51 protein-coding genes (1 of these 51 running past the window's edge) are annotated in these 57,671 nt (G+C 34.7%); 10 read left to right on the forward strand and 41 right to left on the reverse strand.

Features of this window, described 5'->3' with window-relative positions; genetic code table 11:
* Window positions 1-307: 307 nt before the first annotated feature.
* Window positions 308-670 carry a hypothetical protein gene (locus tag ITJ86_RS07305; RefSeq protein ID WP_195870980.1) on the reverse strand — a complete coding sequence of 121 codons (363 nt, stop codon included), beginning with the start codon at window positions 668-670 and terminating at the stop codon, window positions 308-310.
* A gap of 297 nt (window positions 671-967) precedes the next feature.
* On the opposite strand from ITJ86_RS07305, the gene ITJ86_RS07310 reads away from it, so the two are divergent.
* Entirely contained in the window at window positions 968-1,303 is a 336-nt protein-coding gene (locus tag ITJ86_RS07310) for a single-stranded DNA-binding protein (protein WP_195870981.1), read from the forward strand.
* Between the two features lie 78 nt (window positions 1,304-1,381).
* On the opposite strand, the gene ITJ86_RS07315 is transcribed toward ITJ86_RS07310, so the two are convergent.
* The 20 genes from ITJ86_RS07315 to metG form a co-directional block, all read right to left on the reverse strand.
* Window positions 1,382-1,765 (reverse strand): cupredoxin domain-containing protein, encoded by a 384-nt coding sequence (locus ITJ86_RS07315; protein WP_195870982.1) that lies wholly within the window; start codon window positions 1,763-1,765, stop codon window positions 1,382-1,384.
* Window positions 1,766-1,795: 30 nt separating this feature from the next.
* Window positions 1,796-2,344, reverse strand: a complete 549-nt coding sequence (locus ITJ86_RS07320) for a carboxymuconolactone decarboxylase family protein (RefSeq protein WP_195870983.1) — start codon at window positions 2,342-2,344, stop codon at window positions 1,796-1,798.
* 144 nt (window positions 2,345-2,488) lie between these two features.
* Window positions 2,489-2,641: a hypothetical protein gene (locus ITJ86_RS07325; RefSeq protein ID WP_195870984.1), complete on the reverse strand. Its 153-nt coding sequence runs from the start codon at window positions 2,639-2,641 to the stop codon at window positions 2,489-2,491.
* Window positions 2,642-2,731: 90 nt separating this feature from the next.
* Entirely contained in the window at window positions 2,732-3,574 is an 843-nt protein-coding gene (locus ITJ86_RS07330; protein WP_195870985.1) for an AraC family transcriptional regulator, read from the reverse strand.
* Window positions 3,575-3,826: 252 nt separating this feature from the next.
* On the reverse strand, window positions 3,827-4,597 hold the full coding sequence (locus ITJ86_RS07335) for a 3-hydroxybutyrate dehydrogenase (RefSeq protein WP_195870986.1): 771 nt from the start codon (window positions 4,595-4,597) through the stop codon (window positions 3,827-3,829).
* Window positions 4,590-5,372, reverse strand: a complete 783-nt coding sequence (locus tag ITJ86_RS07340; protein WP_195870987.1) for an alpha/beta fold hydrolase — start codon at window positions 5,370-5,372, stop codon at window positions 4,590-4,592. The genes ITJ86_RS07335 and ITJ86_RS07340 overlap by 8 nt, the downstream gene beginning before the upstream one ends.
* Before the next feature lie 30 nt (window positions 5,373-5,402).
* Window positions 5,403-7,880, reverse strand: a complete 2,478-nt coding sequence (locus ITJ86_RS07345) for a TonB-dependent receptor (RefSeq protein WP_195870988.1) — start codon at window positions 7,878-7,880, stop codon at window positions 5,403-5,405.
* Window positions 7,881-8,045: 165 nt separating this feature from the next.
* A complete protein-coding gene (locus ITJ86_RS07350) occupies window positions 8,046-9,461 on the reverse strand; it encodes a hypothetical protein (protein WP_195870989.1) in 1,416 nt (471 codons plus the stop codon).
* Entirely contained in the window at window positions 9,461-10,402 is a 942-nt protein-coding gene (locus ITJ86_RS07355; protein ID WP_195870990.1) for an alpha/beta fold hydrolase, read from the reverse strand. Before ITJ86_RS07355 ends, ITJ86_RS07350 begins: the two co-directional genes overlap by 1 nt.
* Complete coding sequence (locus ITJ86_RS07360) at window positions 10,399-11,904, reverse strand: class I adenylate-forming enzyme family protein (RefSeq protein ID WP_195870991.1); 1,506 nt, start codon at window positions 11,902-11,904, stop codon at window positions 10,399-10,401. Before ITJ86_RS07360 ends, ITJ86_RS07355 begins: the two co-directional genes overlap by 4 nt.
* Window positions 11,905-12,249: 345 nt before the next feature.
* Window positions 12,250-13,746, reverse strand: coding sequence for a sodium/pantothenate symporter (locus tag ITJ86_RS07365; protein WP_195870992.1), 1,497 nt, complete (start codon window positions 13,744-13,746; stop codon window positions 12,250-12,252).
* 187 nt (window positions 13,747-13,933) lie between these two features.
* On the reverse strand, window positions 13,934-14,482 hold the full coding sequence (locus ITJ86_RS07370) for an ASCH domain-containing protein (RefSeq protein ID WP_195870993.1): 549 nt from the start codon (window positions 14,480-14,482) through the stop codon (window positions 13,934-13,936).
* A gap of 143 nt (window positions 14,483-14,625) precedes the next feature.
* Window positions 14,626-14,802: a hypothetical protein gene (locus tag ITJ86_RS07375; protein ID WP_195870994.1), complete on the reverse strand. Its 177-nt coding sequence runs from the start codon at window positions 14,800-14,802 to the stop codon at window positions 14,626-14,628.
* A gap of 145 nt (window positions 14,803-14,947) precedes the next feature.
* Window positions 14,948-15,649 carry a cupin domain-containing protein gene (locus ITJ86_RS07380; protein WP_195870995.1) on the reverse strand — a complete coding sequence of 234 codons (702 nt, stop codon included), beginning with the start codon at window positions 15,647-15,649 and terminating at the stop codon, window positions 14,948-14,950.
* Between the two features lie 304 nt (window positions 15,650-15,953).
* On the reverse strand, window positions 15,954-16,472 hold the full coding sequence (locus tag ITJ86_RS07385) for a ferritin (protein ID WP_195870996.1): 519 nt from the start codon (window positions 16,470-16,472) through the stop codon (window positions 15,954-15,956).
* A 72-nt stretch (window positions 16,473-16,544) separates the two neighbouring features.
* Window positions 16,545-17,447, reverse strand: coding sequence for a histone deacetylase family protein (locus ITJ86_RS07390; RefSeq protein WP_195870997.1), 903 nt, complete (start codon window positions 17,445-17,447; stop codon window positions 16,545-16,547).
* 52 nt (window positions 17,448-17,499) lie between these two features.
* Window positions 17,500-19,617: a Tex family protein gene (locus tag ITJ86_RS07395; RefSeq protein ID WP_195871177.1), complete on the reverse strand. Its 2,118-nt coding sequence runs from the start codon at window positions 19,615-19,617 to the stop codon at window positions 17,500-17,502.
* A gap of 88 nt (window positions 19,618-19,705) precedes the next feature.
* Complete coding sequence (locus ITJ86_RS07400; protein WP_195870998.1) at window positions 19,706-20,413, reverse strand: OmpA family protein; 708 nt, start codon at window positions 20,411-20,413, stop codon at window positions 19,706-19,708.
* Between the two features lie 4 nt (window positions 20,414-20,417).
* The gene (locus ITJ86_RS07405) at window positions 20,418-20,888 is read right to left on the reverse strand and encodes a lipocalin family protein (protein WP_195870999.1); all 471 of its coding nucleotides are present in this window, start codon (window positions 20,886-20,888) and stop codon (window positions 20,418-20,420) included.
* Window positions 20,889-21,058: 170 nt separating this feature from the next.
* A complete protein-coding gene (gene metG / locus ITJ86_RS07410) occupies window positions 21,059-23,149 on the reverse strand; it encodes a methionine--tRNA ligase (protein ID WP_195871000.1) in 2,091 nt (696 codons plus the stop codon).
* A 284-nt stretch (window positions 23,150-23,433) separates the two neighbouring features.
* Between metG and ITJ86_RS07415 the strand changes: the two genes are divergently transcribed.
* Complete coding sequence (locus ITJ86_RS07415) at window positions 23,434-24,459, forward strand: S66 peptidase family protein (RefSeq protein WP_195871001.1); 1,026 nt, start codon at window positions 23,434-23,436, stop codon at window positions 24,457-24,459.
* Window positions 24,460-24,800: 341 nt separating this feature from the next.
* Here the strand turns inward: ITJ86_RS07415 and ITJ86_RS07420 are convergent, their stop codons facing one another.
* Entirely contained in the window at window positions 24,801-25,103 is a 303-nt protein-coding gene (locus ITJ86_RS07420; protein ID WP_195871002.1) for a hypothetical protein, read from the reverse strand.
* A 202-nt stretch (window positions 25,104-25,305) separates the two neighbouring features.
* Here ITJ86_RS07420 and ITJ86_RS07425 point away from each other — a divergent pair, with 202 nt between their 5' ends.
* Window positions 25,306-25,665 (forward strand): YraN family protein, encoded by a 360-nt coding sequence (locus ITJ86_RS07425; RefSeq protein WP_195871003.1) that lies wholly within the window; start codon window positions 25,306-25,308, stop codon window positions 25,663-25,665.
* Window positions 25,666-25,808: 143 nt separating this feature from the next.
* Here ITJ86_RS07425 and nadD read toward each other — a convergent pair whose 3' ends face one another.
* The 4 genes from nadD to ITJ86_RS07445 all read right to left on the reverse strand — a co-directional run bounded on the left by nadD (window position 25,809) and on the right by ITJ86_RS07445 (window position 29,082).
* A complete protein-coding gene (gene nadD, locus ITJ86_RS07430) occupies window positions 25,809-26,387 on the reverse strand; it encodes a nicotinate (nicotinamide) nucleotide adenylyltransferase (RefSeq protein ID WP_195871004.1) in 579 nt (192 codons plus the stop codon).
* Window positions 26,388-26,461: 74 nt separating this feature from the next.
* Window positions 26,462-27,424, reverse strand: coding sequence for a D-2-hydroxyacid dehydrogenase (locus ITJ86_RS07435; protein ID WP_195871005.1), 963 nt, complete (start codon window positions 27,422-27,424; stop codon window positions 26,462-26,464).
* A gap of 158 nt (window positions 27,425-27,582) precedes the next feature.
* Window positions 27,583-28,173: a guanylate kinase gene (gmk, locus tag ITJ86_RS07440; RefSeq protein ID WP_195871006.1), complete on the reverse strand. Its 591-nt coding sequence runs from the start codon at window positions 28,171-28,173 to the stop codon at window positions 27,583-27,585.
* A gap of 51 nt (window positions 28,174-28,224) precedes the next feature.
* Complete coding sequence (locus ITJ86_RS07445) at window positions 28,225-29,082, reverse strand: YicC/YloC family endoribonuclease (protein WP_195871007.1); 858 nt, start codon at window positions 29,080-29,082, stop codon at window positions 28,225-28,227.
* Window positions 29,083-29,203: 121 nt separating this feature from the next.
* Between ITJ86_RS07445 and ITJ86_RS07450 the strand changes: the two genes are divergently transcribed.
* Window positions 29,204-29,683 carry an acyl-CoA thioesterase gene (locus ITJ86_RS07450; protein ID WP_195871008.1) on the forward strand — a complete coding sequence of 160 codons (480 nt, stop codon included), beginning with the start codon at window positions 29,204-29,206 and terminating at the stop codon, window positions 29,681-29,683.
* A gap of 62 nt (window positions 29,684-29,745) precedes the next feature.
* Here ITJ86_RS07450 and ITJ86_RS07455 read toward each other — a convergent pair whose 3' ends face one another.
* The 4 genes from ITJ86_RS07455 to ITJ86_RS07465 form a co-directional block, all read right to left on the reverse strand.
* Complete coding sequence (locus ITJ86_RS07455; protein ID WP_195871009.1) at window positions 29,746-30,882, reverse strand: peptidogalycan biosysnthesis protein; 1,137 nt, start codon at window positions 30,880-30,882, stop codon at window positions 29,746-29,748.
* 1 nt (window position 30,883) lies between these two features.
* Window positions 30,884-31,012: a hypothetical protein gene (locus ITJ86_RS17445; protein WP_262897299.1), complete on the reverse strand. Its 129-nt coding sequence runs from the start codon at window positions 31,010-31,012 to the stop codon at window positions 30,884-30,886.
* A 79-nt stretch (window positions 31,013-31,091) separates the two neighbouring features.
* Window positions 31,092-31,445, reverse strand: a complete 354-nt coding sequence (locus tag ITJ86_RS07460; protein ID WP_195871010.1) for an arsenate reductase family protein — start codon at window positions 31,443-31,445, stop codon at window positions 31,092-31,094.
* Window positions 31,446-31,457: 12 nt separating this feature from the next.
* A complete protein-coding gene (locus tag ITJ86_RS07465) occupies window positions 31,458-32,177 on the reverse strand; it encodes a DUF3298 and DUF4163 domain-containing protein (protein ID WP_195871011.1) in 720 nt (239 codons plus the stop codon).
* Between the two features lie 137 nt (window positions 32,178-32,314).
* On the opposite strand from ITJ86_RS07465, the gene ITJ86_RS07470 reads away from it, so the two are divergent.
* Window positions 32,315-33,457: a cystathionine gamma-synthase gene (locus ITJ86_RS07470; RefSeq protein WP_195871012.1), complete on the forward strand. Its 1,143-nt coding sequence runs from the start codon at window positions 32,315-32,317 to the stop codon at window positions 33,455-33,457.
* A gap of 72 nt (window positions 33,458-33,529) precedes the next feature.
* Here the strand turns inward: ITJ86_RS07470 and ITJ86_RS07475 are convergent, their stop codons facing one another.
* Complete coding sequence (locus tag ITJ86_RS07475) at window positions 33,530-34,315, reverse strand: THC0290_0291 family protein (RefSeq protein WP_195871013.1); 786 nt, start codon at window positions 34,313-34,315, stop codon at window positions 33,530-33,532.
* Window positions 34,316-34,631: 316 nt separating this feature from the next.
* On the opposite strand from ITJ86_RS07475, the gene gdhA reads away from it, so the two are divergent.
* The 4 genes from gdhA to ITJ86_RS07495 all read left to right on the forward strand — a co-directional run bounded on the left by gdhA (window position 34,632) and on the right by ITJ86_RS07495 (window position 41,668).
* Window positions 34,632-35,975, forward strand: a complete 1,344-nt coding sequence (gene gdhA / locus ITJ86_RS07480) for an NADP-specific glutamate dehydrogenase (protein WP_195871014.1) — start codon at window positions 34,632-34,634, stop codon at window positions 35,973-35,975.
* A gap of 127 nt (window positions 35,976-36,102) precedes the next feature.
* Complete coding sequence (gene porZ / locus ITJ86_RS07485; protein WP_195871015.1) at window positions 36,103-38,487, forward strand: type IX secretion system anionic LPS delivery protein PorZ; 2,385 nt, start codon at window positions 36,103-36,105, stop codon at window positions 38,485-38,487.
* Between the two features lie 2 nt (window positions 38,488-38,489).
* Entirely contained in the window at window positions 38,490-39,209 is a 720-nt protein-coding gene (gene recO, locus ITJ86_RS07490) for a DNA repair protein RecO (protein WP_195871016.1), read from the forward strand.
* Between the two features lie 71 nt (window positions 39,210-39,280).
* Window positions 39,281-41,668 (forward strand): TonB-dependent receptor plug domain-containing protein, encoded by a 2,388-nt coding sequence (locus tag ITJ86_RS07495; protein WP_230080247.1) that lies wholly within the window; start codon window positions 39,281-39,283, stop codon window positions 41,666-41,668.
* A 288-nt stretch (window positions 41,669-41,956) separates the two neighbouring features.
* On the opposite strand, the gene ITJ86_RS17525 is transcribed toward ITJ86_RS07495, so the two are convergent.
* The gene (locus ITJ86_RS17525; RefSeq protein WP_195871018.1) at window positions 41,957-48,370 is read right to left on the reverse strand and encodes a GEVED domain-containing protein; all 6,414 of its coding nucleotides are present in this window, start codon (window positions 48,368-48,370) and stop codon (window positions 41,957-41,959) included.
* A gap of 208 nt (window positions 48,371-48,578) precedes the next feature.
* Between ITJ86_RS17525 and ITJ86_RS07505 the strand changes: the two genes are divergently transcribed.
* The gene (locus tag ITJ86_RS07505) at window positions 48,579-49,049 is read left to right on the forward strand and encodes a regulatory protein RecX (protein WP_195871019.1); all 471 of its coding nucleotides are present in this window, start codon (window positions 48,579-48,581) and stop codon (window positions 49,047-49,049) included.
* A 208-nt stretch (window positions 49,050-49,257) separates the two neighbouring features.
* On the opposite strand, the gene ITJ86_RS07510 is transcribed toward ITJ86_RS07505, so the two are convergent.
* The 9 genes from ITJ86_RS07510 to ITJ86_RS07550 all read right to left on the reverse strand — a co-directional run.
* Window positions 49,258-49,743: a DUF6646 family protein gene (locus ITJ86_RS07510; protein ID WP_195871020.1), complete on the reverse strand. Its 486-nt coding sequence runs from the start codon at window positions 49,741-49,743 to the stop codon at window positions 49,258-49,260.
* Window positions 49,744-49,803: 60 nt separating this feature from the next.
* Complete coding sequence (locus tag ITJ86_RS07515) at window positions 49,804-50,664, reverse strand: cupin-like domain-containing protein (protein ID WP_195871021.1); 861 nt, start codon at window positions 50,662-50,664, stop codon at window positions 49,804-49,806.
* A gap of 342 nt (window positions 50,665-51,006) precedes the next feature.
* Complete coding sequence (locus tag ITJ86_RS07520) at window positions 51,007-51,477, reverse strand: hypothetical protein (protein ID WP_195871022.1); 471 nt, start codon at window positions 51,475-51,477, stop codon at window positions 51,007-51,009.
* Between the two features lie 12 nt (window positions 51,478-51,489).
* Window positions 51,490-52,920, reverse strand: coding sequence for a flotillin family protein (locus ITJ86_RS07525; protein WP_195871023.1), 1,431 nt, complete (start codon window positions 52,918-52,920; stop codon window positions 51,490-51,492).
* Window positions 52,921-52,963: 43 nt separating this feature from the next.
* Window positions 52,964-53,602, reverse strand: a complete 639-nt coding sequence (locus tag ITJ86_RS07530; protein ID WP_195871024.1) for a hypothetical protein — start codon at window positions 53,600-53,602, stop codon at window positions 52,964-52,966.
* 383 nt (window positions 53,603-53,985) lie between these two features.
* A complete protein-coding gene (gene radA, locus ITJ86_RS07535; RefSeq protein ID WP_195871025.1) occupies window positions 53,986-55,347 on the reverse strand; it encodes a DNA repair protein RadA in 1,362 nt (453 codons plus the stop codon).
* A 64-nt stretch (window positions 55,348-55,411) separates the two neighbouring features.
* On the reverse strand, window positions 55,412-55,564 hold the full coding sequence (locus ITJ86_RS07540) for a hypothetical protein (protein ID WP_195871026.1): 153 nt from the start codon (window positions 55,562-55,564) through the stop codon (window positions 55,412-55,414).
* A complete protein-coding gene (locus ITJ86_RS07545) occupies window positions 55,551-56,738 on the reverse strand; it encodes an alpha/beta hydrolase (protein WP_195871027.1) in 1,188 nt (395 codons plus the stop codon). The genes ITJ86_RS07540 and ITJ86_RS07545 overlap by 14 nt, the downstream gene beginning before the upstream one ends.
* 76 nt (window positions 56,739-56,814) lie before the next feature.
* Window positions 56,815-57,671, reverse strand: partial view of an alpha/beta hydrolase gene (locus tag ITJ86_RS07550; protein WP_195871028.1) — the 3' portion only. The gene runs 292 nt beyond the window's last position; 857 of the gene's 1,149 nt are visible here — the last part of the coding sequence; its start codon lies off the right edge, out of view — the gene reads right to left on this strand; its stop codon occupies window positions 56,815-56,817.

Raw genomic sequence — 57,671 nt, forward strand, 5'->3', positions numbered from 1 at the left:
GGTAGCTTTTTTTTCGCCAGTGTTCATTTTGTGTTTTCATAAGTGACTGTAATTAATTGCTTAATTTTTAGTCAACCTATTTCAGGAAAGTTCATAGCTCATATTACATACAACGTGTTTGTGTATGATTTCGTTGCGTGTTTAGGCATTAAGTTAGCAAATAAATCACAGATAGAAAGTCCGCGAGGACTTTCGTAAGTAGACTATAACTAGCAATGAATTATACACGGTGTTGTGCAACGTTTTTTATTTCAAATGATTTCTTTTTTTCAACTATTCTTCAAAAACAGTTTCTTCTATATTCATCTTATTTTTTGTTTAAACTATTTTCTTTTCTATAGTTTTCCAGCTTTTCGATGACTAACTTATATTTATAAAATTCATCATTTTCGGTTATTGTTTCTAGAGAATTACCTTGCTCTGTAATTGTTTCTATATTTTCTTCTAAAACTATATTCTCATTTTCTTTTTTAAAGTTTTCAAGTTTTTCAATTACTTGTTTGTATTTGTAAAACTCATCTTTTTCATTGATTGTTTTCAACCAATCGTCTTGTTCAGTTATTGTTTCAATGTTCTCCTCTGTAATTAAATTATTTATTTTAATATCATTATCCGAACAAGCGTATAATATAATTCCAATAATTGCTAAAACTATTAATTTTGTTTTCATAATATTATGGTTATAAGTTAATATTTAATTTTCTTTCATTTATTACATCAAAAATCGTTCCGCTGTTGCTCTTAAATGTTGTACAACTCTCAAATATAAGCATATATCCGTTATATTTTTAAAACAGAACAAAGCCTATAATAACTTACCACTAGCTATTTTCAAACGACAACAAGCGTTTACAAACGAATGTAAGCTGTTAACTACCGGATATTATTTGGAAGCTGCTTCATCTTTGCCATGTCGAAACATAAGAACTCGATAGTATTAACTGTTTAACCATTAAATTTAGAAATTATGAACACACTTAAAAACAAAGTACAGTTGATTGGTAACTTAGGACAAGACCCAGAAATCACCAATTTTGAATCCGGTAAAATCTTAGCAAAATTCTCTATCGCTACAAACGAAAGCTATAAAAATGCGCAAGGCGAAAAGATTACAGATACACAATGGCACAATGTAGTTGCTTGGGGAAAAACAGCTCAGGTTGTAGAAAAGTATATTACTAAAGGCAAAGAAGTAGCCATAGAAGGGAAGCTTACTTCAAGATCTTGGGAAGATAAAGATGGTATGAAGCGTTACATTACGGAAGTTGTTTGTAGCGAACTTTTAATGCTTGGAAATAAATAGTATGTATTTAAAAATAAAACTAAAAAGAGCAACCCACAAGGTTGCTCTTTTCTATATACTACATTGTGAGGTTGTCATTTACTCCACTACTAACGTGTATTGTGGTGTTGGGTTTAAAGGACAGAAATATACATATTCTCCTTTTGATAATGTTGTAACATTACTAGATTCCGAAGTGTTATTTTCTACAGCTTTAGTCACATAAGCCGTTTGAATATGGTTTTCTGGTTTAGACACATCCGCTCCTTTAGGGACTAATACAAAACCAACTTGGTGACCAACATTCTTATTAGCAATTTCAAAAATGTAATCTCCTTCTGTTAAGGTTAGCGATTTCTGAGTAAATGCACCTGTGGTTTGTTCTAAAGACACTGTGGTGGCTTTAGGTTTCATTTTGTCTTGTGCAGTTCCTGTTAATGTAAAGGTTAATGCGAGTGCGATAAATGCGATTATTTTTTTCATCTTTTTAAATTTTGTGGGTTGTTTTTTAAATTATATAGTTTCTAATTCTAAAGGTTGTGCTACTGGGAAATCTACAGGAACTTGCGTGGTGCTATGTACATAATTAGAAATAGTTTTGTCACCAACTAATGCAATAGTGTCTATTAAGTTGCCTTTGGTGTAGCCAGCATTAAAAAAGTTTTTTAAAACTGTTTCGTCTGTTTTGCCTCTATTCTCAGTAATGTTTTTAGCTAATTTTGCTAAAGCGTCAAATTTGTCATTTACAGTAGAATATCCAGCTCTTAACTCTAATATTTGTTGGTCTGTAAAGCCGTTCATTTTTCCGATGGCAGTGTGTGCCGAAAGACAATAAATGCAATCGTTTACTTCACTAACAGCAAGATTTACAACTTCTTTCTCTTTAGCAGTTAAGGATGTTTTTGCGTTAGCAAAGTTGAGGTAGTTTTCTAATGCCGTATCACTATGTGCATAGGTGGCATATAAGTTTGGAACAAATCCTAAAGCTTTGTTGAGATTATCGAAAATAGCTTGGTTGTTTGTGCTTACGTCTTCTCTTGAAGGAACATTAAATGTATTCATAATTTTAATTTTTTATCCTGAAATGTATTCAGGTGTTATTCGTATTTATTTTGATTTTTTTGTTGGTACAAAGTTGAGATATAATTCTGCTGCAAAGAATGAATGTAATTCCTTTTAGCATGTCATTTTTTCCCGCTGTGTGATTTAGCTTATATATGGCTTTTCGGCATCACAGTAATAATCATGAATATGATATTGATCACAATGCATTTCTGTATTAATGGTGTGCGCTATTTTCTTTGGACTGTTTGCAAATATCTCTATGAGATTGAATATGGATTTGATTTTTAATTTCATCTTGTTATTGTTTTAATATTACAATGCAAAGATGCGATGGAAGTGGGTGTGATAAAATGAAGAAACTGCCCTTGGGCTTGTCAATTTTTCCTAACTAGAAGTTTTTAAGCGTTTTTTATAGTCTGAAGGTGACATTGAGGTTGTTTTTTTGAACAAACGACTTAAGTGAGAGGCGTCTTCAAAACCAATATCATAAGCAATTTCTTTTGCTGTTTTATCGGTGTAGACTAATTGACGTTGTGTTTCTAATACAATACGGTTGTGTATGATTTGTAATGGACTTCTGTTTAGTTTGGCAAAATTATTAGATAGGGTTTTGGGTGATCTAAATAATTTTTCAGCATAAAACGCTACACTGTGTTCTGTTTTAAAATGTTGTTCTACTAAAAAATTAAATTCGCGAAGTAAATCTACTTTAGCGCTTTTTGGAGCATCGGAAATGCCTTCTTTGGCTTTTAGTAAACGTGTGCTTTTTATAATAAATCGAGCCATTAACATACGAAGCATTTCGGCTTGTATGTTGTCTTCGGTTTCCAATTCGTCTATAAAAACGTCATGAAGCGTTTCAAACTTTAGTTGCTCAATGCTATTCAAATGAATAACAGGAATATTAGTGTTACCAAAAAAGAGAATACCTACACAGCTCACTTCTTGATCGTGATCTTTAATGCAGTAAAATTCGCTATTAAATTGGTAGGTGATCACATCATTTCCTCCGTTATATTGAAGATACTGAATAGGTGTTAACGCTAAGATACTATGCGGAGGAATTGTAAATGGTACATTGTCTATAGTTAAATCTACGGCTTCAGATTTTGCCCAAATAAAAGTGTATAACTCACATTGTTTCGCTGTTTTAAAGGCATGCAAATCAGTTTCATTTCCAATATTGAAAATGGCATTTGTAGAAAATTCTTTAAAAGTATGCGTCATAACCACTAAGTCTGATTAGTGGGTTTAAAATTACAAAAAAAGACATTTAGTTACGTGTTGGTTTGATTTGTAATAAAAAAGGCATCAGATTTTTTAGACTAACACTTAAACGTTTTCTGATGCCTAATTTTAAATAAAGTATGATTTTATAAATAGCAGATTTTTAAAAAACACATACAGTAACTCTAAATTCTTTTTTGACTTAACAACTAACAACTAACAACTAACAACTAACAACTAACAACTAACGACTCACTGCGCACTCCAACCTCCATCTAAAACAAAAGAAGTTCCTGTGATGGTTGTAGAGCTGTCTTTAGCTAATAATAGTGCCATATTTGCAATAGCTTCTAGTGGCACAAACTGTTTTACAGCTTGTTTTTTTAGCATTACTTTTTCTACCACCTCGTCTTCTGTCATGTTATGTGCTTTGGCTTGGTCTTTTATTTGTCCTTCTACCAAAGGTGTTTTTACATAACCAGGACAAATTGCATTACAGGTAATATTGAATTCAGCTCCTTCTAAAGCCAACACTTTTGTCATGCCTATAACTCCATGTTTTGCGGTAACGTATGCTGATTTAAATTCTGAAGCTCTAATACCATGAACGGATGATACATTGATTATTCGTCCAAATTTCTGTTTTTTCATTTGTTTCCAAACGGCTTTTGACGCGTAAAAAACAGCATTCATGTTAATTGCGATTATATTTTCGTATTTGCTATTTGGAAAATCTTCAATAGGTGACACAAATTGAATACCTGCATTATTAACTAAAACGTGTAAACTCCCAAAGGTGTCTATTGTTTCGTTGACTAAATTTTCTATGGCTTCGGATTGTAATAAATTAGCATTAGAAAAACCGACTTTAATATGATGTTTTTTCCCGACTTCATTGGCAATATCTTGTCCATTAGTTTCTAAACCATGAAACATAATATTATAACCTTCTTTAGCAAACTGATGTGCAATTCCTAAACCAATGCCACTTGTACTTCCTGTAATAAGAACCGTTTTACTCATGATTTAAAAATTTTTGAAGTTCTAAATTGAAAGCATCGGGTTGGTCTATAACAACACCATGTCTCGAATTTTTAATGACAACTAAGGTGGCGTTTTGCAACTTATTTACGTAGTCTTCCTTAAAGGAAACAGGTGTGTAATCCATATCTGAACCAACCACTAAAGTTCTGGTTTTTATATTGTGAATCTGATCTCCTAAACCCCATTCCATTAGTGTTGTAAATGATTTGTAGTAGGCGTTGTAATCGTTGTTTTTACAGCGTACTTCAAATTCATGTCGCAAATCTACTTGATGGTCTTCTGGAAACATATTATAGGAAATCTCTTTTGATAAGGCTTCTAACCCTTTGGTCTCCAAAAATTCGGTTCGGTTCTTTAAAAGATCTTCTCCTGTTTTGCCCATATCATTAAAATCTGGACCAGAATTTACAATGACTAGGTGGTCTAGATATTTTGGGTGTTTAGCAGCCATTTCAAAAGCCACAGCTCCTCCCATTGAAAAGCCAATAACCGTTGCTTTTTTAATATTGAGCTCATCCAGAAGTTGCTTTACATCTTCCGTCATTAGTTCAACACTATACGCATCTTGTGGTTTTGTAGAATTTCCATGACCTCTTAAATCTACCGTAATAACGCGATGTGTTTTAGAAAAGAAAGGGACTTGTGCGTCCCAATCTTTTTTTGTGGATCCTAAGCCATGAAGAAACAAAAGGACATTCCCTGTTCCATGATCTTCGTAATCAAGTTCTATGTTGTTAACTTGTTTTTTAAACATGTTTAAGAAACTTAGTTTAGGGTGTTTATTTTATTTTTGTTTTAAGCTAAATTGATACTTCAATTCAAAAGAAACTAAGGTTTCAATAGCTGGCGATGCTACAAACTCCCTAACCTCTGAGTTAAGTAAATTGGTAACACTAAGTCCCATTGATAATTGGTCTGTTACATTATAACCTGCATTAGCATCTATGGTAAAACCACCTAATTGTCCGTAGTTCCAAGTTCTTCCAACTCTTGCGTTTTCTACTATTTCGTTAACACCATCTCCATCTTGATCTTGTGTTTCGGCAGCTACATGTATACCTGAGAAGAAATCATACTTTTCAACATAGCGTCCGTAAATGGCTCCGTAGAATTTTCCTTTATTGTAGTGAAATCCAACGCTGAATTTGTTGTTTGGTGTGTTAATTGGTAATTCGCTTTCTAATACTTGTCCATCTAAATTCCCGTCGTTGGCAAGATCATCTGTATCTAAATTACGTCCGAAGTATGAATAATTAACAGACGTTCTAAAGCTGTCTGAGAAATAATAATTTAAGCCAACATCAAAACCATAAGTATCTACATGACCAAAGTTTAAATACGATAAAATAAATGATCCGTCAGAACCTTCAACAACCTCTCCGATTGGTGTATCTCCAACATGTGTTACATTGTTACCATTAGCAGCATCTGAAACCGTAACTAAAGGGCTAATAAAATTATCGGATTGGTTGTAATACCCATTGACATCAATAAATAATTTTTCAGATAACTGACCTTTGTAGCCTATTTCATAAGAATTGATGGTTTCAACATCTAATTTTGGGATTTTTGTACCATCCGTTAATGTAAAGCCTTCACCATTACCTATTACTAAGCCTCCAAATAAGTTTCCTTTAAGGTTTAAGATTGAAGGTACAGCAATACCTTTTCCGTAAGTCACTCTAAAGGTGCCGCTGTTTACTTTTTTTGTGATGGCTAATTTTGGAATAAAGTTAGAGCCGTATAAATCGTGATTATCATAGCGTCCTCCAAATAAAAATCCCCATCCAGAATCTTCTAATTTATACTCTAATTGTGTGTAAATTCCTGTTTGTGCTAAATCAATTCCGCCTTCGTCTAAAAGGTATGTTCCTTTAGAATCTGCCATGTCTAATTGGTATTGTGCTCCTAAGGTCACATAGAAATCATTCCAATTATTGTTGTATTGTGCTTCTGCGTTAAAACGTTGTGAGTCATCCTTAAAAACGGCTCCACGTTGTAATGGAATTCCGTCACCTGGATTAGGTCCAAATTGGAACCATTGTTCTGTGAATGAGCGCTCACGAGCCTCTTCTTCAGAAAACCCATTTTCTATAAATGATACATAGTTTTGTGTTCGTTGATTCATGGCATATGTATCTTCAGTTTTACTCCATGTATAATACGCATTAGCAAAAACGTTTTTAGATACAAATTTTAATTGTGCCACATCAATAGTCCAATCTTTAATTTGGTTTCTACCAGCACTTGTTACTCCAATATTATTATTGTTACTATGGCCATAATATCCAATAAGCTCAGATCCTTTTGTTGGCTTGTAGTATAAGGATGCTCCATATTTAGAAGATTCAAAATCACGATCTAAATCCAATTCCTTGTAGGCTGTTGTACCCACATATACACTATCTGCATAGTTAAATTCTTTTCCTTGAGAATGTTCAAAATGAAACTTATATGCAAACTTATCGTTTACCGCTTCAGCATGTCTTAACCGTGTTGTAAATACGCTTTGATTACCAACACCTAAGGCGACTGTAGTGCCTTCAGATTGTCTTGGATTTTTTGTAATTGTACTGACTAAACCGTTGTGTGCGTTTGGTCCGTAAAGTGTTCCGTTAGGTCCTAATAGTATTTCAACGCGTGCAACATCGTCTTTAGTTACAGTAGAGAAGGTTCCTAAAGGTAAACCAGTTGCAATTAAAGTCGATAATCTATCATCAGTAACTTGTAAGTTTTTGGCATTAAAAGCTGAGTTGAATCCTCTAATATTAATACCTGTACCTAAAACTCCAGTTCTTACAAAATCTACACCTTTTTGGCGCGACGCTAATTCTCCAATATTAAAACTTGGAAATTCTTCAATGTCTTTTGACGTTATAACGTTTACGGTTGCGGGTACGTCTGTTATTTTTTGAGGTTTTTTGTTTGCTGTAATCACCACTTCATTTAAAATACTATCAGTTTCGCTAAGTGTTGTATTTAAAGTTGTTGATGCACCTGCAGTTACCGTAATGCTTTCCGTAGACGTTGCAAAACCTACATAAGATACAGAAACAACGTAGGTGCCAGCAGCAATGTCGTCTAGCATAAACTTACCGTCGTAGTCGGTTACTGTTCCTTTGTCTAAAGCTTTAATGTAAACGGTTGCACCAGATAAAGGTGTACCACTTGCTTCTTTAATTATTCCTGATATACTACCACTATCTTGTGCGGCAATAGTAAAAGTACTAATGAGAGTTAGTAAAAAAAATAGTTTTTTCATAATATTAGACAATTGATTAAGTTAGTTTATTAGTTCTTAGGGCAATCTATTATGAAATTGAAAATAAATACTAATGAAAGTCGAAGCATTTGTGTGTGACTTTTTCTTTTTAATACAAAATAGGACTGTCCAATCGCTTAAAAGTACTGTTTTTATTACGATTAATTAGATATGCGACTTTAGCTCTAAAAAAGCTTCAGGTAAGTTGTTTGAAAGCCTGTCAATGACCTTAATCATCAATTGTTTTTGGTTTTTTGTAGGTTTAATCGCCTTGAGAGGTGCTTTAATTTCATCCAATAATCGATTCGAATTTATATGACCTTCCATATATCTAGACAACGAAATACTCCATGAAATATTAGGAACATAATTATTCTTTTTTTGGCGTTCGCTTTCTTTTTCAATAAGGTTGAATTTTGAAGCCAGTTTTAAAACGTCTTCGTATTTCTCTAAGATAATAAGCACATTAATATAAGATGTAAAAAAGTGATGCCAACGGTGGTTGAGGACTTCGTTTTTATATTGTTTTAAAAAGGTTTTAGCAGTTGCTTCTGCTAACTTATGCTTTTGAAGTTCAGACAACACACGAATGCGATAAGAACAATAACCAATTTTTTGATGGTAATTATGAGTTTCCTTATATAAATCGTGATGATGTTCTAAAAGTGAAAATGCTTCTTTTGGTTTATGATTTCGTAATAAAATAGCGACCAAATTATTCAGATACATCAATGCATCGTTATTATTTTGTCTAATGGATAAATAGCCGTAAAATTCTGCTATTTCAAATTCGTCTTGCTTAGAATGTAGTAAAACTCTACTCGCGTAATAATTAGATAAAATACGTCTCGAGTACATTTCACCTTCATTAAAGTATAAATCGAGTTGATCGAAAACGACTTTTAACTTTCCGTTTTCATTATAATTAGTGTACATAAAAGCGAGCAAAACAAAAGCTTGATATCTGTTTTTACCGTCAATATTTTTGTCGTTAAAAACAGCAAGTAACCAGTGTTCTAAATGTTTGGTATCGTTGTTATTTTTGGTGTACTGATTGGTGATTTCTGTTGTTGCTTTGTATAATTTGTCTTTTACAACAATGGCTTCATCATAATGCGGTTTGTACGTTTCTATAAAATCGGCTATGGTTTTATGGTCTTTATAGCGCATTCTAACCAAGAGATACGATTTGTATTCTTTGGCAAGCTCGTACACATTCTGAAAATTATATTCTATGCTTTTATAGGACGAAATGTAATGTAGAAACTCTTTTTCTTCCTTGGACGTTATGGCATCGGTTAAGATATTTTTGTTTAAAGTCATAATCCAAGCAATTGTAGTATCTACATCGATGCTTGCTAATTTCTTTTCAATCCAATCTTTAATATAGGAATATTTTCGCTTGTTTATTTCGGCATCAAAATCTTCATGCTTATTTTGAGATAGCGCGTTAGACATAACACGTGAAATAATACTGCGTTTTTCTACGTCTGTAAATTGATAACGGTCTTCAAGATATTTAGCTTCATTGGGCAGAATGGTTTTGCTAAATGCTGTGAATTTTTTAAGCTTTGTTTTCATTATTCATTCGCAAATTGCTCTATTAAAGCATTGACTTCCGTTGGCTTTTCATATTGCACAAAATGACCAGCATTTTTTATGAATTCTACCTTTACAGATTTTATATGGTCTGAAGCAATTTTACCAACATCTTCGATGCTAAGTTGTGGATTCATATAACGATTAGGAATCAATTGGTCCTTATCTCCAAAAAGCACTAAAGTTGGTAGCGAAATTGTATTCAAATCCTCGAAAACAGGTTCATCTAACATACCAGAAATACTATTGACAATCGCTTGGCAATGTGCTTCAAAATCTGATGCCTCTTTTATTCTTTTTCTGTCCTTTACCATTTTTGAAACATCGTCTGGTGTTTTATGAAAATTGAGTGCATAATTCTTTTCTATTTGAGCGTCTGGTGTGTTAGCAACAGTTGTTGGTGTAAAATACGCTTTCATTAACGTGGCATTGGTGGCATTAAATTGCTCTAAACCAGCTGGTGCCACTAAAATTAATTTTTCAATCCTATCAGGATACGTTGTTGCAAATTTTATGCTTGCTTGGCCTCCCATGGAATGACCAATGAGAATGATGTTTTTTAACTGTAATTTTTCAATAAATCGGTGCAACACGTCAGCAAAAAATGATGGTGTATAATCCGCTTTTGGTTTAGAGGATTTTCCATAGCCAGGTAAATCTAAAGCAATGCATGTGTAATCCTTTTTTAAGGCTTCAATGTTTTTAGACCAAGCATCAGAATTGCTACTCAACCCATGTACAAAGAGTAATGTTTTGTCACCATCTCCTTCTTTTATATAGCTGATATCTAAACTATCTAACGTTGTGGTAACGGTTTTAAAATCATAATCTGAAAGTAGTTCTTTCATCGGTTGTTTTGTGTTTTGGGAAAATAGAGTAGTGTTAAAAAGGATAATTAGTAGTAGTAAGCCGAGTCGTTTCATTCTTGTGATTTTATGGCGTTAAGATATTTATTTAGTTTCTTTCGTGAGACTTTTCCTAAACTGGTTAATGGAATGTCATCTAAAATAAAAATGTACTTCGGATGCTTAAAAGCCACGAGGTTTTTTGTTAATTCTGTTCGGATTCCTGTTACCGAAAGATCTTTGTTTGTTGAGGATACAAAGGCTATGCCACATTCGCCCCATTTTTCATCTTTTACGCTTAAAACAACCGCTTTTTTAATGTGTTTTATGTTTTCAAGATGCGCTTCAATTTCTTGTGGATAAATGTTTTCTCCGCCTGAAATATACATGTCGTTTTTTCGGCCTTTCATATATAAAAAACCTTCTTCATCACTATAAGCAAAATCGCCTGTAAACAGCCAACCTTTTTTAATCTTGGTACTTGTTCTCACTGAATTATTCCAATAACCAGGTGTTACAATATCACCTTTGATGCAGAGTTCTCCAACTTCGTTTGGTTTTACAATTTCACCAGCTTTATTCACAATTTTTATATCTAAATAAAAGTTAGGTTTCCCTATAGAATTTGGTTTCAATTCTGCCATTTTATGATGCAATGACGTAATGCTTGGTCCTGCCTCTGTGAGTCCATAACCTGGTCTTATGTAGCTGTTTTTTTCGTTTTTCCAGAAACTGACGAGTTCCGATGGTACTTTTTCACCACCTGAAATAATGTAGCGTAATTTTTTAAGATTTACCTTTTTAAAAACGGGTGTTTTTTGCATCATCAACAACATGGTTGGTAATGCCATAAATAATGTGGTCTTGTTCAGTTCTAGGAGACATAATATTTTTTCGGCATCAAATTTTTCTAACATGCCAATATGCGCACCTTTATGTAATAATGGTGTAACAAAGACATTCCAGCCAGAGGTATGATAGGGAGGTAAGGTGTTGATGGTAGAATCTCGAAATGTGATACCCAATTGCATAGATGTGTTTAAACTGTTCCAAAACAACATTTTGTTGGTGTAAATAACACCTTTTGGTGTGCCGGTGGTTCCTGAGGTGTAGAAAATGAATAACGGATTATCTTCTTTTATCTGAAAGGTTTTCGTTGTTGTATAATCTGAGTTTTGATAATAGTCAGCCAATACTTCAAAAGACGTCACTTTTAAGTTTTGAATTGGTAATTGTTCGGCTTTAGCTTTGTGGTTATTGTTATAGATGAATAAACTCGGAGTACAATCGACGACGAGTTTAGAAATTTCGTTAATAGATTGGCGATAATTTAGCGGCACAATAACCAAACCCATGCGTTGGCAAGCCACAAAAAGCACCAAATAATCTAAGCCATGGTCTGCTAAAACGGCAATACGATCGCCTTCTTCGAGATTAAGTGTTGTGAATTTTTCAATTAACCTATTGGCATAGATATGCAAGTCACTATATGTATAACTTTTGTTAGCATCATACGATGTGAGTGCAATTTTATTAGGCGTGTAATCTGCCCATTTAGCTGTCCAATCTAGTCTGTCCACGGTTATATTGTTTTAATTCATTTCAACATGAGTTGTTAATTTAAATATATGTCATAAATAGGGTAACTTTTTGTCTCAAACTTCAATTCTAATAGTTCATGCTTTACTTTCTGTTGTAATAATGTGTAAACTAAACGAAGCTAAAAAATGTACCATTAGGTACACTATGTAGGTAAAATTTTAGAAACGTATAATCAGCGTGCCTTTAGGTACGCTATATATTGTACCTAGAGGCACAATTTATACTGTCATTCTCTTTTAATTACCTATATCAAGTACCTAACGGCACTTTTTAAAACTCAACTTCAAATTTTTACCAATATGTGTTTGGGTAATGCATATGGGTTAACCTTTGATTTGTGCTGTTTTATTGTCTACTTTATAAATTATATAACCTACAACTAAGGATGCCATAATTCCGATGGCTGCGGAAACTCCTGGATTATTAACAGGTTCTTGCATGTATGGTGTAATTCTGCCATAGTAAATCCCAAAATGAACCACAATCGCAGTAATACTAGCAATAAAAACGGAACGTGTGGATACATGATTTAAAAATGTACCAAACAATACAGGAACAAAGGCTGCAGCAAAGTAAGCATAAACACCGTTTTGGGCAAAAATGGCAACACTCACATCTGGGTTTTTAATCTGTTCCCAACTTAATAAAAAGCTTACAATACCTAAAACAATGATGACCATTTTATTAATGGTTATGGTCTTTTCGGTAAACTTATCTTTAAATAATGGGTTAATAATATCAGACGTAATGGTAATGGATAAGGACTGAATTAAACTTTCTAAAGTAGATAGTCCTGCAGAAATCAATCCAACTACAATGACCAAACCAACACCAACTGAAAATTTAGTAACGACGTAAGTTGGTATAATTTCATCCATTCGAAGTTTTTCGCCATTTACCATAAAATCTGGGAAACTGATACGAGCATACAAACCTACAACCACGACTAAAAAGAAGACAATCATAAAGACAATTCCACTAATGAGGTAAGAATTTATTTTACTAGAATCTTTTAATAACAATGATTTTGTGATGATGTGTGGCTGGCAAACAATAGCGACACCAATAACGATTTGTGCTGCAATGATTTCGAAATAATCTCGAAACATAAAACTATCGGTGTTTGTTGGTTTTGTTAGATTTGGGTCAATGGTATTTAATTGGTCAATAAATCCTGTGATTCCATCTGCGAAATACTCATAACCAGAACCGATTAAAATAAGGGCGACAATACACATTATAATCGCCTGGATGGTGTTGGTATATACCATCGAATTGGCACCACCAAACATCATATAACCAAATACAAATGCTGTAATTCCCATGAGAACGTAAAAAGGATCGGCATTTAAGGATTTGGAAATCACCTGTGTTAATCCAACATTAATAAGTACAATAAACGTAATGAGTAAAAGGGCAATAATGCCAAAGAAAAAGGCATATTTTTCACTGTCGTAGCGTTTACCAATCCACTGTGCCATGGTGGTTGCTTTAACCGCATTTCCTTGTTTTACAAAACCTTTTGTAAAGACTATTAATGAAATAAACGCAGCAATAGGCAAAACAATGGCAAAAGAAATAACACCAGAAATTCCATAGAGCGCTATAAACCCTGGATTAATAATAAAGGTGGCGGCACTTGTCATGGAAGCAGCTAAAGACAAACCAACAACCCAAGATGGGAAACCAATGTTACCAACGGCATAATCTTTAATGTTTGTGTTTTTACGAGCTCCTCTAATGACGAAAAATAAGATTACTGCAGCGTAAACTGCTAATAAAATCCACATGTAAGTGACCAACTTGTCTGATGCTATCATTTTAATAAATGTCTTTAGAGACAAATAACAAACTTTAAAAATTTTTAAGGTTTGGTAATTTTGTTTCTAATGGTGTGACTTTTAAATATATTTTTAAATAAATATTGTTATAGTAAATATACAGGTGTATTTGTTAAGTGAGACTTAAAAAGTAATAAAAATGAGGTGAGTGGTTAATAGAATTGAATTATTCTGGCCAGATGGTTTTAAACTGTTCACAAACAATGAGCATGTCTTCTGTTGGCGTATCTCCATTTTGTTCTAAGGTAGTCGCAAAAAAGTCCCAATGTGCTTTTTTCCATTTTTTAAGGGGTTCAATGGTTGTACCCATATCTAATTCCGCATATTCTTTCGTTATTTGATTAAATGGAACGGTATCTACTTTTCTAATTTCAATTATTGCCTTTGCTTTTCCGTTAAAGTCTGTAATAATATGTTTTACACCTGTTTTCGGTAATGCTGCATTAGCATCTTTATACCAAGTGTATAAACCAGAACCTGCTTGCTTTTTGCTGTTTAAAATCAATTCTGCTAAACGATTTGCATCATCTTCATAGTTATGAAAATACCAAGATTCCGGAAGTTCATCTGTTTGGAATTCGGGATGAGATGCCGTGTAATTAGACCACATGTCGTAAACAGATTTATCAATTCCATTTTTGGTTTGGCTTTCTGTTTTTGTATCGCTTTTACAGTTCGTTAAAATTATAAGTAGAATAATGGCAAGGTGTCTCATGGTTTGCAGTTAATTACACCTCATTTTAGAAGGCTTTCTAAGGTACTGAAAAAACAAAAACAGCAACCAAATCTGATTACTGTTTTTCGTGATTAAATCTATTATAGATTTGAAGATTATTTAGAAAGTGATACTTTTATAGGTTAAGCCACTTTTTTTAGCAAATCAAAACAAGGACATTTTTTACAACGTTTGTTTTCCGACTTTTTATATTTCTTGCAACACTTTGATTTTACATTATCAAGTGTTTCAATACCAGAAGCCTTAAGCACTTTAATGCGTTCTTTCTTTAACTTCTTATTTTTCTTCTTTTTGCCCATTCTGAGTTTCCTTAGAAAAAGAAATCTTTATATTATGAGGACAAAAATAACTATTTATATTTAATCTAAATAAATTTTAACATTTAGACGCTACTAATAAATGGGTTAGGTGTTTTTGCTAACCTTATTGAGCTATGAATTTAACTTAATTCATTTTAGGGTCAGATCTAAGCACTCCAGAATTGGTGTGTACATTTCCGACCTCAGTAATTACCACTCCTTCTGGCCCTGCCATTTGCCAATGCGGTGATTCGGGCTCAGCTAACGATGCAAAATCTCCTTCGTTGGCTTCAATAATATAATTAGTGGTTGTTTTTCCGTCCCAATGGCTTTGAGGAACTACGACTTGTGGAAATTGATCACGATTGTTTTCTCCGACACCAACGATGTAACTTTTACCGTGTCTAACTAACCAACCTTCCATTTTTACCGGATTGCCTTCTGCTGCGAAATGCATATGCTCTCCTAGCATTTGGCCAGGTAGAAGAAAGATATCCATTAACATGTATTGGTCTTCTTCATTATTAACAAACATTATAGATGCTAATCCTAATTCGGCATAGTTACCTTGATTATAATCGGTAAGCCAAATTTTTTCACGTAGCCCATCGAAAATTGGATAATTATGATATTCAAGCATTTCTATTAATGCGTCTTTTGCTTTTTCTTTTAGAAATTGCCCTTCAGCATCATAGAATTGTTCATTAGTAAATTTTAATTCTTTTTTTATGGGCTCATTAACCTCTTTTGGGGCCTCTGTAGTTTTGTTTTTTTCACTGTTATTAGCGCAACTATTAAAGAGAACGGCAATTGATAATATGGTTAAGAGGCATAGTTTTTTCATCATAAAAATAGGTTTTAAATTTAAAGTGTATTGTAACATCTTTAAATATAATATAACCATAGATGAATAACTTGTACTTACCTCATTTTATAATACGATTTTGAGTGTCCACATTATTTGGGTTAATTTATTTTTAATCTCTAAAAATATTAAGTAAAATAAGATCTTATCAATAATAGCTGATTAGGGTGTAATCAACTAAAATGAGCCCTTATGAATTTTGTAAAATATATAAATTTGAATGCAGTAGATACTATGTTTCACTAAAGCTGTATCTTATATAATCGTGATATAAGTTAAGGTGCACTTAAGCTCCTGGAGTATCTGCTGCTGAGTTTACTGTAAGTTGTTGTATATCTCTATCAAATAAATACAAGCCACCTTTGTCATCTCCAATCATCTTCACCTTGTCTAGGATTGTTCTAGCCATGGCTTCTTCTTCAATTTGTTCTGCAACATACCATTGCAAAAAGTTGTGTGTCGCATAATCTTTTTCTTGTAAGGAGATATGAACCAATTCGTTAATGCTTTCAGATACAAAAATTTCGTGTTCTAGAAGTTTTTCAAACATCTCTTTGTATGATTTATGCTTTACGTTTGGTGCGTTTAATTCAGAAATAAAAGCTTGTCCACCACGTTCGTTAATGAACTTTACGAGTTTTAGCATGTGTTCGCGCTCTTCGTCTGATTGGCTGTACATAAAACTAGAGATACCTTCCAAACCTTTTACTTCTGCCCAAATGGCCATAGCTAAATAAATTTGCGAAGACTCAGCTTCTATTCTAACTTGTTTGTTTAATGCGGATTCTATAGATTTTGATAGCATATTTTTAGTGTTTTATACAAATATAGGGATAGTTAAATCAGATATAAAGTTTTTACTTAATTGAGAATGACTCTAAAAGAAAATGTCTTGCGCTAGTCTAAACGTATTTGAATGTGCATTTACTATAGTTTTTATATCAGGTGAATAACCTCCTCCCATGCTACACATTACAGGGATTTTGTTGCGTTTACATTGCTCTAAAACAAACTGGTCTCTGGCTTTACAGCCTTCAATTGTTAAACCGAGTTTTCCTAATTTGTCGGTTTTTATGACATCTACACCGCATAAATAGTAAATAAAATCGGGTTGTTGTTCAGCAATAAGTTTTGGTAATGTATGCTTTAATAGGTTGAGGTATGTCGTATCATCTGCGTTATTATCTAGTGCAATATCTAAATCACTTTGCTCTTTTTTAAAAGGATAATTACTTTTTCCGTGCATTGAAAATGTAAAAACGGAAGTGTCTTTTTGAAATATTTGAGCTGTTCCATTGCCTTGATGTACGTCTAAATCTACGATTAGAATTTTTTTAGCTAATCCTTTTTTTTGAAGATATCGTGCAGCTATCGCTTGGTCATTTAACATACAAAAGGCTTCACCACGATTAGTAAATGCATGATGCGTACCACCTGCAATATTCATAGCAATGCCATGTTGTAATGCAAACTCGCTGGCTTTAATAGTGCCGTCGACTATAATTATTTCGCGTTCAACCAAAACTTCATTAAGTGGAAAACCTATTTTTCGAGCAGCACGTTGGTTTAAAGTTATATTTAGTAAATCATAAAAATATTCAGGATCGTGAACAGCAAGAATATGCTTGTCATTAGGTTTTTCTGGTTCAAAAAAATTAGTGCTGTCGCAAGTGCCTTCATGCAACAATTGCTGCGGTAATAATTCATATTTTTCCATCGGAAACCGATGTCCTTGCGGTAAACTGTGTTTATATATGGGATGGAAAGCGATTTTTAGCATTTATAGCATAAGCGTTTTATAATTAGTTTTGAATAAGCACATCCTATTTTCTTTACTTATGAAGCTTCAACTGAATCCGTTTCCGTGCCACATCAACTTCTAAAACTTTCACAATAATCTGCTGATGTAAATGGACGTGCTCATTGACATCTTTTACAAAACTGTCGCTAAGATTAGACACGTGAATTAAGCCACTTTCCTTAATCCCAACATCTACAAAGCATCCAAAATTAGTGATGTTATTAACAATGCCAGGCAATAATTGACCTTCATGTAAATCGGTAATGGTTTTTATATTTTGGTTGAAGGTAAATACCTTGGCCGTTTCTCTAATATCTAAACCTGGTTTTTCGAGCTCTTTTATAATATCTTGAAGCGTTAATAATCCAATGGAATCGGAAACATAGTGTTTTAAATCTATATTTTGAAGTTTGGTTTTATTTCCAATTAATTCTTGAAGTGAAACGCCTTCATCTTTTGCCATTTGTTTTACAATCGCATAGCGTTCTGGATGCACAGCCGAATCATCTAAAGGGTTTTTAGCTCCTTTTATTCTTAAAAAAGCAGCACTTTGTTCAAACGCTTTGCCACCCAATCGCGGGACTTTTAAGATGTCTTTTCTAGATTTGAAGACTCCATTTTCGGTTCTATAGTTGAAAATATTTTCTGCTAATTTTGGTCCTATTCCAGATACATAACTCAGTAATGGCGTGCTTGCCGAATTGATATTAACACCAACGGCATTCACACAATTTTCAACAACGGTATCGAGTTGTTTTTGAAGTTTGGTTTGGTCTACATCATGTTGGTATTGTCCAACACCAATGGACTGCGCATCAATTTTTACCAATTCTGCTAAAGGGTCTTGTAGTCGTCGTCCGATAGACACAGAACCTCTAACGGTAACGTCATAATTAGGAAATTCTTCTCGAGCAATTTTGGATGCCGAATAAATACTAGCACCAGCTTCGCTTACCACAAACACCTGAATCTCGTTTTTAAACTGAATCTTTCGGATTAAAGCTTCGGTTTCTCTTGAAGCGGTTCCGTTTCCAATAGCAATGGCTTCAATTTTATAAGCTTCAGCTAAAGAGGAAATCTTTTTTATAGCACCTATACTATCGTTTTTTGGGGCGTGTGGATAAATAGTTTCGTTGTGTTTTAAATTGCCTTGTGCATCTAAACAAACAATTTTACAACCGGTTCTAAAGCCAGGGTCAATCGCTAAAACACGTTTTTCACCAATAGGTGAACCTAACAATAATTGTTTTAGGTTTTTGGCAAAAACAGTGATGGCAGCTTCATCGGCTTTGTCTTTGGCTTTACTTAAGGTTTCGTTGCTTAATGATGGAAATAGTAAACGTTTGTAAGCATCTGAAATGGCTAACTCAATTTGGTCGGCACAACTATTTTGGCTTCTTATAATTCTATTATCCATGAGCTCTAAGGCTCTAATAGCATCAATTTCAATTTTCACACGAATAAACCCTTCATTTTCGGCTCTTAAAATTGCTAATAGGCGATGTGATGGAATTCGGCTTAAACTTTCGGACCAATCAAAATAATCCCTGAATTTTTGTGCCTTATCTTCATCCTTTTTTGCCTTTACAACTTTGGTTGAAATTTGAGCATGTCGTTCCAATTGATTTCTCAAAAGGTTTCTAATATCTGCACGCTCATTAATCCATTCGGCTATAATATGTCTAGCTCCTTCCAAAGCATCATCTGGAGATGCAATATCACCTTTCGCATATTTGTAAGCTATAGATTCTATGTCATTTGCCTTCTGACTCATAATGATTTTAGCCAAAGGTTCTAAACCATTTTTACGAGCGGTTTCAGCTTTTGTTTTTCGTTTTTTCTTGTATGGTAGATAAAGGTCTTCAAGTGTTGTTAAATCTTGAGTTTGTTCTATCTTTTGTTTTAGCTCTTCTGTTAAAACATCTTGTTCTTCAAGCGCTTTTAAAATGGCTTGTTTGCGTTTTTCTAAAGCTTCAAATTGTTCTTTATATTTTACAATCTCACCAATTTGTACTTCGTCTAAATTTCCTGTGGCTTCTTTTCTGTAACGTGAAATAAAGGGAATGGTACAGTCTTCATTCAGTAATTGAATGGTACTTTTTATATTGGTTTTAGGTAGTTTTGTGGATCGAACTATGTAATCTATCATCATAAAAATGGCCTTATACATTTTTTAAGTATAAGGCCTGTAAGATATTTAACTCGACATTAATTGCCGAATGATTTAACAAAAGTTATTAATTAGTACCAGCTTCTTGCTTCGCTTCATTAATCATGGTTTCGTTAGGTACAATGGCGATATTCACACGTCTGTTTTTTGAACGTCCTTCAGCTGTACTGTTATCGTGTGTAGGTTGTTCTTCGCCATACCAATGGGTGGTGAATCTTCCATTACTTAAGCCTTTGCCCATTAAATAATTGGTTACAGCTTCGGCTCTGTTTTTAGATAAGGTCATGTTGTACGCATCATTACCTGAACTGTCGGTATGACCAACAACTAAAATATTAGTGTCTGGATATTCTATAAATACATTGGCTAAACTGTTTAGTGTTTCTTGTGACTTGGCATTAATATTATATTTTTCAGTTGCAAAATACACTCCACTTTGTTCGTCAAAGGTTAATACAATACCATTATCAACACGTTCAACCGTTGCGCCTGGAATTTCATTTTCAATTTCTTGGGCTTGTTTGTCCATTTTATTACCAATTAAAACACCAGCACCTCCACCTACAACGCCGCCAATAACAGCACCTAATTCGCTATTATTACCGTCGCCAACGTTATTTCCAATGATGGCACCTAATAAGGCTCCACCAGCAGCTCCAATGACTCCACCTTTTTGTTTGTTGTTAGCATTGTCTACAGCCTTACAGCTTGTCATTAATACTAAAAGTAATGATAAGGTTATGGCTAAATTCGATTTATAATTCAATAATTTCATGGTTCTATAATTTTGTAAAGTTCATTGTAATGGTGATGGGCTTTCCATCTAAGGTCACTATTTGTTGCCACTGCATAGCGGTTTCAGAAAGTGATGTGAGTTCTAATCTGAATCCTGAATTAGTTTCAGATTTACCTTTTTCGTTAGTAGGTTTTAATAAAAAATTATACAAGCCCGTGTCTTCGTTTACTTCGTCAATTGTAAATACGAAATAACGTTGGTCGGTAGCGCAAGACATGCCCGAGAGTGTATAAACACCTGTGTTGTTATTGGGGATAAATTGCCATGAGCTGTTTTCAAAACAAGCTTTGTTGGCATCGTTAAGCAATGTGATTTTTATGTCACCAATAGCTGATGAGGTTACAGATGTTAGAGTCCAGTTGCCTTTAATTACTTTTTTAGATTGTCTCACTGTTTTTGAAGCGCCACAAGCTAAAAAGCAAAAGGTTAATGCTATTAATGCTAATTTTTTCATAGTATTTGGAGTTATGATTTATGGTCAAAATTACTAAAAGGATAGGTGAGCGATTACTTGTAAAGAAAAAATAATTGATGCATTAGCAAAACTAAAACGATAAAAATGGTTCTATTTTGTTCACCAAACAAAATAGAACCAAACAATTAAATGTACAAGTTAAATTGTAATTAGCTTATTTGAAGTCCGTTAGTTACGCCGTCTTTACCTGTGCTGAGCGCAGTGGAAGTATCAGGATTTACAAACACCAAATTACCATCGTCGTCTTCAGTCATTAAAATCATCCCTTGGCTCTCAACACCTCTTAATTTTCGTGGTGCTAGGTTGACTAAAACAGTGACGCGTTTTCCAACTACATCTTCAGGTTTAAAGCTTTCTGCAATTCCTGAAACAATAGTTCTGGTATCAATACCTGTATCGACTTTTAAGACTAAAAGTTTTTTAGTTTTAGGCATTTTTTCAGCTTCGAGAATAGTACCAACACGTAAATCTAATTTGGTGAAATCTTCAAACGTAATTTCTTCTTTTTGCGGTTCAGCTACTTTATTAGCAGCTTCGTTAGCTTTTTTACTCGCGATTAATTTTTCTAACTGTGCTTCAATTTGCGCATCTTCAATTTTAGAGAATAATAATTCGCCTTTGCCTATTTTATGGTTGGCAGGTAGCAGTAACGCTTTAGAGCTGATATCATCCCAAGTGGATTCCGCATCAAGTTCGGAATGACAAAGGATTGATTTTAGTTTATTAGACGTAAACGGTAAAAACGGTTCAGATAAAACGGCTAAAGCTGAAGCGATTTGTAAAGCTACAAACATCACCGTTTTGGTACGTGCTTCGTCAGTCTTTACAGTTTTCCATGGTTCTTCGTCTGCTAAATATTTGTTTCCTAGTCGTGCTAAGTTCATTAATTCTTGGCTCGCTTCTCTAAAGCGGTAACGCTCTATAGAACTTGAAATGACAGCAGGATAAGCTTTTAAGGCTGCCAACGTTTCTTCATCTATAGTGTTATATTCTGAAGGTTCAGGAATAACGCCATCATAATATTTATTGGTTAAAACAACCACACGATTGATAAAGTTTCCGAAAATAGCTACCAATTCGTTATTGTTTCTTGCCTGAAAATCTTTCCAAGTAAAGTCGTTATCCTTAGTTTCTGGTGCATTTGCGGTTAAAGCATAACGCAATACATCTTGTTGATTTGGGAAATCGACTAAATAATCTGGTAACCAAACGGCCCAGTTTTTAGAGGTCGATAATTTTTGACCTTCTAAATTTAAAAATTCGTTTGCAGGTACATTTTCTGGTAAAATATAAGAGCCTTCTGCCTTTAGCATCGTTGGAAAAATAATACAGTGAAATACAATATTGTCTTTTCCTATAAAGTGAACCAGTTTAGTATCGTCGTTTTTCCAGTAATCTTCCCAGTTTTTACCTTCGCGAGCTGCCCATTCTTTGGTAGAAGAAATATAACCGATTGGTGCATCGAACCAAACGTAAAGCACTTTGCCTTCGCCACCTTTTACAGGTACAGGAATTCCCCAATCTAAATCTCTGGTTACCGCTCGTGGACGCAAACCGTCATCTATCCAGGATTTCACCTGACCGTAAACATTAGGTTTCCAATCTTTTTTATGGCCTTTTAAAATCCATTCACGCAAAAATTCTTCGTGCTTGTTTAAAGGTAAAAACCAGTGTTTAGTTTCTTTAAGAGTGGGTACATTGCCTGTTATTGCCGATTTCGGATTAATTAAATCTGTGGCGTTTAAACTCGACCCACAGCTTTCGCATTGGTCGCCATAGGCTTCTTCATTACCACACTTAGGGCAAGTTCCGGTTACAAAACGGTCTGCTAAAAACTGATTCGCTTCAGCATCGTATAATTGTTCGGTAACTTCCTCTACAAATTCATTTTTGTCGTAAAGTGTTTTAAAAAATTCTTGAGCGGTATCGTGATGAACTTTCGCAGTGGTACGTGAGTAATTGTCTAGTGAAATACCAAAATCTTCAAAAGATTTCTTGATGTTCGCATGGTATTTATCGACAATGTCTTGAGGTGTTACACCTTCTTTTTTAGCTTTTATTGTAATTGGCACACCATGTTCATCACTTCCACAAATAAAAGCGACATCATTTCCAGTTAGTCTTAAATAACGTGCGTAAATATCTGCAGGAACATAAACGCCTGCTAAATGTCCGATATGAATTGGGCCATTTGTATAAGGTAAAGCTGCGGTTATGGTATATCTTTTTGGTGTGCTCATGGATTTTTTATTTAGTCGTTCTGAAACGTGATGCCTTTGTTTTAGGTGTTCAGAAAGACAAGTGTTTTCACTAATTACAAGCTACAAAAGTAATCATTATTACGCCGAATTAGAAACAGGCATTTGCAAATTTTAAACATTAATATTTCAAGGATATAGTTAGGAATACATAATACTTGCCTGAAACCATTTTCTAAGTTCTGTGTTTTAACTTTATACTTAGAATAGGAATCAAAAAATTTGAACGTCTAAAAAAAAATGTACTTTTACAAAAAGCCCAATTTATGACTTTTAAACCTTATGTAATATTGCTTATTGTTGCCGTGATTTTTAGTGTAAATACTGATGTCCACGCTCAGAATGCAATTGATAATTCTTCTAAAATGACTTCAAACTTAATACAACCACCATATTTAAAAGCTGGCGATACGGTTGCTATCGTTGCGCCTTCAGGAATTTTAAAAAGTAGAGAAGGGGAGGTACAGCAGGCTGTTGCACTTTTAAAAGATTGGGGTTTGCATGCGGTTGTAGGTAAAAATGTTTTTAATCAAGGGAATCATTTTGCAGGAACCGATGATGAGCGTTGTGAAGATTTACAAAATGCCATGGACGACCCAAGCATTAGTGCGATTTGGTGTGCAAGAGGTGGATACGGAACAGTTAGGATTTTAGATAAATTGAATTATACCAAATTTAAGAAAGATCCAAAATGGGTGATAGGGTATTCAGACATTACAGCCTTACATAATCAGGTTCATAATGAAGGGTTTCAGTCTTTGCACGCCTTAATGTGTGTGAGTTTAACTAAGAACTTAGAGGATATAAAAGAAACCGTTTCAACGTTTAAATCGGCCATTTTTGGTCAGCCAGAAGACTATGCGTTAAAAGGCTCTAATTATAATAGAGTAGGCGAAACATCTGGCGAATTGGTAGGTGGAAACCTCACCATATTGCATACCATGTTAGGTTCTAAAGAAAGTATTGATACTGCCGGAAAAATTCTTTTTATTGAAGAGATTGGCGAATATAAATATCATATAGACCGTATGCTTCAGAGCATGAAACGTGCTGGATATTTTGATAACTTAAATGGTCTTGTGGTTGGTGATATGTCTAGAATTCGAAAAAATACAACGCCTTGGGGAACTTCTATTGAGCAGTTAATTTTGGATGCTTTAGATGATTACGACTTCCCTATAGCGTTTAATGTGCCAGCAGGACATGAAAAAGATAATAGAGCTTTGGTTTTAGGACGTACTGTGGATTTGAAAGTAGGTAAAGGCACAGCGACTTTAAAGTTTTCAGAATAATCTTTTTTGAAGTTTATAAAATAGAATCGCACCTAAAAAATAAAGGAGGATATCTATAACATCAGTTGTGTAGCGTGTGTTTAGTAGTGGCATTAACCATTCAAAATAGATTGAAAAATAAATGGTGAGTCCTAAAACCACAGTGAGTGGTACATATAGGGTTTCATTTTTTTTGATGATTCGCACTATTGCTAAACAGGAGCTTAAAACAATGGGCATGCACAGAAAGTCATTAACATAAAAACTTATCCAGTTTGGTAATGTTAGCTGTAAACGTTGGACGCTATAAATTGCAGATGCTACTAAAACACTGAAATAGAAAATAGGATGTTTTAAAATTTTCATGCCGCAATTGCTGAAAACACCCAAGCAATAAACATACCTATGGCAATAAACCCCATCCAAATAGAGTGGAAGACTCTAACAAAAACACGAACAACTAGATAGCGATGATCTTTGTATTTGTTGTAAAACGAAGGTGATTCCTCTTTTTGAATACGCTCGCGTTCACGACGTTCTTTTTCTGCTTTTTCAAATGCTAGTTCACGCCTTTTTTTATAAGACAAAAGTGTATTGCAGTTGGTGCAGTACGCTTTATTTGTGTTATAGATACCACAATTTGGACATTTAATATGACTAGCCATTTTATAGCGTTTTCTTATATAACAAAGATATGGCTATTTGTAGGATTTTATGTGCTTAAAACAAAGATGCTTTGACTCAGATTACATAGTGCTAACTTTGAATCTAACAATTTTGTATCTTGATGCAAACTGCAAAACACTATTAGTTTTATAAAAGTCATCCGTATCGAGGTGATTATTGAAAGCGATAGAATACGAAATCATGGCACAACACAACGAACTTGGTAAATTAGGTGAGCAATTGGCAACAGATTTGCTTATTAAAAAAGGGTATGAAATTATCGTTCGGAATTATGTGTTTCAAAAAGCTGAAATTGATATTATAGCTAAGCACAATAATTTAATGGTTTGTGTAGAAGTGAAAACACGAAACTCTGACTTTTTTGGTGATCCACAGGATTTTGTGACACCAAGCAAAATTAAATTGTTAGTAAAAGCGATGGATGCTTTTATAATTGAAAATGATATCGATTTAGAAACCCGATTTGATATCATTGCTGTTTTAAAGAATAAAAAGAAGGAACAGTTAACGCATTATGAGGATGCTTTTTATCATTTCTAAATTCCCGTGACAACGGGAATCCTATGAATAATAATGGAATTTTCATGGTGTATACTAATGCTTTCAAAAAGTTTGAGACAGATTATGTCCAAACTTTAATGATCTAGGTTTTTCTTCATGAGATTCCTGCATCCGCAGGAATGTTACCTATAAAAACTCATCTCATCAATAAATTGCCATACGTTTTCAGGTAACATAGGACGTACATTTTTACCATCCTTAATTTCATTTCTAATAAATGTGGATGAAAGCTCCATAATTGGTGCATCAATTTTTATAACCTTAGGATGATTATTGAATTGCGTGTCTATTTTGCCTTCAGATATTCTTGGATAGACATAAATATTATGGTTTTCTAAAATGAGTTCATAATTTTTCCACTTATGAAAACTTTTAAGATTGTCTTCACCCATAATTAGAGCAAACTCATGTTTAGGGTATTTTTCAAACAGATACGTGAGCGTATCGATGGTGTAATTTGGTTGCTTTAATCCAAATTCTATATCGCTTGGTCTTAGTTTGTCGTAGTCTTTAGTGGCTAAATGAACCAATTCTAAACGGTGGTAATTATCTAACATGCTACGCTTTTTCTTAAACGGACTTAATGGTGTTACCACAAACCAAATTTGGTCCATATCGCTATGTTCAGCTAAGTGATTTGCAATAGTTAAATGCCCAACATGAATGGGATTAAATGTGCCAAAATAAAGTCCGATTTTCATAGTTTGCTATCTGCTAAAAGGTTTAATTTGTAGTGGTTTTTATACTCTTGTAATCCATTTATATCCAAGATTGGCTAATTTACAACATTCATAGGGTTGCCTTCTAAATAAGATTTTAAATTTTCAACCGAAGTTTGCATCATTCGTTGTCTTGAAGCTTTTGGTGCCCAAGCAATATGTGGTGTAATGATACAGTTTTTGGCTTTTAACAATGGATTGTCAGCTTCAATAGGTTCGGTTGAGACCACATCAACAGCTGCTCCGGAGATTTTCCCTGAGTTTAGGGCATCTTTTAAATCGTCTTCTATAATTAGTCCTCCTCGCGATGTGTTTATGAGCATCACTCCATCTTTCATTTTGTCTATGTTGGCTGTGTTTATAATGCCTGTTGTATCATTGGTTTGCGGACAATGTAAGCTAATAATGTCTGAGGATTTTAATAATTCATCTAAAGCAACATATTTGCATGTTTCGGATTCTAAATCTGAATTTTTACTGCGATTATATGCTAAAATATTTAAACCAAAGGCTTGTGCCATTTTAGCTGTAGCTTGACCTATTTTTCCAAAACCGATAATGCCTAGCGTTTTTCCGTCTAGTTCTATGAGTGGACTGTTCCAAAAGCAAAAATCAGGTGCTGCTGTCCATTCACCATCGTTTACAGCATCGGCATGTTCGCCAATATGATGACAGAGTTCAAGCAATAAAGCCATCGTAAACTGGGCAACAGCCTGTGTGCCATACGTTGGCACATTAGTCACTGTTATGGCTAGAGATTTAGCAGCTTCAATATTAATATTGTTATAGCCTGTTGCTAAAATTCCTACATATTTTAAATGCGGCACTTGAGTTAAAACTGATTTTGACAAGGGTGTTTTATTGGTGAGCACAATTGTGGCATCGCCTATGTTTTTTATAATCGCTTTTGAATCAAATTCGGTACGATCATAAACTTTTAAATCGCCAAACTGACTGATGCCTTCCCAACTTAAGTCGCCTGGATTTAGCGTGTATCCATCAAGCACAACAATTTTCATTTCGTCATCTTTAAAATTACAGGTAAATTTAAAAATAAAAATTAGGGGAACAATGCTCAGTTTAACCAATTAATGAGGTTCTAGTTAAGCTAAACTGTTTCACCACGACTTTGTCATGTAAGACAATAATCGGAAAATGTTTTAAAAAGGAAAAAGGGTTATTTGTTTATAAAGTCAGATACCAGCTTATGGGCGTTTTCTAAGGCTTTGTCTAAGTCAGAATTAACCACAATCTCATCAAAAAGTGGTGCTGTTGCTAATTCTGCAGGTGCTTTAGAAACACGCATACTTATTTTGTCTTCACTTTCTTCGCCGCGTTCTTTTAAACGTCTTACCAATTCATTTAAATCTGGTGGTTTTACAAAAATAGCGAGTGTTTGTTCTGGGAATTTTCGTTTTATACGAAGTCCTCCAGACACATCAATATCAAAAATAACATGTTTGCCTTTGGCCCAAATGCGTTCAATTTCTGTTTTTAAAGTGCCGTAAAAATTATCTCTATAAACCTCTTCCCATTCTAAAAACTCATCGTTTTTAATTCGGTTTTTGAATTCTTGAAGCGATAAATAATAATAGTCTTTTCCGTTGATTTCATTACCACGTTTTTCGCGAGATGTTGCCGAAATTGAAAATTCTAAATTAAGTTCTTGCTGTTTTAATAAATGACGAACTATCGTTGTTTTTCCAGATCCCGAAGGTGCTGAAAACACAATGAGTTTACCTTGTATTTCGTTTTTGATTTCTGACACTTTTGAATTGTTTTTTACTGATGAAAACGGTGAGTAAGACTTTAAATTAGTTTAAAGCACATTCAACATTTGTTCCTTAATTTTTTCGAGTTCATCTTTCATCTGAACTACTAATTTTTGCATTGGAGCATAATTAGATTTAGAACCTATAGTATTGATTTCACGACCTATTTCCTGAGAAATAAACCCAAGTTTTTTTCCGTTCGAATCTTCCGAATTTAACGTCTTTATAAAATAATCTAAGTGATTATCGAGTCTTACTTTTTCTTCTGTGATATCAAATTTTTCTATGTAATAAACGAGTTCTTGCTCAAAACGGTTTTCATCAACCTTTTCCTTAATGTCAGCAATACCTTTTTCTAATCGCGCTCTAACACCATCAATACGCTCCGGATCCATAGCAATAACATCTTCTAGTAATTCTTTAAGCGTCGCTATTCTGTCTGTAAAATCTTGATTTAAAGTTTCACCTTCATCTTTTCTGTAAATGACAATATTAGAGATGGCTTCATTAATTCCATTACTAATAAGCGTCCATTCTTCTTCATCTATATCATCGCGCTCTGTAGTTACAGCATCTGGCAAACGAATGGCCATTTTTAATAACTCAGTTGTATCGCCATCGACGACTTCTTTGAGCTGTTTAATGTATTCATTTACTACGGTTTTGTTGATTTTAGAGCTAGTATCTTCACCTGTAATTTCTACATAAAGTGAAAAATCTACTTTTCCGCGCACTAAATGTTTGGCAATAAGTTTTCGTATATCTAGTTCTTTTGCTCTATACATAGAAGGCATACGAGCATTGAGGTCTAAGTTTTTACTGTTTAGAGATTTTAATTCTATAGATATTTTTTTGGTTGGGAGCTGTAATACAGATTTCCCATAACCTGTCATAGATTGTATCATTAAGATGATGATTTTTAATTGCGCAAAGGTACAAAATTGAATGGTTTTAAATAGTTTAGAATTCAACCGATTCTCACAACAGACTTTTATAACTTTGCAGACTTAAATTGAGAACAAAACTATGTACAAGAAACAATTTGAAATTCGTTGGAGCGATGTAGATGCTAATGGTCATTTAGCCAATTCTGCTTATACCAATTTTATGAGTCATGCGAGGATGTCTTTTTTCGCTGAAAAAGGTTTTACAATGCCAGAAATTATGAAGTACAACGTTGGTCCTGTGGTGTTTTATGAGCATATGTATTATTTTAAAGAATCGTTTTTGGGCACTCCAATTACAGTAACTATTGAAGTTTCTGGATTAAGTGATGATGGTATGTTGTTTATGTTTGAACATAATTTTTATAACCATAAAGGTGAAAATTTAGCCTACTGCGAAATGCAAGGTGCTTGGATTGATTTAAAAGCGAGAAAATTAACTGCTTTACCAGAACCTTTATTAGAATTAGCACATAAATTTCCGAAGTCTGAAGGTTATAAGGTGTTGACTAAAGAAGATACGCGTAAACATGGAGTACGACCGAAGCCTATGAAAATATAAGGGTTTATTTAAAGAAGAAGTAAGGTTATATGTCTTAGCTATGACAAATATAATTTGCTTTTTTATTTAAATACAGCATGCTGTTTGAAAGATTTAATCTGAACATTCTTTATAAACGGTTTTAAAATTTGATTAGGTAAGTACCGTTTGTGTTTGCAGTAACATGTTAGTGTTTCTGGTTTTGCTCCGAGTGTACTTTTTATTTCAGAAGCCGTTCTGCCTAAGTTAATTTGAGTCGACTTTGTTGCAATTCCGAGTCTTACATAATCATTTAAGATTCTTGGGTAAATGGCAAATTCTTTGTTTTTGGAATAATCAATGCCAATAAAATGGGCATCGAGATTTGTATCGTTTTGCATGGCAGACAAAAAGCCAACTAATTTTTCATTGAGAAAATAGCCCTTCACTATAAATTGATCTTTAAAGGTTTTTTTAAGATGAACGTACGTGTCAAGATTTAATATTTGAGCGTTAAAGTTAGCATTGTCAATAGTGTTTTGATACAATTCCTGAAGCGCATCTTTATGTATTTCTATATCCTTTACAGAAAATAATTTGGCAACTAATGTGTCACTTTTAGCGTCTGCTCTATTTGCTTTTACTCTGTATTTAGATTTTAAAGCATTGGTGTAAGCTTCAAAAGACTGCCATTCTGGTTTAAGCGTTATGATCATATTAGGTTCAACTTGCATGGCAGCATAGTTAAAATCTTCTAAATGATTCGTGATAGGAAGTGATTCGTCTTTAAAATCTTTCACAAAAACAGCCATTAATTTTTTTGTAGAATTTGTTACCTGTCTTACGCCCTTGGCAATGGCTTTAAAGGTTTCAACCTTATCTTCTCCTTCTTTTATAAACGTACCATATTCGCCACTTAAAAACACATTACCACAGAATAATACTCTAATTTCATTATTGCAAAACATATTGTTTACGGCACGTCTAACTTTATCTGATGTTATCGTAATATTTTTAGTAATCGTTTCAATACCAATCGTTACAATTTGCGTATTGGCAAAGGCAATGGCGTCGTTGTTTTTTAGTATGAAAATATAATTAAATTCAATGTCTGTATTAGCACGTTCAAAGGCTTTTAAAAAATCAGGTGAATAGTAAATGTTTGTACAACAGTTGACACTATTCCAGTAATTGTTTGGAATAGCATCTATAGTTTTGAATATTGCTGTTTTTAAAGACAAATTAAGTGTTGTTATAATCTTTACGTTCTATCTTTTCTTGAGGTAACCAAATGCTAATGAGCCAAAACAGAATGGCAGCACCACCAAATCGCAACACGGTTAGTAACGAATGGTGATACAAAATTATCATTCATTACGGTGTTGTAAAAGTAAAATTAAGGCCACACAACAATCGCACCATTAAAAGTGCAAAAATTGCAAATCACCTGCTAACCATGAATGGCGTGTTTTGCAGCTTCAACCGTTTTCTTAGAATTACCTATAAATAGTTGGTTGTTGTATACAATAACAGGTCGTTTTAGAAACGTATAATGTTCTAAAATATAGTTTTTATAATCGTCTTCGGATAGTGATTTGTCTTTTAATCCCAGTTCTTTGTATAATCTTGCACGCTTGCTAAACAGATTTTCATAACTGTCAGTAAGGCGTCGCATTGTTTCAATTTGAGAGGTGGTAATAGCATCGGTTTTTATATCTTGAAGTTGAAATTCTTCAGGTAGGTTGAGCTCATTTATAATTCGAGTACAGGTATTACAACTGCTTAGGTAGTATATTTTGTTCATAGTCAACGCGAGTTAATTTATCTTTAAATATGGTTCTGCTTCATTATAAGGAATCATAAATTCTGTATAACCTAAATCGTAAGAAGCAACTTCGTAAACGTTGTAGATTAAAACTAAACCTTCTTCACTAAACCCTATGTTTTCTGGTAGGTGAAACGGTTCTCCAAAGAAAAAATTCTCAATAGTTAATTGATCTTTGTTTTGGTCTAAAGACGAGATAAACTGGGATTTTGCTACTGATGTAAAGCCATCGATATCGTTGATAAAATCATTGAGTTCAATGGTTTTTCCACTTTTGGCATCAAGGTTTAATAGCTTTATTTTATCGTTTCCATGCGCACCACCTTTAAATTCATACGTGCTGATGGCAATTGTAAGTACATCTTCAGATTGATAAATAAGTTCTGTTTCAATATGAAGTTCCCAAACCGGTTCGGTTATTTCAGTAAATTTATTTTTAAAACTTAGGTATTCTTCATTAAATGCTTTTAAAACCTCTTTTAAATTAGTCTTATTTTCAGGTGTATTTAGAGTTTCAATTATTGCATTTTCAACGTTGGTGTTAATGGTATTACTGAGTTCACTGTTTCCAGTTGCTTCGCTGTAGATTGCTGAAATTTCGGCTTCATAGGTTTCTTCGATTGAAATGGTGTCAAATGTCGCAGGCTTAAATTCTGAAGTACATGAATTTAATAGAAGGCCAATTATTAAAAATAGAATAATGTTTTTCACAGTAGTTGAGCTTATGTTTTATAAACAATAAAGGTATTGTATAGATTTGAATAGAACGAATTATCCGTTAAATTTGTTATGATACAGAAGCGATAATTCTGTTAATTTTTGAATGGGTTACCTTTAATATAATTATTATGAAATTTAATACAAAAACCATACATGGAGGACAAAAACCTGATAAGGCTTATGGTTCTATTATGCCTCCTGTTTATCAGACCTCTACATTTGCACAATCTACACCTGGTGGACATAAAGGTTATGCGTACGCACGCTCTGGAAACCCAACGCGTCATGCTTTGGAAAATGCTTTTGCCAGTATCGAAAATGGTACACATGGTTTAGCATTTAGTTCAGGATTAGCTGCAATCGATGCTGTTTTAAAATTGTTAAAATGTGGTGATGAGGTTATTTCCACTAATGATTTATATGGTGGAACTTATCGTTTATTCACCGAGATATATGAAAACTTTGGTATAAAGTTTCATTTTATAGGTATGGAAAATGCTAATCACATTGAAGACTATATTAACGATAACACAAAACTGATATGGGTAGAAACACCAACCAACCCAATGCTAAATATTATAGATATTGAAATGACCGCTAAAATTGCAAAGAAACACGATGTTCTTTTAGCTGTAGATAACACCTTTGCGACTCCTTATTTGCAACGTCCTTTAGATTTAGGCGCCGATATTGTGATGCATTCGGCCACCAAATATTTAGGTGGTCATAGTGATTTGGTCATGGGAGCATTAATGGTTAAGAATAGCGATTTAGCGGACCGATTGTATTTTATTCAAAATGCAAGTGGTGCCATTTGTGGGCCACAAGATTCTTTTTTAGCCTTAAGAGGAATTAAAACTTTGCATGTTAGAATGCAGCGGCATTGCGAAAACGCAAAAGCTGTGGCGACATATTTATCCAAACACCCTAAAGTTGAATATGTATATTGGCCAGGTTTTAAAAATCATCCCAATCATACACTTGCCAGCGCTCAGATGAGTGGTTTTGGTGGTATGGTTTCGTTTACGACAAAAGGAAATAATTACGAAGCAGCGATTAGAATTGTTGAGCATCTTAAGGTATTCACCTTGGCCGAGTCACTTGGAGGTGTAGAGTCCTTAGCTGGTCATCCGGCAAGTATGACTCATGCTAGTATTCCAAAAGAACAACGGGAAAATATTGGTGTTGTAGATTCGTTAATTAGATTGAGTGTTGGTATAGAAGATGAGGATGATTTGATAGCCGATTTAAAACAAGCATTGGATAAATAGACTAAAGAATATCATATTAAAAAAGACCAAATCGCGGGATTTGGTCTTTTTTATATCTGTTATATTGAAGGTTTAGTCAAATAAGAAAATGTAACCAACATTTAACCAAACTAACCAGTCATTTGTTTTATTAGAATCTAATTGGTGGTCTAATCCGTCTGTATAATCATCAAAAAAGCTTTGAATTCTTAAATCTACTATTAAATGTGAAATAGGACTCATATTGTATCGTACTCCTACGCTACCAACTACGGACCAAGTTGACCCATTAGTAGCATCTATAGAGCCTGGTTCCCAACTAGGATAAAAGTTGTTTGAATTATCAGGGTTCTGGTCACCGTATGTGGTTGATACATCAGGATTATAAAACACGTAATGTACACCTAAACTTGCGAATGGCCCAAATCTATCCCCTCCACGATTTAAAGCTCCTGTACTCAGTGGAAAGTACTCAAGTTGAACTCCTAAGTCGAAATTTTGAGATTCCCCAGAATGCGCTCTTAGTTTATCTGCCGCAACACTTGTTCGGCTGTCATCAACCCATTGCCCATAATGATTAAGTCCTGTTTTGTTCCAGGACAATTCGGCACGAATTTTAAAATGGTTAGTAAAGTAGTTGTTTCTAGAATACGAATAATAGTTAGCGAGATAGTCAAAGTTCATAAAATAAACAAGACCAATTCCAAACCCTACATTACCTGTGTTAGTTTCAAAGTCGTAACGCTCACCAAAGTCAGATTGATAAGCAACAGGACCTGCAATAATCCCAATTTCATGCGAAAAGCTTTGAGAAGAACTCAATTGCATTGCAAAAAGCAATAAAAATGCAATGAATAATTTTTTTATTTTTAATGTCATGTAATTTTGAAAATTGATGCTTTTACCAAGCAAATATATAAAAACTCGATAAACTACCAAATAAAACCGACAAAATGCATGTTTTTGTTTTTTTCATAAAATTTAACCCCTTTTCGATTTGAACAAGAATGATTACAATATCACATTTACTATATTGATATGTGTCTAATTACTAAAGTAATAAGGAAGCCACAATATATCAAAATATTCTTACAATTACCTGTTTTAAATAAAATATCGTAAAGTTTTCACAAAAATAGATTATTATTTAGAATTGGTATACGAATTATTTAATTTCGATAATAAATAAATACAAATGAGAGACAAAATTGATAGGTTTTTAGCAGAAGTAAATGCCAGAAACAGTCATGAGCCAGAGTTTTTACAAGCCGTTCAAGAAGTCGCGGAATCCTTAATACCATATATAGCACAACATAAATTATACAGTGGAAAAAACATTTTATTAAGAATGGTTGAACCTGAACGCTTAATTGCTTTTAGGGTGAGTTGGGTTGATGATGCGGGAGAAATTCAAGTTAATAGAGGTTATAGGGTTCAAATGAACTCTGCTATTGGTCCTTATAAAGGAGGTTTACGTTTTCATCCCTCTGTTAATGCAAGTATTTTAAAATTCTTAGCTTTTGAGCAAGTATTTAAAAATGCCTTAACCACATTGCCAATGGGTGGAGGAAAAGGCGGTTCGGATTTTGACCCAAAAGGAAAGTCAGATGGTGAGATTATGCGATTCTGTCAGGCCTTTATGAGTGAATTATTTAGACATATAGGACAGTTTACAGATGTTCCGGCAGGTGATATAGGAGTAGGAGCACGTGAGGTTGGTTATATGTTTGGAACTTACAAAAAACTAAAAAATGAATTTACTGGTGTATTAACGGGTAAAGGGCCAACTTGGGGAGGCTCACTAATTAGACCTGAATCTACAGGATACGGAACGGTTTATTTTGCGCAAAGTATGTTAAAGTTAAAGGATGACGCAATCAAAGATAAAACGGTTGTAATTTCTGGATCTGGAAATGTAGCACAATATGCAGCTGAAAAAGCAATAGAATTAGGAGCAACTGTACTTACTTTATCCGATTCTAGTGGCTATATTGTTGATGAAGATGGTATAGATTCTGAGAAATTGAAGTTTGTTATGGATCTTAAAAATGTAAAGCGCGGTAGAATAAGAGAATATGTTGATCAGTATCCAAATGCTAAATACTATGCAGATGAAAGGCCTTGGTCTGTAAAATGTGATATCGCGCTACCATGTGCGACTCAAAATGAGTTAAATGCTGAAGAGGCAAAACAGTTAGTAGGAAATGGTTGTATCTGTGTAGCTGAAGGGGCAAACATGCCTTCAACTCCCGGAGCTATCCATGAGTTTCAAAAAGCTAAATTATTGTTTGCTCCAGGTAAAGCGTCAAATGCAGGAGGCGTAACCACATCTGGATTAGAGATGAGCCAGAACTCATTGCGTTATAGTTGGTCTAGAGAAAAAGTAGATGAGCGCCTAAAAGGCATTATGCAAGACATTCACGACTCTTGTGTAGCATATGGAAAAAACGAGGATGGTTCCATAGACTATATTAAAGGAGCAAATATCGCTGGTTTCGTAAAAATTGCGGATGCTATGTTGGCACAAGGTGTCGTATAATCAAATTTAAAAAAGTATATTTTCAAGCTTCTGTATTCCTTACAGGAGCTTTTTTATGACATAATATATGATAAGCGTATAATTTATCGTTAGTATTAAATATATTTGAACAAACCTTATTTCTTAAATGAGTAACACTGTTTTTAAAATCTTTATTCTGGTATTTGGACTTACGGCTTCATGTTATAGTCAAGATTTCACAGCATTATGGCAAGGTCATTATTCCTATAACAATATAGTGGACGTCGTTAGTGGTAATCATACCCTATATGCTGCGGCTCAAAATGCAGTTTTTAAATATGATACACAAACCAATGAGATCACAACTATTACCTCTGTTGAAGGCCTTTCAGGTGAGCAAATTACTACCATTTATTACAGTGAATTGTATCAGTATCTGCTTATTGGTTATGAAACAGGATTAGTAGAGATCTATTCTGAAACCGACAATTCAGTATTATCTGTTGTCGATATATTAGATAAACAAAATATTACTCCTGTAAATAAAGGGATTAATCATTTCTTTGAGAATGAAGGCCTAATATATATATCTACAAATTATGGGGTTTCTGTTTATGATTTAGAACGCTTGGAGTTTGGTGACACATATTTTTTAGGTAATGGAGGATCTCAGGTCACTGTAACTCAGGTTTCAATTTTAAATAATGAAATTTATGCGGCATGTTTAGCTGGTAATGGTATAAAAAGAGCCGATTTAAACAATCCTAATTTAATAGATTATCAGCAATGGCAAACCGTTATAATGGGTAATTATTATACTATGAATACGATTAATAATAAATTGTATTCAGTACGTGATAATCGGGTGCTTTACGAAATAAATGGAGCTACAATAAATACGTTGTTTACATTTCCGGTATTGCCTCTAGACGCTGATATGTCAGACTCTAATTTGGTGTATTCAACTTCAAATACGATTTATGTGTATGATGAAAACCTAGGACTTGTCAATAGTTTTCAGCCTACGGAAGCATTTGATTCTAATTTTACTTCAGCAGTTAGTTTAGATGATTCTATATATATAGGTACGGAAGCCTTTGGAGTTCTAAACAATTCAATTTCTGCAGTAGGAGAGTATTCTGAAATTAAACCTAATGGTCCTTTATTTAATGAAACCTTTAGGCTTAATGCAGAATCTGGTGTGGTTTGGTCTAGTTTTGGGGATTATACAGAGGATTTAGTTCCAAGTCCAGTTAGAAGTAGAGGTATAAGTTATTATAGAAATGAAGTGTGGGAAAGCATTCCGTATGATAGTCTATTAGGAGGTAGAAACTTGTCTCAAATAGCCGTGAATCCTTTTGTTTCCAATCAAGTCTTTGTGAGTTCCTTTCAAGATGGTCTTCTAGAATTAAATGATTTTGAACCCACCATTTTATATGATGAAACCAATAGTGGTTTAGAATCTTTAGTATTACCAGGATCTCCTAATTTTAGGAGTTTAAGAGTTTCGGCTACGGCTTTTGATAGAACAGGATTGTTGTGGTCGCTATCTTCGTTGTTATTTGAACCTTTAAAATCGTATGACCCAATTACTGGCAATTGGAATAGTTATGATTTTTCGAGTATAATACAAGACGCTATTCGCGATGAGTTTGGCTATTTTGATCTTGCCATAGATAATAATGGTACCAAATGGATTGGAGCTTATACAAACGGAATTTATGCTTATAATGAAACAGTAAGTAATAATCCGCTTCGAAATATTAGAACCGAAGAACAAGGGTTGCCGTTTCCGAGAGTGAATGCGGTTGCTATAGATAATAGAAATCAACTTTGGGTAGGTACATTTACAGGCCTTAGAGTACTTTATAATACATCGGGTTTTTATGAAGATTCTAATCCAACCTTAAGTTCTATAATTATTTTAGAAAATGGTATTGCAAAAGAATTGTTAGAAGGCGAAACCATAACCGATATTAAAGTAGATGGTTCTAATAACAAATGGATTGGTACGGTAGATTCTGGCGTGTTTTACTTTTCACCAGATGGGCAAACAACTATATATCACTTTACCAAAGATAATTCACCATTACCATCTAATAGAATTAACGATATTTCCATAGACCCTAATGATGGCACTGTATATATCGCAAGCATAAAAGGTTTATTATCTTTTAAGGCAGGTGGTTCTAAACCAGGCAATACGTTAGAGGATGCTTTTGTGTATCCAAATCCTGTGCGTCCAGAATACAACATTCTTGGTTTTAACGACCTTAACGATATTAATAAAGGGGTTAAAATAAATGGCTTAACAGAGCGTGTAAATATAAAAATCACCGATATTGAAGGGAATTTGGTCGCCGAAGCCCAGTCTAATGTTAATTTAAGATCGTCTAATTCCAATTATAATTTTGCCATAGATGGTGGAACAGCTATTTGGAATGGTAAAAACCTTGCGAATAATGTGGTGAGAACAGGTGTGTATTTAATACTGATTTCAGATTTAGACTCTTTTGAAACCAAAGTGCTTAAAGTGCTCATAGTCCAATAAACATGCTTTCAAAAAACAACAGCATTGTGCTTTCTAAATTAAAATATAGAGATCACGACCTTATTGTTAAGTGTTATACTGAAGAACGAGGCGTTGTAAGTTATATGCTAAGAGGTGTTTTGAAATCTAAAAAAGGACTATCAAAAACGGTTTATTTTCAAGCCTTATCTCAACTTCAAATAGAGGAAAATTACAAACCCAATCAGTCGCTTCATTTTATTAAAGAGACGAAGTTTAATTACATCTATAAAAGTCTTCACACTAACATTTATAAGAGTTCAATCGTTTTATTTTTATCCGAAATTCTTTCCAATGTGTTGAAAGAAGAAGAAAAGAATGCCGATTTATTCCATTTTATAACCGCTTCACTTCAGTATTTAGATAATGAAGATCAGTTTTCAAACTTTCATTTATTATTTCTATTAAAGCTTACACGATACTTAGGGTTTCAACCTGAAAATACAGATCATCACTATCCGTTTTTTAATTTAGAGACTGGAGTTTTTGAAACGTCCAATCATGGTATCTACTCTGTTTCGGGTGAAAATTTAATACTACTAAAACAACTGTTAGGCACAAGTTTTGATGCACTAAATACCATAACCATTAAAGCAAAACAACGCCAAGAGTTTTTAAATCTATTGTTGCATTATTTTGAATTACATTTGGGAAGTTTTAAAAAGCCCAAATCTTTACAAGTGCTTAACGCGGTTTTTCATTAAGCCGAATTTACCAAAATTTTATAATGATTGTGAGTTCACAAGTGAAACGCAATAGCGTACATACATGTTTAATGTTTCTTTTTTTACAATTAACCTTTGGTCAAACGGTTACTGTATTAGAAGCCGATAGTCAGATGCCTATTCCTGGGGTTGCTGTTGTTAATGATATAAAAAGTAAAACGGTTATTACTGATTCTAAAGGAGAAGCGTCTTTGTCTGGTTTTAGCGATAACGAACTCATCTATTTTAAAGACTTTTTATACGAAGATAAACACTTCACTAAATCTGAAATTGCCAACAAGAATGGGGTTATTTACCTCACTCCTAAAGTGGAAGGTTTAGATCAAATCTTAATTTCTGCGTCTAAGTTTGAACAACATAAACGCGATATTCCACAAACCATAGTTAATGTGAGTGCCAAGGATATTGCCTTGTCTAATCCGCAAACCAGTGCCGATTTATTAGAAAACACAGGTAATATTTACATTCAAAAGAGTCAGTTAGGTGGTGGAAGTCCTATGATAAGAGGGTTTTCTACCAATCGGCTTTTAATTGCAGTCGATGGTGTACGAATGAACAATGCTATTTTTAGAGGTGGTAATCTTCAAAACGTCATTGCTATAGATCCGTTTTCGGTACAACAGACCGAAGTTACGCTTGGAGCAGGTTCTGTAGTGTATGGTAGTGATGCTATTGGAGGAGTTATGAGTTTTTATACCAAAAAACCTCAGTTTTCTGAAACCGATGATTTAGATTTTAGCGCTAATGCTTTAACACGATTTGCATCTGCAAATAACGAAAAAACAGGCCATTTAGACTTTAATTTAGGGTATAACAATTGGGCGTTTTTAACAAGTGTTAGTTATACTGATTTTGATGATTTAAGAATGGGAAGCCATGGGCCAGACGATTACTTGAGACCAGAATACGTTACGCGGCAAAATGGTGCGGACGTTATTGTTGCCAACTCAAACCCTAAAGTGCAAGTACCAACAGGTTACGATCAAATTAATTTGATGCAAAAAGTACGTTATAAATCGTCTGATGATTTGGATTTTGATTTAGGCTTGTATTTTTCTACAACCTCAAATTATTCTAGATACGATAGACTTATTCGTTACCGAGACGATGTGTTGCGTTCGGCAGAATGGAATTACGGTCCACAACAATGGTTTATGGGTAATTTTCAGTTCACTAAACTGAGCAGTAGTTCTAATTTGTATGATAAAATTCAAACGACTTTAGCGTATCAAAATTTTAAAGAGAGCAGAGAAGATCGCGATTTTCAATCTTCTATTCGTGCAATTAGAGCGGAATCTGTGGATGCCATTTCATTTAATTTAGATTTAGAAAAGAAATTGCACCCTAAAACAAGTCTTTTTTATGGCATGGAATATTTGCATAATACAGTACATTCCGATGGTCATGATAAAAATATTGAAACTGGAGACAATTCAGTGAGTCTTACACGCTATCCAGACGGCTCTACTTGGCAGTCTGCTGCGGCTTATGCCAGCTTAAAATATAAACCTAATTCTAAATTTGTATTTCAGTCTGGACTTCGTTATAATCAAGTGATTGCTAAGGCCGATTATACCGAGAACAATGTGTTTTTAAATTTACCGTTTGATGATGCTGAGGTGAATACTGGGGCCTTAACAGGTACAGCGGGAATTACATGGTCGCCAAGCGATTTATTGCAATGGAAACTTAATGCAGCAACCGCCTTTAGAGCTCCAAATATAGACGATATCGGTAAGGTGTTTGATAGCGAACCTGGTGCTGTTGTGGTACCGAATAAAGATTTAAAAGCAGAGTATGCGTATAGCGGAGAGCTAGGTTTAAAATTGAATTTTGAAAATAAAGTTATTATAGATTTAGCCACCTATTACACCTTTTTAGACAATGCATTAATCCGAAGAGATTATAAGCTTAATGGTGACACTGAGATGGTTTATAATGGCGAAGCGAGTACCATCCAAGCGATACAAAACGCTTCAAAAGCCTGGATTTATGGATTTGAAGCCGGAATAGAAGTCAACTTTACAAAACAATTACAACTACGTTCGCAATATAACAGTATTGGTGGAACTGAAGATAATAATGGTGTAGAAGAACCTATAAGACATGTGGCACCAAGATTTGGGCGTACACATTTGGTTTGGAAGAAAAACAAACTATTATTTGATGCTTATCTAATCTATAACGATGAATTGTCCAATAATCAATTAGCACCTTCAGAAACGTCTAAGGATTATATCTATGCATTAGATGCTAATGGAGATCCTTATGCACCTTCTTGGCACACGCTTAACTTTAGAACGCAATATCACTATAATGAAAGGTTAAGTATTACAGCGAGTTTAGAAAACATAACGGATCAACGTTACCGACCGTATTCTTCTGGTCTATCTGCAGCGGGTAGAAACTTAATTTTAGCTTTAAAATACACACTTTAATACCTTCAAACTGTAATTGCATTGCACTAATAGGTGTGTTTTGTATTATCACTTCTTATTGCCGAGGTTACTACGGACCTCACACGGAGTATCCATGGATTAGCCACGGGGTTAATACGCTATAGATACGCTATACTTATAGAGATGAATTTGCTTTGTTTGTTGGTTTTTAGGTGTAAAATAGGCGTTAAAACACTGAGCGCCTCCAATTGTTATCGGAAACGCTCAATGGTATAGGAAGGATTATTTTTTTAGATCAGCTTCCTGTTTTATTTTGTGGATGCTATGTTAGCGTTGTTTTATTGCTTTTTTACTTATAATCTGTCCGTTGGATAAGGTTATCTTTGCAATATAAGCGGCTTCACTCAATTTAGACAAGTTGTAGATCTCAGTAGAAGCATCACCTGTTAAGCTATACACAATTCGTCCGGTTACATCTATAATATCGACATGTTTTATGGTATGTGCGTTTCCAACCTTGATTTGAACATCACCATGTTGTAATTCTGTAATGGTTACGGTATTTGCATCTAATATGTTATCGTCTATAGATAATGTTGTTGGTGTAAACACAATTTCAAAACGGTTATTGAATTCGCCGGTTTCTGAGGTGAAGGTGTAGTCTGAGTTTTTGAGGTTGTGAGTGGTGTTTAATAGGTTGTCTTTGATGTAAATGGCATTTTCAGTCATAAAATCACCTTCGAATTGGTCTATTGATATGGTGTAAATAGTAGGTTCTGAAATAGTGGTGATAAGACTAAGAGGAATTACTTCTCCAAGCGTTAAGTTATTAGGATCTTTACCTTGAATTACAAATTGTTTTTTATCAGTGGAATTCTCAAGAAGTGAATATATAACAGCGTTAACATCTGTGGATAAGTTTCTAGGTGCATCATAATACATACCGTCATCAGCATCTGTAGCTCCATTAACATAAGCTATTAAAATTTGATTAGATGCTCCGTTGTCTGTTGTAAGATTTAACCATAGCCTATTACTTCCGGTAGTTGTTGAAGACCTAAAAAATTGGTCATTATTACCTGTAACTCTCATGCTATTATTAAATTCAACGTCTATTGATTTAATATCTCCACTTGCTGTTGTTGGTGTAACGTCATCATCCATAGAGACAAAGAACGCTTGACCAGAAGGAATAAATCTTGTGGGTGTTACGTTGTCACCACCCTTAGTTTGACCAGAGCCGTTAATAATTGCATAATCACTTTGTGCATAGTTTAAGTTTTCATTACCGTTAGCATTTGCATCGGCAGCTGTAGCGTGAGACCAAAAGAAAATAGCTCCAGTCATAGAACCTACTGATTCCCCAATACTTGCATTAGCTGCTAGAAATAAATCTGCATCAATAGCGGATGGATATGGGTTACCAATAAGGTTCCAATTGTTGTCATTTAATTCTGAGTCGTTTCTATAAATAGGGATGTTATAAATTCCATTATTGAAAGGCCCTTCAAAGATATAGTCTATTTGCGTTGGGAATGGTGCGAAATTATTTTGAGTTGCGGCATAGCCCACACCTGGTTGCATTATGGTAGCTCCATTAACAAATAGCCAATCGTCGCCGTTATCATCAACGTCATCTTGTCCTGCAACGGTGGCTCCATTGTTGTTGGTTTCTGCAGTAGCATCTAAGAAATTCTGACCTAGGTAGGTGTATCTTCTTCCTGTATTTGCTTCTGCCAATCCATCGCCAATGGTTTCGCCAAATACAGGTGCACTCCAATACACGTACTCATGGCGTGATTCTAACCAAGGTGTTTTTTTATACACTTGAATTTTGGTTTTATCCGATAAGATATTACCTGTCACGGTACCCGCGTCATTAACTTGTACAAAAGCTCCGTAAGGTTGCACCACTAAGCTACCATCTACAACAAGATTGTTTTCTACTTTTACATAGGTATTGTCAGCAATTATTAATTCATTACCGGTTGTAATTTCACAGCTACAGGCTTCAAAGCTTGTTTCTCCATTTGTAGTGACACTAGTGTCGTACGCGCCATTTATAACTACAAATTTATCTGAAGCGGGAGCTGTAGACCAAGTAGTGCCGTCCCAAGAAGCCGTTACTGCGTCTAATTTTACTGCATTACTAGCTTTGTAACACGTAACGTCATCTTCTCTCACTTGGCAATAGAATTGATACTCTAAATACGATATAGGATTTAAAATGTCTAGAGTTGCGGTTGCTACATTATCAAAATCAGCATTATTCGGTACAGCAACAAATGTTGCTGAGCTTGGTTCTAAATAAAACCATTGGTACGTTAAACCTGAGCCAGAAGGCACACCTTCAGTACCTGTAACTCCTATTTGAATAGTGTTTAAACAATTAAACACAGGAGGTGTTAATACTGAAACTGATGGTGGTGTTGCTAAAGCAAAATCATACACTCCAAAATTACTATAATCAGAATCGCTACAATCTGTCCAATCTGTAATATCCCAATCTGCAAGGTTAAACGTTGTGGAAGGCAATGCACTTGCTGTATTAATTCTGCTGAAATTAATACCGTTTTCACCAGTAACCAAACCGTTAGACCAATTATCGCTACCAAAAACTCCAAAAACATCTATTGAAGTGGCTGTGGAACTGTTATATAGTTCTATTAAATCTGAACTATCATATTTAAAGTTAATACCATTAGCACTATTAAAAGATTGGTGCGGAAGACTACCATCTAAACTTGCTGCTGTAAAATCACAGGATGATGTTCCGATACTAATGACGTGTATACCACCAGAAGCGATTGTTCCTGTTAAATTTAAAGTAGAAGATGCAGAAGCATTTCCGTTATTAAAAACTCGAATGCTATAATTGTTGAGGTTAATTGCTGATGCGGTACCGTTAAAAATTTCAACTAAAGACGAACTTCCGGTGGTTGCATCAGATATTTGGCTCATAAATAAATCCGTAGGTGGTGTAGATACAGCTGTAGTTTCACAGGTAGAAATATCATCACTTATAACGGTAAACGCATTTTCAGAAGAACAACCTGTAGAAAACAATACTGTAATGTCTCCGTCGGTAGCCCCTTCTGGTAACAGCACAACTAACTCTGAAGCAGATGTAGATATTGTAGTCATCGCTAAGCCATTAATAGTCGCCGTGGCACCTGTGAGGTCATTAGCAGATGTAATCGTTATTTCTGTATTTTCAGGTCCTTCAGTCGGCCACACAGAGCTCGTTAAAACAGTGCTACAGACTGCAGAACCTTCGATGTCGAATATATAAGGGTCTTCGTCGCTATCTGAATTTTCTATACTTACTTGTGCGGTACGCACTCCATCTGAGGTTGGGTTAAACTCTACTCTGAATTCTGAGCTAGATCCTGAACCCACAGTTGCGCTAGGTTGTAAGGTGACGCTAAAATCACTTGCATGGGCACCGATAATTTCAACTTTTGGAGTCCCCGTTAAATTTAAAGTGGTTGCTCCAATGTTTTCTATAAAAAAGGCTTTTTCAGGGCCTGTATCTCCCACGTTTGTGGAGGCAAACAACGTGTTGTTTAAACCGTATGGTGCGTTAAACCCATTGTCTATAGAGATATTATTTCCTTTAACATTAATCTCAGCATCAACAGGCTGTACGATATTAATGGTATAATCTTCAACTTCACCGTCAAAACTAGTTTCGCAAGGAGTTGGTGGGTCTATAGGATAATCTGTATCATAATATTTTGTAGAAACGCGCATTCTTGTTGCAGCTATAACAGCATTAGATGGTATTTCGATAGAGAGCGGACTTTCGTCTGTAGATCCATCTACGGCATTGTATGCTACTCCTAAGTCGTAATCTTCATTAGCATCTGAAAAATCACCATCGTTGTTCCAATCAAACCAAACCATTGTGGTTGTAAAGTATTCCCCATCGGTATTTACTCTCACTTCTAAATTATAAGTTTGCCCAATTGTAACTGTTGTAGATATGGCTGTGTAATCTGAATAAGCATTATCCGTATTATCCGAAGCATTATTGATAGTGTTAAATTGCACATTGTTGGTAAGGGTTAGGTAACCGTCACCTCCATCTCCATAAGAGTCGCAATAGGTTAGTGACGGAGTTGTACACACTTCTACACCTTCTGTCCATGTGGTTCCTCGTCTAATAAATATTTTAAAACAATAATTAGTCCCATTGGTTAAGCCCGTTATGGATTTGGTTGAAGCGCTAGAGGTGGTTTCGTATACCAATTGATTTGAACTTGCGTATACGTCGTTGTCATTTCCGGAATATGCAGAACCGTCTCCAGTTGGTGTAAATGTTACTCCTCCTTGATTGGCAATAATGATTAATTGATCATAGCATGCCGTTGGTAAAGGGTTGTTCCAGTTTAGCGTTACTTTATTTGTTAATGGTGTTGCTGTAAGGTTGGTTATATCTCCTTGTGCTAGCCCATTTGTCACCGTACTTCCTGCAGTGCCACCATTGGCCCATCCTGTTAATGTTTCACTAAAATAAGCGTAAACTGTAAATGAATAGTTGTTATCTTCAGTTAAACCTGTAATTGTAGCTGTAGTGGCTGTTCCTTTATATACCACTCGCCCTAGAGATACTGGTGTAACAGTTGTTGCCGCGGAAAAGTCTGTATTTGGAGTATAGGTGTTAGCATCGTCTTTTGTGCCTGTTGGGTCTGTACCACCATCTCTGGCAAATACCATATACCCTGTTGGAGTTACACCAGATGCTGGTGCGTCCCAATTTAAAGTAACGGTTGTATCTTCAAAGCAACCTTCAATATTTCTTGCGTTATTTGGCGCTTCGTTACTTAAATTTAACGTTACGGCATTAGAGGTTGTGTTCCCACAGATATTCGTAAGGATACAACGGTATTGGCTCCCATCCATTGGTGCAGATGTTGCAGCTGTGGTGTACGTATCTGTAGTGGCGCCAGACCCTCCGGTAACATTATTCCAACCTGAGCCTGTGTTCACTTGCCATTGGTAGCTGTCTGTGTCTGAAGAACTCACCGAGAATGTTGCTGTATCTGGTATGACTTCGGTTTGGTTAGTTGGTTGTGTTAATGTTGGTACACCATCTTCTATGACTACCGCGTAACTTAGTGCGTTATCTGACCAACAGGTACCAGCTGTGTCATAAGCTCTCACATAGTACGTACCAGAAGTTGTTGCTGTGTAAGTTGCTGTAGCGTTGTAGATTTCGTCGGTACCCGTAGGGTTTGTTTGCCAATAATTAATAGTGCCAGCTGCCGCAGTCCCAGAATAGCTTAAGGTTGTTGATGCACATGCCGGTGTGGTTCCTGATATGCTTCCTATTGGGGCTGCTGGTGGTGCACAAAGGCATGCATCGGCAGTAAGTTCAATACTATCTATTCTCCAATTTTCGGCATCGGATATAGTTGATGTGTACAATAATCCTATATATACAGCACTACCACTTAGTCCTGTTAAATCAAAAGTTTTGGTGTCACTTCCCCAAGATCCAGAAGAGCTTAGCTCATTTAATGTTCCTAAACTTGTCCAAGTGGCACTACTGGTATTCGCACTTGTAAATGTTCCATTAAAGTTGTTAGAATAAAATACTTCTACATTATTACCACTATATCGTTCTTCATAATCAATAACTAAGCTTTCATTGTCAAGAGTATCAAAGTTTATGGCGTCATTAAAAATTAACCAATCTCTTTGATTTGTTGCTCCACTATCATATCCGTTGATTACGGCGTAGTCATCGTAAGAAATCCATGATATTCCAGATCCTGTTTCACTTACTTGATTAAATGTACCTAGAGTTGAAAAATTTTCATCAATAATTGCAGTGTTTGCAGTGTCATCATCATTAACACTCAGTGTAGTTTCATCATCACTACCTGCTGTGGCACTATCTCCTCCAGCAACGTTTTGAATTTCAAAGGTGTAATCGGTGCTGTCGCTACAGTTGGTATTATCCGCAATATTTACGGTAACACATTGTGACGTAGAGCTATTTGCTGGAAACGTAATTCCTGTTGTTGAATACGTAACATGTGGTGTACTTGCAGAGGTTAAAACGATATCTGCAGTTGTTGCGGTTGCACTTTCATTGGTAATATCTACACAAATACTTGCTGTGCCATCGTCTTCATTAACAGAATAGGTTGTTGAAGCAAAGTTTAATTCGGTGTCAGTAGAACCACTACCATAACCTGTTAATACTAAATTTTTCAGTCTTACACCTCTACCACTCGTTCCATTGTTAGAAATTCTAATTTGTACTTGATTGGTTACACTATTTAAAGTAAAAGTGCCACCGTCAATGTATGAAGATCCTGTAGTTGTAGTACTTACCTCAGTTTGTGTAAATGTAGTTCCTCCATTAAAAGAGATTTCTATTTTTGCTGGGTTATAGCTACCACCTCCAAAGGAAGCAACATCTAAACTAAATTCCGCAGACGCATAAGCTGATAAATCATAAACAGCTGTAGTGATTATATCTGAAGGGTTTCCTGCATCTACTAGATAATAAGAACCTCGATCAATTTCTTGAGCTGTTATGTTATTGACATCAGACCAAGCACCTGAAGGATATGCTCCTCCGCCTGCTGCATCAAAAACTGTTGTCTGCCCATAACCAGACAAACTAAAGCACAAAAATGCTATAATAATGAGGGAGTATTTTTTAACCATAGGGATAATAGGGATTACATAATGAATTAATTCTAACCAAATATATGTGAAAATCACTGTTAGTCAGTGTCTTGCAAAGTAAGTATTTATTAACAAATTGTTAAGATTTCTTACGGTTTATCTATTAAGTGCTAAAATCATCGATGATGTGTTATTGCTTATCATTTCAATACTTTTAAGCCGCATTGTTGTATGTAGTTTACCACACTTTATTTCTACCTTATAAATGACTACATTTTCTTAATCTATTGTATTTTTGAATGGCATGGAAATCAATAAATCATACACCGTTAACGAAGCACAAAAAAAACTAGAACACTATTGTGCTTACCAAGAGCGTTGCCATAAAGAGGTGCGACAAAAACTACGGGATATGAATATGATTCCTGAGGCTATAGATGTGATTATGGTGCATTTAATTCAGGAGAATTTCCTTAACGAAGAACGCTTTGCTAAAGCTTTTGTTTCTGGGAAATTCAGAATAAAAAAATGGGGCAAAAACCGGTTGCTGCGCGAGTTAAAGTTTAGAGGTATTTCTAAATATAGTATTGATAGCGCGCTACAAGAAATTGATCTGGACGATTATTACAACACTTTAGATGCGTTGGTGCAAAAACGTATGGAGCAAGTTAAAGAGCCTAATGTGTATAAGAAAAAGAAAAAGGTGGTGGATTATTTGTTGTATCGTGGTTGGGAATCGGCTTTGGTTTATGAGAAGCTTGGTGAGTATTTTTAGGGGTGAGGAGGGGTTAGCTGTGAGCTTTGATGAAGATTAGAGTAATAAGGTTTGAAAAAAGTATTTTAAATTATGATAGTCTTACATTTTAGTAGCAGTTAATTTCATGAAAAAAGCCTTTACATGGGAATGAAAAGGCTTAGTATTCTGTTTATTATTTGTTAGAATGTAATCTGTTTTCTTAATTCTAACCGTGCAGCGTTTTTATCTACAAGTTGAAAACTGCACCAATATTTAATGTGAACTGGTTGTGTATATCAATTGGATCGTCTGTATCATATTTCGCTAAAGGAAAGTTGGCTTCTGTAAAAACACCAAAACCTTCTGAAAAGAAATAACGTGCACCAACATGGCCACCAAAGTTTTTAAGGCTTAGGTTTAATCCTGGGTACAGATCAAAGTTTTCATCAATATTAATTACATTTCCTAAGTTAGCATTAAAGCGTCCTTTTAAATCGAAACGGTCGCCAAAATCAAGATTTTCAATGCCATCGGCACCTCCTAAAGCATACGATGAGGATACACCAATAGAGATGTTTTCTCCTAATCCATGGTCGAAACTTACATTAATACCTGTAGCGTAATCTTGTATGTTAGCACCTACCTGAAATTTCTGGTCACCTTCGCCTATAAAAGCTTGCGCATTACCAAAACTAAAGGCTAGTAAAGCGACAACGAGTAAAATATTTTTCATGTTTTTCATTTTAAAAATAAGGGTCAAATATACAAATAGTATTTAATTAATGTCAGAAAATTAAATGAAACGATTGGTGTTAGTAATCGCTCTTTCGTTTTTGGAGTCAATCCATTTTTGTCCTTTTAAGCGGCGCATAAGGTTATCGTAATTTCGCATTATAAAAACGTTATAAATTGCTTTGCCAAGGTTTTTAGGGTTTCGAGCTATAGCGCGTAAACTCATCGAAAATCCTGGTGTTAGGTAACGCATATAATGCCAATACCCTTCTGGCATATATAGGGTGTCTCCATGCTTTAATTCGCAACTCCATCCTTTTACCTTTTTTAGTGCTGGCCATTGTTTAAAATCGGGATTATTAAAATCAATATCCTCTCTAACAATTAACGAATGTGGTACTTTGTATAAGTACTTATTTTGTTTTTGGTCAAATAATATGCATTGTTTTTTACCTTCAAAATGAAAGTGAAAAATGTTAGCCAAGTCAATATCGTAGTGCATAAAGGTATGCGAATCCTTTCCTCCAAAGAATAGCATCGGTAGCTTTTTCATGAGACGTAGTCCAAAATCTGGATAGGTGAAATCCTTTTGTAGTTGTGGAATTTCTTTTAAAATATTCCAAAGGAAAATGCGGTATTTTGTAGGTTCACGCTGCAGTAGATCTACATAATCGCTCATTTTCATTTTGGCGTGAGCCTGATTAAATCCATCTTTATAATCTACGGGTCTGTCGTCGTAAAGTGGAACGGTTTTATCTCCAGCCACTTTTTTAATGTAGTCTAAATTCCATTTGGAATAGGCAGGCCAATCTTCAATAAATTGCTCTATCACCACAGGTTTTTGTGGTTTGAAATAGTGCGTTATAAAATCCTCTTTGGTGATTGCTTTTACGCGAGGAATATCTTGCAGGTTGAGTTTCAAATGTGAACGACGTTTAGGTTGCAAAGTTAAGGAAAGGTTTTAAATTTTATGGATTCCTGTTTTCTCGGAAATAACAATGGGTATTGGTTTTTATATGAGGTTGATGGTTGGTTCTCGATTCGGTTGTCAAAAACTATGTTTCGGTATCTTTAATCAAAAGTTGTGTGACATACCTAAGAGCTTCGCTCTTAAGGTACAACAGTGAATAACACCCCTAAGGTCTCCTCAAGGGGACAACCTACAGATTAGACATTTTAGTTGCGATTATTGGTTGTTTTTTTGTTGGTTCTCGATACGATTTTTTATACTTCAACAATCACTCGAACTGACGTGACTATGAATTTATAACCATTGGGTGTCTCGTGATGTAGCGTCTAAGACATCGATGTTTAAAGCTGTTGCAATTTGTTTGGCGATATCAAAAGCTATTTCTGTATTGTCGGTTTCATAGGCTTCAATTTTTTGATTGGTGTTATAAAATAGATTCACTTTAATCACAGTTGTAGATACGTTTGTGCTTGCTGAGGAGACCCAAACACGTGTCGATTGCGTGGTTTTAAACACAGAGACGTATTTTATTTGCGGAAAGTCTTGCCATTTGCCAAAGGTTAAACCAAACAGGTTAATGGTATTGCGGTATTTTTTATGTTTAAGATCAATTTGGAGGCCATCCGTATGAAAAAAGTATAAACCTGCTCCGAAGAAAGGAATACAAATAAGTGTATCAATACTAAGGATTCCCAATAAAAAAAGACCAATACCATAAATAGTCTTTAATGTTGGTATTGGTCTTTTGTAGTTAATTGTAGTCAAGAAAAGTCGAGTTTACTTTTCTGATTGATCGATAGTGGCATCATCTGCCTCGATCTCTTTTTTATCTTTACCTTTTAAATACTCTGGTAAATCCATACCAGCCATATTAAACATTTCTTGTAAAGGAGGCACCGATTTATACATACCAGATAGGAAGTTAGCCGTTGACGATTTTCCGTCTTCGCCAGATGCTCCATTATCCCAAACGGTTACTTTATCTATTTTAATATTCTTAATTGCTTCGGCTTGAGCTTTTACTAATTCTGGTAATTTATCTGCAATTAATAATAATACGGCATCTCTACTATTGTTACCAGCCGCTTTTACAATTTGCTCCATACCAGACGCTTGCTTGGTTAAGATTTCATACTGACCTTGTGCTTCGGCTTGTGCTTTAAAAAGTATCGCATCTGCTTCACCTTTTGCTTTTCTTCTAATACGTTCTGCTTCAGCTTCGGCATCAATTTCAGCTTTTTGTTTATCTATTTCTGCAGGTACAATAATATCTGCCATTTGAGATGAACGCTCGCGATCTGCTCTTGCTGTTTCAGCGTCTTGCTCTGCAGCATAGGATTCTTCTAATGCTTTTGCCGCTTGTACTTTCTCTGATGCTATTGCGACACGTTCTGCTTCGGCTTCACGTTGACGACGTAAGGAATCTGAATTAGCAACAGCAATCTTTGCTGTATTTTCACCTTCAACCGCTTGTGCATTTGCAGCAGCCACTTGTGATCTTTCATCTTGTACAGCATTAGCTTCACCAATAGAACCGTCTCTTGTTTTCTCTGCAACCGATTTACGAGCTGCGTTAATAGCATGTGCTGCAGCTTCCTTACCAAGTGCTTCGATATAGCCAGATTCATCTACAATATCTGTAATGTTTACATTAATTAGTTTTAAACCTACTTTCTGTAGTTCGGTTTCAACAGACTGCGAAATATTCGTTAAGAATTTGTCTCTATCGTTGTTAATTTCTTCAATATCCATAGAAGCAACGACTAAACGTAACTGACCAAAAATGATTTCTTTGGCTAATTCTTGAACATCTTGTGCCGCTAATCCTAATAGACGTTGTGCCGCATTTTGCATCACATCTGGTTCTGTAGACACACCAATGGTAAAACGCGATGGTACATTAACACGAATGTTTTGTTTAGATAAGGCGTTAACCAAATTCACTTCTATAGAAATCGGTGTTAAGTCTAGGAATTCATAATCTTGAATCACAGGAATAATAAAAGCTGCACCACCATGAATACATTTTGCTGATTGTCCGCCTCCAACTTTTCCATAGACGACAAGAATACGATCCGAAGGACAACGTTTGTAACGCTTTATTAAAATAAGTAAGGTAACCACTATAAATAGCGCTACAAAAATGAGCAGCATTGGTCCGCCAAGACCCTCTGCATTAAAACTCTCTTGAATGATTAGTAAATTCATATTCATTTCGATTGGTTATTTGATTAAACTTAGTATTGGTGTGTTAACGTTCTATAAATCGGTCTTTAGACGCTGGTAATTCTTCATTATTTCCTCTTGAAGGTTCAATAGGTTTCCGGGTTTGGTCAACAATGAGAATACCATTAGCGGTTACATCGACCACTTTTATAATGGTGCCTGTTTTTAGTTCGGTTAATGAGTCTGTAAGTGCATGTAATTCGCGCATAGAGCCTTGTACGCTGACGTTTACTTTGCCCATTTTAGAACGGTCAGCTCCTATTGGTAAATAGACTTCACCAACCGCATCGAGGGCATTTTTGTAATTTAAAGTCCCACTGTCTGAGAGTTTACTAATAAAGTAAAATAACGCAGCCATAATTACCATCATTAACAAACCACTAATTATAGAAACCACTATGGTTACAGGTGTTGAAAGTCCGGCATCTATACAAGCAATTCCGCTCCAACCAAAAATAGTGAAGAAGCCAACGAGGTTTTTAAATGAAATAAACTGAAATCCTGCTCCATCAACATCGATATCAGCATCTATGTCGCCAATATCATCGGCATCTCCTCCTACAAAAGCCATAATCATAACTACAGTAAAAATGAGTGAACCAATAATAGCCACTAGCCAATATATTTTGGATAGAAATTCTAAATTTGAAAACCATTCTGTCATAAGAGTCAATTTATGTTTTGAGTTACTAAAGATACGACCATTGTAAGATTAAACAACCTTATTTGAAAGTAAATTGGTCTTGGTATTACCATCAACAATGCCTTGTAATAATTTTATTTTTAAGATGACATCTCGTTTGAATACTAAAGCTTCAAATTTGGAATGTTTACTGTGTTTTGATGGTAATTGAAGTACGGTCGATTTTATACTTTGGAGCCTCAAAAACGTTTTGAGATATAGACCACTTTCAATATATAAGTAGTCATTGAAGCGGTTTTGTTACAAAATAGTCTAAAACTTTTTAATGATATGGTGTTTTTCGACTTAAATTTTGACGCCATTATCAGCTAGAAGACGGTTACGGTATTTTGGTTTGTAAGATGTTAAACGAGAAAGCTAACGACATCTTCGATTTTAGAAATTAATTGAATTTTAATACCCGTATTTTTTAACGCTATTTTATTGTATTTAGACACAAAAATGGTAGAAAACCCTAATTTTTCAGCTTCTAAAATACGTTGTTCTACACGTTGTACAGGTCTTATTTCGCCTGATAAACCAACTTCTGCAGCAAAACAATAATCACTTTGTAAAGCGACATCTTCGTTAGATGAAAGGATGGCAGCGACAACGGCCAAATCTATTGCAGGATCATCAACTGTTATGCCTCCTGTTATATTTAGAAATACATCTTTTGCACCTAAACGGAAGCCTGCTCGTTTTTCTAAAACAGCCAGTAACATGTTGAGTCGTTTGGCATTAAATCCGGTTGCAGACCGTTGAGGTGTCCCGTAAACGGCAGTACTTACTAAAGCCTGAACCTCAATCATTAGTGGTCGTAAACCTTCTAATGTCGCAGCGACTGCGTTACCAGATAATTCTTCGTCTTTTTCTGAAATTAGTATTTCGGAAGGATTGGATACTTCGCGTAATCCTGAGCCTTGCATTTCGTAAATCCCTAATTCATTGGTAGAACCAAATCGGTTTTTGTTGGCTCTTAAAATTCTGAAGACATGGTTTCGGTCTCCTTCAAATTGTAAAACCGTATCGACCATGTGTTCCAAAATTTTTGGTCCTGCGATATGACCATCTTTGGTAATATGACCAATTAACAATACTGGTGTTGCGGTTTCTTTAGCAAACTTTATAAGTTCTGTGGTGCATTCTTTGATTTGTGAAATACTACCAGCCGAAGATTCTATATAATCGCTATGTAAGGTTTGAATAGAATCTATGACCACAATATCTGGTTCTAAGGCTTCAATTTGCTTAAAGATATTTTGGGTTTTGGTCTCGGTAAGAATATAGCAATTGTTGCTATTAGGTTGAATACGTTCGGCACGCATTTTTATTTGTTTCTGACTTTCTTCACCTGAAACATAAAGCGTTTTGTATTTTAAATTTAAAGCAATTTGAAGTAAAAGTGTACTTTTTCCAATACCTGGTTCGCCACCTAATAATGTTAAGGATCCATGAACCATTCCGCCACCTAGCACACGATTAAATTCGTCATCTTGCATGTTTAAACGCGCTTCTTGAGACGTGTCTATATCGTTAATCAGTAATGGTTTTGAAACCCGTTTAGAGGTTGCTTTTGTTGGTGTTTTCCAATCGCTTTTTTCGGGTTTTTGAATCACTTCTTCGGCAATGGTATTCCATGCTTTACAAGAGGTGCATTGTCCTTGCCACTTGGCATATTGACTACCACAATTCTGACAAAAAAAGGTTGTTTTTACTTTAGCCATGTTCTAGTTTCAGAATCCCAAAAACAGGATTATTAGAGTTTGAAACAGCTAAATTAAGACAATTTTAGTTGATGTCTTTAAACCAAGCCATAATAGCTAAAACTTTTAATGTGGCTAATTTTGAAGGCATATTAGTAAGCAGAAATGCCTTTGTTTTACCATATAAAGCTTCGATAAAGTAATCGGATGATAATCTGTGTTTTCTAGTTTTCTTCATCGTCCTCTTCATTATCATCAATCTCTTCATCTAAATCTGCGACAGTTAATTCGTCAATTTTAGAAAAGATATAATCTCTGTTAATATGGCTTACATCGTTTAAGGTTAAAGCAGATTCGTACAGTTTTTTAGCCTTTTTAGTTTTACCTGATTTCTCTGCAGATTGTGCTAAATAATAGGTGCCCATTAAAGATTCTGGATGAAGCTTATTCGCTAAATTACCTAATTTCTGTAGTGATTTTAAATCTTCGCGTTGCTCCGCGATTTTTATCACTTTCTGTATTTCGTCTTCACTAATTTCTTTTTTAATACCGAATAACTTTTCTATTCTTTTATATCTGTCCGTTAAGTAATTATCTAAAGTCCCTTCATAAGGTAATACTTTTTCTTCCAATTCTTTTTCGCGTAATGGATTATAGATATCAAAAATCTTTTCAAACGATTTGGCCAAAGCACTTGTGACTAACGTGTAATGATTTTCGTCTTTGAAATCATCAAAATAATACGTGAGATTCTGATTGTCAACAGCCTTAATTTGTCCGTTTGTAGCCAGTATGTTGTCTCTAAGGAATGGAATATCTTTTTCTGCTGTGGCTAAATAGTAAAAAATATCTGTCTTATAAACCGCTAAACGTTTTGATATGAAATTGTTTAAGGATCCAATAAAATCTGGGCTAATACAAACATAAGCCTGAAACTCTAGATCGTCTTTAAACAAATAAGAGTTGATGAAATTACCCATATTATCATGACCTACGGCAACTCTAAACTTACTTGTGTTGTAGTTTTTGTCTATATAAGGTAATAGTTCGTCTGAAACGAAGTTGTGAAATCTAAGTCCGGATTCTGTAGGTAATCCTGTGGTTGGATCGTAGTAACCGTCGTAAAAACGATTTTCTCCTTGCATAATACCAACGATAATTGATCCTGGCATATTATCGAAGTAGGTTTGAAAATCTACTTGTCCTACTACGGGCTCAAATAAATAATCTCCATCAAAAACAATAATTACCGGATACTTTTGATCAGAATTTGGATCGTAATTTTTTGGGAGTTTAACTTTTAGCTTCCGTACGTCGCTAAGTTTAGACGAGGATATTTCTTGGTAGGTGACTTGCGCAAAAGACGTTACACAAATGAGACATGTTAGAACTACAAAAATAGTTTTTTTCATGATAAGTAGGTTTAGATTTGGGGTTCCAAACATACTAAATTGTCGTCAAATAGTCAATTTTTTTCGATGAAATGCATTATTCTTTCATTTTATCTTGAATTTCGTACATTTTATCGAGCATCATTTCTTTGTCTACGGATTGCGAAGGCTCTAATAATAAGCCTGATTTATAGCGTTGTAGTGCTCTTTTTAAATTTCCTTGTTTCTCGTTGTACATGCCATCATAATAGGCACTTAGCATGGATTTTGGAAAGACCTTGTTAATTAGTTTAGATAATTTTTCTAAGGATTCTAAATCTTCTTTTTTATTACTAGCTGCTGCAATTGCTCTAATATCGTTTTCTATTAATTTTTTTTCAAAACCATAAAAATGTTCGATATCTTCATATTTTTTTACCAAATAATCATAAGGTGACCCTTCGAAAGTGAGCACTTTTTCGGAATATTCTTTAGCATTAATAGGTTTAAAAAGTGTAAAAATTTGATTTAACGCTTTTGGAATACCTCTACCAACTAACGAATAATGATTGGCATCTTCAAAATCGTCAAACTTATAGAGAAAATTCTTGTTTTCTATAGTAGATATCATAGCGTTACTTTCTAAAATAGAGGCTCTAATTGCTTTAATATCCGCATCTCCCGTTGCCATGTAATAAAACACTTCTTTCTCTAATATCGATAAGCGTTGCTTTAATCTATTTATCATTTCTGGAGCAAAATCTGGACTTAATGCCACATAAGCTCTAAATATAGGGTCGTCTTTAAATAAGTAATAATTTATAAAATTAGCACTCAAATCGTGCCCAACGACGATTCTAAAATTAGAGGCGTTATAATTATCTTCAATAAACGGCAATAATTCGGCCGCCATAAATTCATAAAAGTCAGCACCAGAATGTAACGGAAGATTGGAATGATTGTCATAATAAAAAT

This window comes from Winogradskyella marina, assembly GCF_015645385.1.
Lineage (GTDB): Bacteria > Bacteroidota > Bacteroidia > Flavobacteriales > Flavobacteriaceae > Winogradskyella > Winogradskyella marina.

Excerpts from the sequence above, each read along its gene's own strand:
- ITJ86_RS07495 (WP_230080247.1), top strand. The coding sequence starts at position 39,281 with ATGTTTCTTTTTTTACAATTAACCTTTGGTCAAACGGTTACTGTATTA.
- ITJ86_RS07475 (WP_195871013.1), bottom strand. The coding sequence starts at position 34,315 with ATGACATTAAAAATAAAAAAATTATTCATTGCATTTTTATTGCTTTTT.
- recO (WP_195871016.1), top strand. The coding sequence starts at position 38,490 with ATGCTTTCAAAAAACAACAGCATTGTGCTTTCTAAATTAAAATATAGA.
- ITJ86_RS07345 (WP_195870988.1), bottom strand. The coding sequence starts at position 7,880 with ATGAAAAAACTATTTTTTTTACTAACTCTCATTAGTACTTTTACTATT.
- ITJ86_RS07305 (WP_195870980.1), bottom strand. The coding sequence starts at position 670 with ATGAAAACAAAATTAATAGTTTTAGCAATTATTGGAATTATATTATAC.
- ITJ86_RS07350 (WP_195870989.1), bottom strand. The coding sequence starts at position 9,461 with ATGAAAACAAAGCTTAAAAAATTCACAGCATTTAGCAAAACCATTCTG.
- ITJ86_RS07405 (WP_195870999.1), bottom strand. The coding sequence starts at position 20,888 with ATGAAAAAATTAGCATTAATAGCATTAACCTTTTGCTTTTTAGCTTGT.
- ITJ86_RS07380 (WP_195870995.1), bottom strand. The coding sequence starts at position 15,649 with ATGATGAAAAAACTATGCCTCTTAACCATATTATCAATTGCCGTTCTC.
- gdhA (WP_195871014.1), top strand. The coding sequence starts at position 34,632 with ATGAGAGACAAAATTGATAGGTTTTTAGCAGAAGTAAATGCCAGAAAC.
- porZ (WP_195871015.1), top strand. The coding sequence starts at position 36,103 with ATGAGTAACACTGTTTTTAAAATCTTTATTCTGGTATTTGGACTTACG.
- nadD (WP_195871004.1), bottom strand. The coding sequence starts at position 26,387 with ATGAAAATCGGACTTTATTTTGGCACATTTAATCCCATTCATGTTGGG.
- ITJ86_RS07335 (WP_195870986.1), bottom strand. The coding sequence starts at position 4,597 with ATGAGTAAAACGGTTCTTATTACAGGAAGTACAAGTGGCATTGGTTTA.
- ITJ86_RS07505 (WP_195871019.1), top strand. The coding sequence starts at position 48,579 with ATGGAAATCAATAAATCATACACCGTTAACGAAGCACAAAAAAAACTA.
- ITJ86_RS07375 (WP_195870994.1), bottom strand. The coding sequence starts at position 14,802 with ATGGGCAAAAAGAAGAAAAATAAGAAGTTAAAGAAAGAACGCATTAAA.
- ITJ86_RS07545 (WP_195871027.1), bottom strand. The coding sequence starts at position 56,738 with ATGAAAAAAACTATTTTTGTAGTTCTAACATGTCTCATTTGTGTAACG.
- ITJ86_RS07540 (WP_195871026.1), bottom strand. The coding sequence starts at position 55,564 with ATGAAGAAAACTAGAAAACACAGATTATCATCCGATTACTTTATCGAA.
- ITJ86_RS07470 (WP_195871012.1), top strand. The coding sequence starts at position 32,315 with ATGAAATTTAATACAAAAACCATACATGGAGGACAAAAACCTGATAAG.
- ITJ86_RS07340 (WP_195870987.1), bottom strand. The coding sequence starts at position 5,372 with ATGTTTAAAAAACAAGTTAACAACATAGAACTTGATTACGAAGATCAT.
- ITJ86_RS17445 (WP_262897299.1), bottom strand. The coding sequence starts at position 31,012 with ATGATAATTTTGTATCACCATTCGTTACTAACCGTGTTGCGATTTGGT.
- ITJ86_RS07365 (WP_195870992.1), bottom strand. The coding sequence starts at position 13,746 with ATGATAGCATCAGACAAGTTGGTCACTTACATGTGGATTTTATTAGCA.
- ITJ86_RS07445 (WP_195871007.1), bottom strand. The coding sequence starts at position 29,082 with ATGATACAATCTATGACAGGTTATGGGAAATCTGTATTACAGCTCCCA.
- ITJ86_RS07460 (WP_195871010.1), bottom strand. The coding sequence starts at position 31,445 with ATGAACAAAATATACTACCTAAGCAGTTGTAATACCTGTACTCGAATT.
- ITJ86_RS07420 (WP_195871002.1), bottom strand. The coding sequence starts at position 25,103 with ATGGCTAGTCATATTAAATGTCCAAATTGTGGTATCTATAACACAAAT.
- ITJ86_RS07315 (WP_195870982.1), bottom strand. The coding sequence starts at position 1,765 with ATGAAAAAAATAATCGCATTTATCGCACTCGCATTAACCTTTACATTA.
- ITJ86_RS07320 (WP_195870983.1), bottom strand. The coding sequence starts at position 2,344 with ATGAATACATTTAATGTTCCTTCAAGAGAAGACGTAAGCACAAACAAC.
- ITJ86_RS07370 (WP_195870993.1), bottom strand. The coding sequence starts at position 14,482 with ATGAGACACCTTGCCATTATTCTACTTATAATTTTAACGAACTGTAAA.
- ITJ86_RS07310 (WP_195870981.1), top strand. The coding sequence starts at position 968 with ATGAACACACTTAAAAACAAAGTACAGTTGATTGGTAACTTAGGACAA.
- metG (WP_195871000.1), bottom strand. The coding sequence starts at position 23,149 with ATGAGCACACCAAAAAGATATACCATAACCGCAGCTTTACCTTATACA.
- ITJ86_RS07395 (WP_195871177.1), bottom strand. The coding sequence starts at position 19,617 with ATGATAGATTACATAGTTCGATCCACAAAACTACCTAAAACCAATATA.
- ITJ86_RS07390 (WP_195870997.1), bottom strand. The coding sequence starts at position 17,447 with ATGCTAAAAATCGCTTTCCATCCCATATATAAACACAGTTTACCGCAA.
- ITJ86_RS07450 (WP_195871008.1), top strand. The coding sequence starts at position 29,204 with ATGTACAAGAAACAATTTGAAATTCGTTGGAGCGATGTAGATGCTAAT.
- ITJ86_RS07400 (WP_195870998.1), bottom strand. The coding sequence starts at position 20,413 with ATGAAATTATTGAATTATAAATCGAATTTAGCCATAACCTTATCATTA.
- ITJ86_RS07330 (WP_195870985.1), bottom strand. The coding sequence starts at position 3,574 with ATGACGCATACTTTTAAAGAATTTTCTACAAATGCCATTTTCAATATT.
- ITJ86_RS07385 (WP_195870996.1), bottom strand. The coding sequence starts at position 16,472 with ATGCTATCAAAATCTATAGAATCCGCATTAAACAAACAAGTTAGAATA.
- ITJ86_RS07325 (WP_195870984.1), bottom strand. The coding sequence starts at position 2,641 with ATGAAATTAAAAATCAAATCCATATTCAATCTCATAGAGATATTTGCA.
- ITJ86_RS07425 (WP_195871003.1), top strand. The coding sequence starts at position 25,306 with ATGGCACAACACAACGAACTTGGTAAATTAGGTGAGCAATTGGCAACA.
- ITJ86_RS07530 (WP_195871024.1), bottom strand. The coding sequence starts at position 53,602 with ATGACAGAATGGTTTTCAAATTTAGAATTTCTATCCAAAATATATTGG.
- ITJ86_RS07525 (WP_195871023.1), bottom strand. The coding sequence starts at position 52,920 with ATGAATTTACTAATCATTCAAGAGAGTTTTAATGCAGAGGGTCTTGGC.
- ITJ86_RS07355 (WP_195870990.1), bottom strand. The coding sequence starts at position 10,402 with ATGAAACGACTCGGCTTACTACTACTAATTATCCTTTTTAACACTACT.
- radA (WP_195871025.1), bottom strand. The coding sequence starts at position 55,347 with ATGGCTAAAGTAAAAACAACCTTTTTTTGTCAGAATTGTGGTAGTCAA.
- ITJ86_RS07510 (WP_195871020.1), bottom strand. The coding sequence starts at position 49,743 with ATGAAAAATATTTTACTCGTTGTCGCTTTACTAGCCTTTAGTTTTGGT.
- ITJ86_RS07415 (WP_195871001.1), top strand. The coding sequence starts at position 23,434 with ATGACTTTTAAACCTTATGTAATATTGCTTATTGTTGCCGTGATTTTT.
- ITJ86_RS07435 (WP_195871005.1), bottom strand. The coding sequence starts at position 27,424 with ATGAAAATTGTTGTGCTTGATGGATACACGCTAAATCCAGGCGACTTA.